Below are 57671 nucleotides of genomic sequence, written 5' to 3' on the forward strand. Positions count from 1 at the left end.
GAACAGGGCTGCAATCTGTGAAGCGTATAAAAATACGCATAAGTAGATGGCCCCAGATATGACGAACGTAGTTATCAGCGCATAGGATAAGAGCGCCTGTACGCTTGAACGACGTCCGGCGCCGTGACTGGCGCTCATCAGCGGCTGGATGCCCTGAGCTACTCCCGTATAGATGGCCGTCACAATCAATGACAGGTTGGCAATTACCCCGTAAGCGGCGACGCCGATGTTCCCCAGCAGTCTCAACACGAGAGTGTTGAATATTATCATTACGATGCCCGCGGACAGTTCTGTGACGAGCGACGGCAGTCCCGATGAAAAGATGTTTGTGACGGTTTTTCGCATTATTTTGCACTTTACAAGTTTGAAAGAATTTCTTTTCTTTAGAAAAAATGGCGCAAGTACGCCCATGCTGATGATAGGAGCCAGCCCCGTCGCGAAAGCCGCGCCAAAAATCCCCATTTGCAGAGGAAAAATAAAAATATAATCAAGCATGACATTTGAGAGGCTTCCGGTGATCATCGCGGCCATAGCCATTTGAGGGCTGCCGTCGTTCCTTACAAAACATAGAAGTACGTTGTTCAGCAAAAACATAGGTGCAAATAAAAGCAGCACTCGCAGATAGATCATGCTCATCTGAAAAACGTTCCCGCCGGCGCCAAGCGCTGCCGCGATTTTGCCAGAAAACAACGTCCCTGCCGCAAAAAAGAAAAACCCCAGCGAACAGGCAAGCATGACGGCGTTTGTGAAGGTGCGGTCCGCCGCGGCGTCTTCATTTTGGCTTTTAAAAATGGAAAATTTAGTGCCGCCCCCGATGCCTACCATAAGCCCAGCGCCGTTTATAAAGCTGTAGACTGGCAGCGCAAGGTTGAGCGCGGCGAGCCCGTTCGCCCCAAGCCCTTTTGAGACGAAATAGGTGTCTGCCAAAATATAGCAGGAAAGGGCTATCATTCCGGCTACATTGAGCGATGTATATTTTGCAAAGTCTTTCAAACAATCCGACGCCCGCATAAAACAAGCCTCCATGTAAAACCGCCGCAGAACTGTCGTAAGCGGCTCGCGCAAAAAACAAAACGCCCAAATCGTCATTCCTTCTAAGGCCTAATGGAATGGGATCGGACGCTTACCCGGCGGCAATTCAATATTAAAATTAATGTGATACAGTAAAACACAGCCGACGCGCGATGTCAATGCGCATGGAGGTCGGCAGCCGACGCGCAAAAAAACTCTGACGCGCCCGTGCGGCGCGGCGGCAAAAGGCGCGCAAAGCACGGCTTTCGCCGCCGCACAGAGGGTGATGGGAAGGTTACCGCTCCTTTTTTGCCAGCGCGTCGATTTTAAGCGAAAGCAGATAGATGACGTCGGAAAGCCTGTTCAAAAATTTGAAGCCCTTTTCGTCGATGCGGCCGTCTCTGTACAGCGGGACCGCGATTCTTTCAGCGCGCCTTGCTATTGTGCGCGCCATGTGCAGCGCCGCGCCGCAGCGGGAGTCGCCGGGGCGTACGAAGCTCATGCCGCCCTCCGGCAGATCCTCCGAGATGCGGGCCGCCATGTTTTCGAGGATAGCCGCGTCTGGCTCGTCGTAATCGCATTTCGCAAAATAGGCCATCGCGCCGAAGAGGTAGTCCTCCAGGAACAACAGGTCGCGGGCCGCCGCCTCATCATCGCACATCGCGCGCGCAAGCCCCAGCGCCGCCTGGCATTCGTCCAGCGTACCGTAAAGTTCTACGCGCGGGTCGTCCTTTGCGACGCGCTCGCCGTTTGCCAGAGAGGTAGTGCCCTTGTCGCCGCCCTTTGTTATCACATTGATGTGCGCCATCTATTTATCTCCTTCTTTGCGTTCGCCGGCCTCTTCGTCGCCGCAGCCGCTCGCGCAGCTGTCGCAGTCTCCGCAGTGGCATGAACATTCATGCTGTGATTTAAAAGCCGTGCGCAGCACAGCCTCCATGAAAAATTCTTCGGGCAGCGTCTGGCATATCTCTCCGCCGAAGCTCGTAAATGTGCGGCATGGAAATTCCTGTCCCGACGGCGTTTTGCATTCGGGACACGGGGTGTAGTCCAGTTCGAGCATGAGGACGTTTTCGATCGGAGTTTCCGGGGTATCGCCATCCGCGCATTCTATCGTCACCATGTTGCCCATCATGAGATTATCTTCAGTCAGGTCGTCCATGATCATCTTGCGCAGTTTGAGCTTGAAGCCAAGCGGGATCATCTTGGGCGCCATGCGCGCCGCGAATTTCATAAGGTTGTCCCACGTCTCGTTCCACGGCGTCGGTTCTATATCCTTTACTGCATAATGAGTCAGAGTGATGGTCTTCACAGCAAATCCTCCTGCGTTTATGATTTATTAATGTAATTATATTACATCAGCAAACTCTTTGCCGCATTCGCGCCGTTTATTTATGCAGAGTTTTTACGGGACTATTGCGATTTCATTACATTTTTGCCGCCGGATAATTTTCTTATTGCGGCATTGGGCATCATGTTATAAAATAGCCACTATGCCGGAGTGGCGGAATGGCAGACGCAGCGGACTCAAAATCCGCCGAGGATAACCCCTCGTGGGGGTTCGACCCCCCCCTCCGGCACCATAATTTTCTTGGATTAAAAGAGCGTGAACGCGATATCCGTGTTCACGCTCTTTGTGGTTCAAGCCTACGCCCCGGTGCGAGCTCTTTCTCTGAACAGCCCCTCAACGGCATTTATCCTTATGATTTGTTATATATGGAGCAAGAGCGCTCTTAACGTAAGTTTCACTAAAATACTCTCTCCATTTGCGAATAAAGGACTCGTCACCCGTGATCCCAAAGTATGCGGAACAGCCAAAGATAGCAAACGCCATGCTGTATGAAAATTTCTCCACAGGAGTGTTTGTTAGCAATTCCCCTTCCGATATCCCTTCATTCAAAATCTGCGTAAGATGCTTGGCAATCAAATTGATACGATTTTGGGTTGGAGCGGTCATTGGCGTAAGCGTGTAATGCCTTGTCCAATGATACATATATTTGGAACCATAGTAAGAAAGAGTTAAATCGATCCAATCAGAAAAATAAGAATCTATGCGTGAGAGCACAGTTCCGCTGCCATGTGGGTGCAGTGAATGAAACGATTCGTAAAATTTAATGTTATCTATTTCCTCAAATAATTCCTTTAGCGACCCAAAATAGTAGTAAAAATTTCCAGAGGACATCTGGCACGCGTGGACTATGTCCGAAATACGGATCGCGTCATGACCTTTTTCCCTGATCAGGTCCTCTGCGACCTGTATAATTTTTTTTCGCGTGAGCGCAGCCTGCTCTTTTCGAGTCGTCATTTACAAGTTCACCTCGTTGTAAATCAATATTAGAACCACCAGTAAGATAACATTTTAAATATTATATATGTTAATAGAAATACACGCAATGTTATTGTAAGTAAATTGCAATAATTAAGCGTACGCCCTAAGTTTGGAGCTGTAGCAGTAGGTTTCTTTAAAGGAGTCTACGGCCACGGTAGCCTATTTACATTTAATGAAAATAGTAATAGAATAATTTCATTGAAATTTTTCAATGAAATTATAGCAAAATATTCGACGAATATTTCAACGATATTGCGACTGAAATATTGACCTTTAGCGCAAGAAAGAGGAGCGAGTCTATGAAAAAGCTGGAGATTGGTAATTTTCACGTAAGGGACATCTTTTTTGGCGAAGAAACTGCATTTAAAAATGGAGTGCTCACGGTTAACAAGAAGGAAGCAATTGCTTACTTAAACCCTGAGGGCAAACTGACCAACATCGAACTTTATGTAGTCAGACCAGGAGACAGCGCTCGTTTGGTTCCGGCAAAAGCGGCGGTGGAGCCGCGCTATCGTCCTGATGGCCGCGCCGTCTTCCCAGGCTACACCGGTCCCATGGAAAGCGCCGGAGACGGTGTGCTTTATGCGCTAAAGGGCATGAGCGTCATTTGCTGCGGCAAGTACGGAAACATGGTAGACGGCATGATAGATATGTCTGGACCGGCGGCCAAACACAGCATCTATGCCCAGTTGATCAATTTGGTGGTGTACGCGGAACGAGCCAATGAAAAAGACCTGGATCTTTCCATACGCGTAGAAACTGACCAACGGCTGGCAGCTCATCTTTTGGCGGAATATGTCGCAAGAGCGCTGGAGGGACAGGAGCCAGAGGACTGGGAATGCTACGCACTGGAGCCTGGGGCTGCTGAAGCTGAAAAAAAAGGCCTCCCACGCGTCGGCTATCTCATGAGCGTCTATAATCAGTACGCCAATAACTGTAACGACATGATCTATGGCGCCGACAGCCATAACATGTTATCTGTCTTTATGCATCCCAATGAAGTGCTCGACGGCGCGCGCGCCGCTCAATTCGGTCTGATGGGTCAAACGACCGCAGCTTACGGTTTTCAAAATGATCCGACTCTCAAACATCTGTATAAGGAGCACGGCAAAACTATCAATTTTATTGGCGTAGTGCTGTACCCCACGGACGTATCGAACAACATGAAGCTTCGCGTTAAAAACGCAAGCGGTCAGCTTGCTTCTGCTCTAAAACTTGACGCTGCGGTTGTCAGCGAATGGGTGGGCGGCAGCAACGCGGATGTCGATTTCTTCTATCAGTTGGCGGAATTGGAAGACCGCGGCATCAAGACCGTAGGGATCATGGCGGAGCACGGCGGTAAAATGATGCAGGATCTCCGCGGAAACGCAATTGTTTCAGGAGGAGACACTGGCGCAATTTATGAATTGCCTGCAATGGATCTTGTCATTGGAGATATCCAGTCCACAGTCAGGGACTATTTCTATGGCTCCTGGCCCGTGCATAGTGAGTACGGACCAAGTCTGAGGCCGGACGGCTCGTTGATAGTCAATATGTACATGATAGCGGACGGCGGTAATACGACGGGCTTCCTGACCAAGACAGTCAAAGAATACTAAGAGATACTTTAGGAGGAGCTATTGATGAGACAAGCAATTTTATTTATCAATCAGTTCTTTGCCGGCGTTGGCGGCGAAGGGCAGGCAGATTTTGAACCGGTCATTCTGGATGGCCCTGTAGGTCCAGGGATAGCGTTGCAAGCTGCTTTGACGAATGTAACTATTACTCACACCGTAGCCTGCGGCGATAACTTTATGAACAGCAACCGTGATGAAGCGATCGCCATGATCCAAAAATTCCTGGATGATAAAAGCTTTGATCTGTTCCTGGCAGGCCCAGCTTTTCAGTCTGGACGCTATGGCATGAGCTGCGGCGAGTTGTGCAAGTTTGTCAGCGAGCATTACAACGTACCGGCTGTTACAAGCATGAACGAAGAAAGTCCCGGCGTTGACGCTTATCGTGAAAATCCGAATATCTACATCGTCAAAGGACATAAAAGCGCCGCAAAAATGCGCGCAGACGTCGAGGCGATCGCTAAACTAGCCAATAAGCTGGCAGCAGGTGAAGATATCCTCTGGGCGGAGGCCGAGGGCTACTTTGGACGCGGGATCCGCAGGGAGGTTTTTGTGGAAAAAACGGCCTCCGAGCGTGCAGTAGATATGCTGCTTGCCAAATTAGCCGAAAAACCATATACGACAGAATACAAAATAGAGGTCCACGACGTGGTGCAGCCCGCTCAGGCCGTGGCCGACCTACAGACGTGCAAAATCGCTCTAATTAACAGCGGGGGGCTCGTGCCTGTTGGAAATCCCGATCGCATGCCTTCGGGCACAGCCTCTATTTGGAAGCTTTACCCCACTGATGAGCTGGACGCATTTTTGCCTGGCGAATTTTATAGTGTTCACGGAGGCTTCAGCACAGATTTCGTCAACGCCGATCCCGAAGCGCTGGTGCCATTAAAAACCGTCAAAGAATTACTTAAAGAGGGCGCTTTTGGAGCGCTTGCACCTTTCTTGTACAGCACTACCGGCAATTTGACCGCTTTGAAGGATGCTCGTCGGATGGGCAAGGAGATGGCGGAAGATCTCAAAAGTAAACAGGTCAGTGCGGCAATTTACGTATCCACCTGAGGAAGCTGCACGCGTTGCGGTGCAACGATGGTAAAAGAGCTGGAAAAAGCAGGTATCCCCACCGCTCATATAACAAACATGACGCCTGTTGCGAAGGTCACAGGAAGCAACCGAATCGTTCCGGGGGTCGCGATCACGAATCCGTGCAGTGACGTGACGCTGCCTAAGGACGAGCAGGAAATAATGAGAAGAAAGCTTATAGAACGCGCACTTGAGGCAGTCTCTACGGACGTTTCCGGTCCCACATTTTTTTGATTTGAACTTTGCGGCTGAGGTGTGATTACACCTCAGCCGCTTCGTCTGAAGCTGAGAGAAAACGGCGTTACGTACACTGCCCAAGGCTGTAACGCAGCTCACGCAGAAAACTAAAATATCAAGAAAGGAGGATTCATAATGGGACCTTTTGGAATTCCTTGGTCTATCACTGCTGTTTACGTTCTTGGCGCAATCGGAGTGCCGATCGCCATTGAAATCATGCTCCACTCCAGCTGGTGGAAGAAACAGTCCGATTACTACTATTCTTTCAATGACAAACAGAAGAAAGTATAGCAAAAGACAGGCATCAGAATAGGAAGGAGAGGTTGTCTATGAAAATTAGTTGGTTACAAATTGGAATGGCAATTAGTTATATGGTGGTTCTTATCTGTGTGGGCATGTATATGAGCCGGAAAGTGAAAACAAGCTCCGACTATTGGATAGGCGGAAGGTCGGTAGGGCCTGTCGCAACGGCCATTTCGTACTGCGCGGCCTACTACAGCACGGTGGCGATCATCGGTGGCCCTCCGCTATACTATCTTTACGGGATGGGTTACTCCGCACTGGAATGTTTTTTAAATGTTTTCCTTACCGGGTTTGTGATTTTTGTTTTGTTTGCGCCAAAAATGCGGGCCATTTCCGAACGGGTGGACGTAGTATCTCTTTCCGGGTTTTTGGCAGTGCGCTACCGTTCCAACAAGATCAGGTTGATTTGTGCGATCATCATAGCGCTCATGATGATTCCCTACGCTATGTCATGCGTCAAAGGTATCGGAGACGCGTTGACTTCAATCGCCGGGATCCCGTATCAAATCAGCGTCGTCGTCATTGTCATAGTCTCGTTTGCCTATCTGATCACCAGCGGTTACTGGGGCGCTGCCACAGTTGATCTAATCCAGGGGCTTACCATCACTCTGGCGGTCGTGGTTACGGCTATTGCCATCTTGATACACACCGGCGGCATTACCCCGATAGTGAGCTATATGGTGAATGAACATCCGAATCACGCCACTATGACTGGCGGGCTGTCGTGGAGCGCGATTTTCAGCTACGCGGGAGTTTGGGCCTTTATAGCGTTTGGGCAGCCACAGCTCACTACAAAATTCCTGGCTTTGAAAGACAACCGCACCGTAGGCGCCGTAATGCGCATATCCACAGCGTGGCAAATCATATACTGGCTGTGCACGGCGATCATTGGCATGGGCGCGCTGTATCTCTACAAAGGGAAGGGGTTTGTCAATATTGATTTAATAGCTCCTACTGCGGCAGCAGATTTCGGCGGCTCGATTACTGCAGGGATATTCCTGTGCGGCGCTCTTGCCGCAGGCTTTTCCACAGTTGCGGCGCTTGTGTTGACTTCATCCGCCGCGGTTGCAAAGGATATCTATGAAGACTATCGTTCCATTGCCACAGGAAAACAGGTGGATTCCACAAAATCCGTCAAACTTTCCAGGGTCGTCACAGGAATCGTGTTGCTTGTCATTGGAGTTGGATCCTTGTATCCGCTTGATTTTGTATGGTCCCTCTCTACGATGTCGGCCGGTGTCATGGGCGCTGCTTTTACGGCCCCAATCTTGCTGGGGATTTACTGGAAACGGGTCACCACTCAGGGATGCTTTGCTGCAATAATCGGAGGCTCTATACTCTCCATAATCTGGTATATTACAGGTATGTCCAGCCTTGTGCACTCATTTGTGCCTGGTACGCTCTTGTCTTTTATACTGATGGTCGTGGTCTCCCTTATGACGCGACCCATGCCGAAAGAACATGTTGACGTGTTCTTCGAGGCAAACTGCGATCAGGAGAAGATAGACGCGGCGATTGCCAGCGCAAAATAATAGAGTGCTCTCACGAGGCCGTATAACAGCCCCGTGAGGGCGCTCTCTTTTTCGTATCTCAAAACATTCAAGACGCAATCGCAGTTATGTTTTTCAAAGAGGGACGCCGCTTACGATAAAATAAGGCGGCGTCTCTTTATGTCAAGCCATTCTTGGCGGATTTTGCGCGAGGTACCAAAAGCGTTCTATTGCGCGACTATTTGCTTATTTATTGAAGCCTTCCACAAATGTTTTGATGAACCAGATGGTCTGCGGCTGATAGATGATGTCTACGAGGAACGCTCCCACGATGGGGACTATCATCATGGCGCGGCGGCTCATTCCATATCTTTCGTTGACGGCCGTCATGTTGACTATCGCGGAAGGCGTCGCGCCGAGCCCGTGGCCGCAGAGGCCGGCGCACATGACCGCCGCGTCGTAGTTCGAGCCAAGTACCCTGAATACGATGAAATAACTTGCCGCGATCATAAAGAGCACCTGACAGACAAGGACTGGCAGCACTCCGCCGACCAACCCTTCCAGTTCCCACAGCTTCAGCGTCATCAAGGCTATCGACAAATAGAGCGACAGCATGACGTAGCCGATGCCGTCAACAAGCACGAAGTCGAATTTGTAGAGGTGCATGCCTTCGTTTAAGTTGCGCAGGACAACGGCGGCAAACATAGCGCCTACGTACGAGGGAAAGCTCGTGCCGACCGTGTTTCCTATCCAGCCTGAAATGAGGACGCCGGCTGCCATGCATACCAGTATTGCGGCAACGTTTTTCATGATGTCGATTGTGGAGAGGCGCTTTTCTGACGTCGCGTCGGCGCAGCCCGTCTCAGAATTAAAGTCTTCGTTTTCGTCAGCCTTTAAGTTATGCTTGACTATCAGGCGTTGTCCCACCGGGCCGCCTATGATCACCGCGCTGATGAGGCCGAAGGTGGCGGCTCCCATCCCAACGAGCGAGGCGGAGGGGTATCCCATTTCGACAAAGGTGGAGCCGTAAACCCCGGCCGCGCCGTGGCCTCCGATCATTGAGACGGCGCTGGAAAGCAGCGCGTATGGAGCCGGCAGACCAATTAGTTTGCCAACGACGACCCCTATGATGTTTTGGCATATCGAGACGGCGCCCGCGACAAGCCAGTAGACGATAAGCAGCGCGCCGCCCTTTTTTAAGAGTTTGAAGCTGGCGCCCAGGCCGACCGTTGTAAAAAATGCCAGCATGAACGGGGCTTGGAAATATGTATCAAAATCAATAGAAAATCTTCCTGTCTTATATCCGAAATAGGTTGCAAACATAAAGATAAAACCGCCGACGACGGGCGCGGGGATGCAGTATTTAACTAAAAAGCCGAGCTTGCTTTTTACGTGATAGCCAAGAAGCAGCAACAGCGCCGATACAGCCACCGTTACGATGGCTCCGGTTTTGATTATCAGTAAACCGTAAATTATTTCAAACGACATTTTCAACGCTCCGCTCTTTTTGACCTACATTTGTATTTTATTCAGAACGTCAAAAGCTGTCAATCGTCGGGGCATGGGCGGCGATGATGTGCGGCCGTAAAGCCGCTCACTACCGCGGGCCGTCGGCGCTATGGATGAAAAAGTCTATTACGTCGCGGCAGAGCTCCGACGCGGCCATGGTTATCTCTTCTATTTCTTTGGGCGACGCGTCGTCTATGTGGACGCCGGCGCTTACCGTGACGCGGCAGTTCAGCGCGGCCGCCGTCATGCGTGCGGCAGAGCGCGCAAGTTCGTCGTCGCGGTGTCCCGCTGCGCAGATTGAACTGACGCAGGCTGAGGCCGCGCCGCCGAGTCCCGGGGCTGCCGCGGCAAAGGCGACGGCTCCAATGTGCGGAGCGCTTCCGCCGCATATACAGAGGTTCAGGTCGTTTCCGCAAAGGAGCGCCGCTGCTGTGAGGCAGCACCTGGCGCCCGCCGCTTTTGTGAAGATCTTGACTGGCCATTCGCCGCACGCCGCGTTCATTTCGCGCGCGCCTCCGGGCCGTCCCACGCGCGGAAATTTTCAAATTTCAGATAGAACTGCATCAGCGCCTTTCCGGTAAAATGGTCGATTTGATGTTTAACGTCCTGTTCGTCGTGGTAAAAGGTAAGCATAGGCGGGAGTATCACCGCGCCGTCTTCTGCGGCCCTCAGCATGTTCCTAAGGTGCGAGCGGGCAAGCGGTGATTCTCTTGGCGCCAGCACCAGTTTGCGCCCCTCTTTGAGAGTAGCGTCCGCCGCGCGTATGAGCAGATTTTCGTCGTAACCGTTAGCTATTCCAGAAAGTGTTTTCATGCTGCATGGCGCTATGATCATTCCGTCAGTTTCAAATGAGCCGCTTGCAACCCGCGCCGCCATGTCGTTTACGTCATAGGAATAGTCGGCTAAGGCCGCGGCGTCTTCTGCCGTGAGCGCGGTTTCGCAGGAAAGCGTCAGCTTTGCCGCATCGGTGATGATAAGATGCGTCTCCACCTCCTTGTGCGCCCTGAGCGCCTTAAGTATGCTGCAGCCGAGTATTGCGCCGCTTGCCCCTGAAATACCTACTATGATCCGCATTGTACCACCCCGTTTTGTTTGTGATATACTGAAAATATGGAGGATCGCCATAATGGAGCCTATTGAAAATAAATCGCTTGCCGTGCTGATAAGCCGGCTTCAACGCAATTTCAAACGTTACTGCGAAAAGCGCCTCAAAGAAGAGGGGCTTAATATAAGCGTCTATTACTACCTCAAATACATAGAAGCAAACGACGGCTGCACTTTGAACGATCTCACGCGCCACATGCACGTGGACAAGGCGCATACGACGCGCATCGTGCGTCAGCTTGAGACTCTCGCCTGGACGGAGCGCGGGAGCAATCAACGCGATATGCGCGAGAGCGCGCTGCACATCACAGCTTTAGGAAAAAAGACGGCCGCACGGCTGGAGCAGATATTCTTTGACTGGGACGCGCACCTTGCGGATCTTTTTTCCGAGGCGGAGGCGGACGCTCTGCGCGAGGCGCTTTCGCGCGCCTACGCGCTCGTAGACGAAGAGGTCGGCGGCGCGCCGCTTCGCACATGGAACGGAGCGCTGCCTCTCAAAGACCCCAAATAGAATGTCCGCTATCCCTTTTGCCGCGCCGGTTTTTTCAGCGTGTAATATTCTGTAAACGGAACGCGAGTGCGCCGGTAATATTCGTCAAGCTCGAAATAGTCTCCTGCTGTCGCCATGTCGGCGCGGCGGGTGAGCTTTTGCGACCATCCGCCAAGGTCGTAGCCGTACCACGGCATACTTAGGTTCAGCTCCGGCAGCCCCAGCTCTTTCCATATCTCACATGCGCGTTCCATATACTCCCTGCGCGGGAGCGAGACTGGGCTGAACTTGCGTCCGCGTAGCGTCGCGTCTATGAGCACGACAGACTGCGGCGCGTCTCCGTTCAGCGTGGTGCAGTTGCCCTCTTCGTCAAGCGGGCCGAACGGCGGGAGAGGCCCTTTTTTGAATCCGCGGATTATCTGCATGTCGGCGTCAGGTTCGCAGCGCACGCTTATCGCCCAAAGGACCTTTTCAATGCTGCGAGGGTCGATGTCGCTGTCAACGGCGACTATCATCTTGCTGCCAAGAGCGTAGGCCGAGGCCGCGGCCATCATCGCGCGCACCACCTCGTCGTTTGCGGGATTGTCGAACTGAATGACGGTAAGAGCCTTCGCGCCGAATTCTTTGTTGTAGCAGTAGACTTCCTTGACGCTCTTTATGCCCATTTCGCCTACAAGCCGCCGCGTCAGCACGCCGTTTGCGTTTATGCCGAGCATCACGCTGCTTTCCGTAGGCGGCGCCTGGCTCAGCAGCGTTTCAAATATCGCGTCCTTTCGATAGGTGACGCATTTCAGTTCCATGAAAAGGTCGTGATGGCTCGGGTTCATATAGCCGTGGTATTCGCCGAACGGCCCCTCTATCTCAAGCTCGTCCATCTTGATGACGCCTTCAAAGACGATCTCAGCGTTTGCCGGAACCATCAAATTTGACGTTTTGCACCTCACTACCGGTATGGATTCTCCCATCATCGCGCCCGCGACGCCTATCTCGTCCATTCCGCGCGGAGCTTTCAGCGTCGCCGCGTAGTTCAGAGCGGGCGGCCCTCCTATCACGATAGCCACCGGAAGGTCTACGCCCATCTCCACAGCGCTCTTTATATGGATAAAAATATCCTGCTGCGGCCCGAGTATTTTCAGCCCGCAGCGCGTCGGAGACTTGATGTGCGCCCTGTAGTTGCCGACGTTTCTTTCGCCGGTTGCAGGGTCTTCTGTTACCCACTGCGCGCAGGTGAGAAACGGCGCAGGGTCGAACCCAGGCGTGCTTATCGGGATGGGGAAGAGGTCAAAGCCGTGCTGCGCGTTTTCGTCTTTATCGACGCGGACGACCACCTCCTGCACGGGAGCTTCCGTCACCTCGTGCGGTTCGATCGGACGGCTGATCGCCTCGTCGATTTTTTTCAGCACTTCGCTTGCCTTACAGTCGATGCCCATTTCGTACATCTTTTCGCTTGCAGCCATCGCCCCTATAAGCACCGGAGTATCGTAATGCCGCCCCTTTGAATCCACGACGTTCTCAAAGAGAAAGGCCCTGCGCTGCTTTTCCGGCAGTGATAAAAACTGTAGACGGCAGAGCGGGTTCAGCTCCGTGTCTTTGTTGATAGGTCTTGTGATTCGCAGCAACATGCCGTTTGCTTCAAGCAGCGCGATATGCTCATGCAGATCTTTGCTTGCCATATAAGTACCCCCTTCATTGCAGGTCGGTTTTATTTTTTATTACGGTAGCACCGTTAGTTGATTGAGTCAACTATATTGAGCGGTTAAAGATGAAGACGAGGGAAAATTGCGGAGAAAAAAGTTCGGCGCGGCTGGGAAAGAGCCACCGCCGCGCCGAACTTTTTTAGTGATTTTACAGTGTTTTATCCAAGGATGGCCTTCAAGTCCTCTTTTGCGTCGCCTGTCGGTTTGATCTCGAACTTTTCTACGAGCACCTTCAGCACCTCCGGGCCGATGAATGAGGGAAGCGTTGGCCCAAGTCGGATGTTCTTTATGCCGAGGAAGAGCAGCGAAAGCAAGATGCAGACGGCCTTTTGTTCGTACCATGAGAGTACAAGCGAAAGAGGCAGGCCGTTTACGTCTGTGCCGAAGGCCTCCGCAAGCGCCATCGCAATTCTTACGGCGGAGTATGCGTCGTTGCATTGGCCGCAGTCGAGCAGACGCGGAATGCCTTCGATGTAGCCGAAGTCGAGTTTGTTGAAACGGTATTTTCCGCAGGCGAGCGTCAGTATCGCACAGTCATTTGGAACGTTTTCCGCAAAGTCGGTGTAGTAGTTGCGCCCAGGCTTTGCGCCGTCGCAGCCTCCTATAAGGAAGAAATGGCGCAGCTTTCCGGCCTTCACAAGCTCTATCACCTTAGGCGCGGCCGCCATGACGGCGTTGTGGGCAAAGCCTATCGTGATGCGTTTTTCAGGCGCGTCTTCGGTGAAGCCGGGGGCGGCAAGGGCCGCCTCGATGACGGGCGCGAAATCGTAATTTTCGATGTGGCGCACGCCGGGCCATTCCACAAGCTCCATCGTGAAGATGCGGTCAATGTATGTCGGCTTCGGACGCTGGATGCAGTTCGTGCTCATGACGATAGCGCCGGGGAATTCGTCAAACTCTGTCTGCTGGTTCTGCCACGCGCCGCCGTAGTTCCCAACGAGGTGCGGATATTTTTTCAGAGCCGGATAGGCGTTGCACGGCAGCATCTCGCAGTGCGTGTAGACGTTGACGCCAGTGCCTTCGGTCTGTTTCAGCAGCTCTTCAAGCGCCTTCAGGTCGTGGCCGGAAATGAGGACGGCCTTGCCCTTTACGGGCGTGACGCGTACAGAGGTGGGTTCCGGGTCGCCGTACGTTCCGGTGTTGGCCGCGTCAAGCATTGCCATGACGGAGATGTTTGTCTCGCCTATCTTTAGATTGAGCGCCAGCATCTTCTCCACCGTAATGTCGCTGCAAAGCAGTGAGGCCATCGCCTCTATAAAGAAGGCGTCGACCTTTTCGTCCGTGCGGCCAAGCTCGCGCGCGTGGAAGGCGTAGGCCGCCGTTCCCTTCAGCCCATAGATGGCAAGCCACTTAAGGCCGCCAAGGTCCGCGCCGTATTTTTCGATGTCTGTGCGCGGCGAGAACGGCGCGGCTGCCGCCGTCATCTCTTCAAAGCTCTCCTCGCGCGGCGCGGGTTCTTCTGCCGTTTTTGCGGCAAGAGCCGTTGTGCTCGCGATTTTTGCCGCTATGCTTTTTGCGTCGAAATTGACATTTGTCACTGTGGAGAAGAGGTTGTCGATTATTACTCCGGCCACCGACTCTGTAGGCGCGCCCTTTTCTACGGCCGCGCGCGCAAGCAGCATCGTGCGGTGCAGCAGCAGGTCTTGAAGGTCGGAGCAGACTGGTTCTTTTCCGCAGACGCCGGACACTTCACAGGCAATATTTTTAGCTCTCTGTTCACACTGATAGCAAAACATATTTTATCTCCCCTTTGTTTATGATTAATAACATAATTAAGTATCTTAATGCTTTAATTGCTGATATAAGAGTAGCGCATCTTAAATATTTTTGCAAGCCCTTTTCTTGGTAATTTCAGGAAATAATACTGAATCTTGACGAAGGCGCCGCCACCCCCTGCTTATTTAAAAAAGTTAAAAAAAATGTGGACAATGGCGGCTGTTTTGTGTTTGCTACTTGCAATATTTATAAAAGCGAGATATACCTGATAGTAATTACTATTTATGTACGACATCATTGGAAATGTAGGGATGTTTCGGGATGATTGAACAACAAAGCAGCGAAAGACCAGAGCACTATAACGACGACCAGTTTCTGACAGCCAGATCATTCCCGGCTGGTATCTGTAAATTTTTGCCTGACGAGGCGTTTACCGTTACTTTTATAAATGGGAAGGCGCTGGCCGTTGTCGGCGTCGACTATGCAGAAAATCTTCTTTCTCTGATCCACGAGAAGGATTTTGGCCGCTTTCATGATGAAGTGACGGCAAATATATCGCAGGGCGCGTATGATTTTCAGTGCGAAGCGAGGATAGTTCGCAAAGACGGCGGCGGCGCGTGGCTTTTGTTCTCCATTTCCTACGATCCCACGACAAATGAAGCCGCAGCCGTGCTGGTGGATATGACTTTGCGCAGGCGCGCCGAAGAACAGCTTCGCGTCAAAGAAGAAGAATACAGCATGGTGATGGCGCATACCAATAAACATATTTTTCGTTTTGACGTGCGCCAACGGAAGGCCTACCTTCCAAAGGACACGCTTGAACTTCTGGGCTACTTCGGCGACGTCGAGATAAACGTTCCAAATTCTGTGCTGGCCTCCGGCGCGCTGCCCGCTGAGAGCCAGGCCGTTTACGTAAAATTTTTTGAGGATATGGTGGCAGGCATTCCCAACGGCCAGGCCTACATACAGTTTCGCGTCAAGGACGGCTCTTTTCGCTGGTTCCGCATGAACTATTCGCTCGTATGCGACGAGGACGGAGAACCTTGGCAGGGCATCGTCTCCTTTGAGGACGTCACAGAACTGCGCGAGCGCGAGGCGGCCTATCAGAAATGGAAGCAGACCTACCGCGCAATAGACCCGCAGAAGATGATGTACTATGAATTCAACCTTACGCAGAGAACCTGCGAATGTGAAGAGGGCTAGCTGGTGCCTCACATTTCGCGGGCAGGCAATTTTACGATGGAGGCCATGACGGAGATCGCCGCGGCAAATACCCTCTACGAAAATGACCGCGACAGCTACGAACAGTTTTTCAACGTTGAACGAATGAAGGGGCTTTACGCGCAGAATAAACGTACGGACATGCTGGAGTTCCGCTATTACGCGAAGGACGGCTCTGTGAGATGGGCGCGCGCCGTCATCGACCTGCTGCAATACCCCTATTCCACCGATATAAAATGCTATTTGCTCATTGAGGACGTCCACGAGGGACGTATCGCCAATATCACTCTGCTTGAGCGCTCAACGCGCGATTCGCTCACCTCCGTGCTGAACAGGAGGGCCTTTGAGGATTCCGTAAAAGAGCTGCTGGAGGGCGAGGCCCTGGGTGACGGCGCGGTAGTTATGATGCTTGACGTGGACGGCTTTAAATATGTCAATGATTCTATGGGACACGCCGTCGGCGACGACGTGCTCATTCACGTCGCTGAGAGCATTTCTTCGCTGATGCGCCCAGGGGAGATGGTAGGCCGCATGGGCGGCGACGAATTTATGATATGCCTGCGCGGCGCATCCCGTGCCGAGGCCGCGGCGCGCGCCGATATGATAGGCCGCCTCGCACGTCTTTACGAAAAGGAAAGCGTAAACGTTTCAGTGAGCATAGGGCTTGCCATGTACCCCGACGACGCACGGAACTTTGAGGACATATACAGATGTGCGGACCGCGCCCTCTACGCGGCAAAGAACGAGGGCAAGGACCGGCACATGTTTTACGACGCCTGCATGGAAGAAAACGGCGTCGCTGCGCAAGTGGGGGAAGGCTCCGCGCTGTTCGATAAAAAAGCGCACGTCCCGCAGTTTCAGGCGCTGCGTGAAAAAATATTGGAGGCCAGCCGCCGCGCGGCGGATGACGGACGCGACCTCTCAAAATTAAATTCGCTGATGCTGCGTATGCGCACCTCGGTCTTTGAATGGAACGCGGAGGAGGGCCTCGTGCAGTGCAGCGGCGCGCTCTACGATTATCTGCTCTTTGACGAGGGCCGGATAGACAAAGTGGTGCAAAATCCCGCGATTGACGCGCTCCATCCAGACGACGCGGAGCTGTATAAAAAGAACGTCACCTACAGCTTTTTCTACGGCGCGCAAAACCTCCGCACCGTATGCAGGCTGAAGCGTCACGACGGCGTCTACGCACAGTGCCGTTTCAATATATTCTGCGAACGCAACAAACAGGGCGGCCTCTTGCGCGTCTCCGGGATGCTTCAGGAACTGGGCCGGGAGTTCCGTGTGCAGGACCTATATCCGGAGATGGTCGTCAATAATATGATCGCGGGTTCCGTAGTGCTGGAAGTTTCCGATAAAATGCAGTTTGTCTACGCGACCCCATCCTTTTACAAAGTGACCGGCATCCAGGAGGATGTTTCGCTTGCCTGCGATTTTGAAAATACGCTGATGAAGGTGCTGCCGGACGACCGCTAACATATCCGCAGCGCGCTTAAAACAGCCGCGGCTCTTGGAAAGGCGGAGGCCGTTTACAGAGTCATTCTTGCCGAAGGCATCGGGTGGAGATGCGCGCGGATATCCGTAGCGCAGAAAAACGCCGCTTGCGCCGTTTGCGTAGCCACCGTTTTTGACGTAACGAGCCAGCAGATGTACGGCGCATACCTTCGCGCCGCGGCGGAACTGACGCGCAGCGGGATGTTCGTCTATGAGAGCGGCAAGCCTGTAAAGCTAACGGCAGCAAGCGATTGGTTCAAAAAAAATGTGCTCAGAAGCGGCGAAGATGAGAAAATTTTTAAAGAGGAACACCTTACAAGGCTTATTGCGCCAGAGGCGCTGGAGTCGGTAAAAAAGAGGCTTGACGCAAACGCCGCAACGCAGCAGGAAAATGCCGTCTCATGCCGCATAAACCTGCGTGGCGCGCCAGGCGCTCCCGCGAAGCTCTGTCTGCGTTCCGCCTTTTTGGGACTTTCCACGGAGGGCAGGAGGCTCAATCTGCTTATCCTAACGGAGGCCGGGGCGGACGTTGCACCGGACATCCCGGCGCGCGAGCTTTTTTAGACAGACGCGCGCGGCAAGCATCCATAACGCGCCTTGCGGATGCGGCGGCAAAAGCCGCCGCAACGGGCACATAGCCGCCGCGATAAAACGCGAGGGACCACGCAGCCGCCGCGCCATTTTGACGCGGCGGCTCGTATTTTCTGTTTTTGATCGGCGTTGTGCGCCGGCAACTTGTATCTCTCTTCCTTTATGTTATTATTACAGCGGCAAATCATAACAGCACAGCTTGGTCTCTGCCGCGCGGCAGTTTTATTGACAGCTCCCATGATGTGCAGATAACGGGGACGTATTTATAAAATAAAAGAGGAGCGTTTTGTTGAAAAAATATATTGTCCTTCTCGTGCTGCTTTTTATATCGGGCCTTTGCGGATATTTTATCTTGAGAAACCACGAGGGCGCGGCATCTTCCGTGTATACGGACAAAAATGTTTTTAAAGCTCCAATGTATAAATGGGGAGACGTCTCTGGTGAGACTATAACCATCTGGAATAAATCCAAAGAGCTGGAGCGCCCCTATATGAAAAAGGCCTTTGAACGCTACCGGCAGCTCACGGGAAATAAAATAAAAATAGTGGACCTCCCCGCGGCGGATTTTGTAAAAGAGACGGCGCGGGCTCTTGCTTCCGCCGACGGCGGCATCGACATCCTGCTGAGCTACGGCGGCACAAACATAGAAAACCTCGACCCCGACAAAAATTTTTATGACTTCACAAGCGCGGTCTGGGCGCGTGACGTCACTGTCTCCGCGCTGAGCCAGGCCGTCTACAACGGCCGCATAGTAGGCCTGCCGCACTGGGAGGCCTCTGTCTCAGGCACGCTCTACAATAAAAAAATATTTGCAAAATACGATTTGAAGCCGCCGACAAACCAACGCGAATTTATGGCCGTGTGCGAAGAGCTGCTGCGCCACGGCGTGACGCCGGTCTATCTGCCCTATAAAGAGATAACGATGCTCCTTTACCAGTTCCCGATGGACGCCATTACGGAAAACGTTAAAAACATCATGGCGCTCAACAGCGGCGCCAGCAAATACGCGGACTTTCCTGAAATGAGAAAAATCATCGAATGGTATAAAACGATGTCCGACAAAGGTTATTTTGGCGAAGACTATCTAGGGAACGACTGGAACGGCATGGATGGCGCGATGAAGGGTGAAAAATACGCGATGATGCTCTGCTGGGACACCTGGCTATACACCAACTTCACCGGGGATCCAAACGATTTCGGCCTTATGCCGGCCTTTATGGGTTATCCAGACGAAGGCACCTTTGAGGGGGCGAACCTTGCCATCTTTATGGTCAACAAGAAGAGCCGCCATTTAAAAGCCGCGCTAGATCTCGTGAACTTCCTCGCCGACCCACACAACTATAATATTACCTTCGATAAAATGTACACCGCCCCCATCTTCAAAAATCAGGTGAAAAACATATCCACGCCGCAGTATATGGAGGTGGAGGGCGCCGCGCAGAAACTGACGAGAGAGTCCTACACATGGCTTCGCGTAAGGGGCTTCTCGCAGTCCGACGCGCAGTATATCCAAAAATACATGAGGGGCGGCGGCGCCTACACCGTGGACGACTGTCTGCGCGAGATGGACATGGCGCGCCTTGAGCGCTGCGCCGCCGAGCGGTTTTGATATGAGTAAGCGGGAGGCTGACTTTATTGCATAAGGCTGTGGAAGAGCTGAACAGCAAAAACAACAGGCTGGCCTTTGTCATTGTGCTGACGGCCATCTCCGTCGTCGTCTTTGCCGCGGCGGTCGCCTCATACCTCAGAAATTTTGAGAACGCGCTTGTGACGGAAAACAGCAGCTACCTCTCCGAGATTGCGGAACATATCGCCGTCAACGTACAGATAGTGGTCGACGACAGGGAAAAGGCGCTGGAGACCGCGGCTCTATCCTTTGCGGCTCTGCCTTCCGGAAACGCCCGCCGCACCTTCCTTGAGACCTTCGCTAAAAAATACGGCTTTGAATACGCCGCCTACTGCGACGTTGCCGGAAAGACCACAGCTACGCTTCCCTTTGAAGAAAAAGACCTCAGGCTCGAACCGTATTTCAAAAAGACGGCAGAGGGCGCAAAGAGCGTTACCAGCTATCTGCCGATGAAGATAATGCAGAACAGAGTCGTCTCCGGGCTGCTTTTCAGCGTCCCAGTCTATGGCGCGGGCGGAGAATGCGGTAAAGTCAAGGGCGTTCTTGTCGCGCTGCTTGATATGAAGACGCTTGGCGAACTGCTGCACATAGCGGCCTTCAACGGCCAGGGCTCGACATATATCATAGACAGCAACGGCGACACCGTGCTCCACACCTCGCGCATCGACTACGGGAACTTTTACTTTGCAATGAGGAATACGACATTTGACAGCCGCTACAGCGTGGACGAGATGATAGCAAACATCGAAAAGCGCAAGTCCGGCTTTACCATCTACAGCAGCTTTGGCGTCAAGAAATATCTTTACCATAAATATCTGGGTATAGATTCATGGAGCGTCGTCTCCACAATAGACAAAGACATAATAACGGCAAAGACGACGCGGCTTACGCGCGAACTTATGGCGGCTGGCGTCTTCATGATATTCCTCTTCCCAACGCTCCTTGCCGCCGCCTTCGTGCTTCTTGGGGCCTCTCGCGGCTACAAACGCGACGCTGAGGCGAAGAGCGCCTTCCTCGCCAATATGAGCCATGAGATACGCACCCCGATGAACGCCATCATCGGCATCAGCGAAATATTGCTTCGGGAAAAAATCACGGGGCGGCAGAGAAAGTATGTGGTCAACATCATAAACGCCGGCAATGGGCTGCTTGCCATCATCAACGATATTTTGGACATATCGAAGATAGAGTCCGGCAAATTCTCCATCGTCAACGAGGAATACGAACCAGAGTCCCTCATATACGACATAGTCACCATCATTTCAATAAAAATAGCCGACAAGCCGGTCGAGTTCATCGTTGACATAGACCCGTCGATGCCGAAATATCTCACGGGCGACATGATAAGGGTAAAGCAGGTGCTGCTGAACATCATAGGCAACGCCGTGAAGTTCACAAGCCGCGGATACATCAAGCTGAGCTTTTGCGCAAAGCCGCTTGACGACGGCACGGCGGAGATAGAGATCTCCATAGAGGACACTGGCATCGGGATACGGAAAAAAGATATGGACGACCTGTTCGTCAGCTTCAATCAGGTGGATACGCACCGTAACCACGCAATAGAGGGAACGGGGCTCGGCCTCATAATCTCAAAGCGGCTCTGTGAGATGATGGGCGGCGGTATAACCGTAGAAAGCGAATACGAAAAAGGCTCCACCTTCACCGTCCGTATCAGACAGGGGCTTACAAGGCCGGAGATGATGATGCGCATTGGCGACGTACGAAATGTCAGCGTACTGATGCTTGAGGAATCGGAGATGCTGCGCGGGCATTTCTCCTCGTGCCTCCAAAAAATGAAGCTGCAATACGAACTTTGCGCCGACTATGAGAGCTTTGTGAAAAAACTTAAGGCCGCGCGCGTCACGCACGCAATCGTGCGGCCTGAAACGCTGCAAAGGCTTATTGCGGATAAACTTGCGGTGGACGGCGTCAGCCTCATCGTCATGCTCAGTTTAAAAGATCAGACTATGACGGAGGATTACAAACTTACGATACTGTCGCCGCTCTTCACGCCGCAGCTTGCGGCGATAGTAGACGGACGGTGTGACGGCGCGTGTGCGCAGACGTTCGGCGGGATAGAGCTGCTTGCCATACAGCCCATGCCGTTTGTCAGGATACTTTTGGTAGACGACAACGAGGTCAATCTACAGGTGGCAAACGGCCTTATGCTTCCATATCACATGCAGGTCGACTACGCGCTTTCCGGTAAAAGGGCCGTCTCAATGATACAAGCGCGCGACTACGACATCGTATTCATGGACCACATGATGCCGGATATGGACGGAGTGGAGGCGGTCAAGATAATACGCTCTCTGCCGGACGAACGGATGCGCGAGCTTCCGATCGTGGCGCTCACCGCAAACGTCACGCAGGACGCGAGGGAGCTGTTTATGAAGTCGGGCTTCGACGACTTCCTCTCAAAACCAATTGAGACGGTGCAGCTGGATGCGATACTGAAAAAATGGCTCAAGGATAAAAACGACGAACGCGCGCGGGAAAATCCCGAAGAGGCGAAGGCCTATCAGAAAATGTTTGCGCGGGAGGAAGAGAACCGTTCTCCGAAGAATACGGTAGAAGAAGAATTTATGTATACGGACTGCGTGAACTTTGCCGCGGGCGTGGAAAAGCTTGGAAGCAAAGAACTCTACTGCGGTATTCTTGACACCTACTGCCGATCGGCGGCGGAAAAGCTGGCCTGTCTTCCGAAACTTTTTGGGGAGGAAGAGATGGAGCGCTTCGCAATAGAGGTGCACGGCATAAAGGGCGCAAGCGCGGGCGTATTCGCGGGGGCTGTCGCCGAAAGGGCCGCGGAGCTTGAACGTTTCGCAAAAGATTGCGCGATAAGCGATATAGCGGAGGCTCTGCCGCCGTTTTTGAAACTGCTTGAAAAAACGCTTGGCGAAATAAGAGCCTTTGTGGACGAATACGGCAAAAAGCGGCCGGAACCGTCGGCGGAAGAGCGGCGCCGCTCCGAAACGCCACTTTCCGCAGACGCGCTCGCCGCATTCAAAGAGGCCTTCCTCGATTTTGATACGGAGAGGCTCAAGGGACTATTTGAAGAACAGTCGACGCTCGTCTACGACGAAGACAGCATGGATCTGCTTTCAAAACTGCAAGAGTGCTTCGCGGGCTACGAATTTGAAACTCCTGTAAAGCTGATCGAAGAATACGAAGCGGCCTCAAGCGCCAAAGATAAGGACGGTAATAGGTAAGATGGACGAAAATCAGAGAAGGCATATCGTTATAGTTGACGACGAAGCGGTCAACCTGGATTTGGCTGAGAGCGTCTTAAGCGGTCATTATAAACTGACTAAGCTCATCTCGGGACATCAGCTTCTTAAACTTCTGACGCGCGTCAAGCCTGATATGATACTGCTGGACGTCCGTATGCCGGAGATGGACGGATATGAGATACTTCGTCGGATAAACGAAGAGCCGCAGCTGCGCAACATCCCAGTGATATTCCTCACGGGGCAGGACGACGTATCAAGCGAACGAAAGGGCTTTCAGCTTGGGGCGAAGGATTTCATAAAAAAACCGTTCGACAACGACGTCATGTTTGCCCGCATACGCTCGCAGATGGAGCTTTACGAATACCGCACGATGCTGGAGCAGGTCGTGGAGGAGAAGGCCAGCCGCATAAGCGACCTGCAGCATGTGCTGACGGTGAGCTGGGCGGAGATGATAGAGTCGCGGGACGGCACCACCGGCAACCACGTCCGCAACACGATGGAATACTATAAAATACTTATAAACGCCATGCTCAGATATCCGAAATACGAAGACGAACTCCCGGAACGGATGATAAACGAGATTTTTCGCGCCTCCGCGCTGCACGACATCGGAAAGATAGGCATCAGCGACACGATACTAAAAAAGCCGGGGCCGCTTGACGCGGGAGAATTTGAAACCATGAAGGCGCACAGCGCGATAGGCGCCCAGATGATAGGCAAGATAATCTCAAAGTCGCATTTTGACGAATTTCTCAACTTTGCGAAGGACATGGCGAACTACCATCATGAGCGCTGGGACGGCACCGGTTATCCGTGCGGACTTAAGGGCCTTGAGATACCGACCTACGTGCGCGCTCTCTCAATAGTCGACGTTTACGACGCGCTCACGTCGGTGCGCCCGTATAAAAAAGCCTTCTCCCACCATGAGGCGCTTGATATAATCACGCGGGACTGCGGAAAATTTTTTGACCCGGAGATATTTACCGTCTTTATGGAAAACCATGAGGCAATGGCCGCCATGCCGAAGGACGGCCTTCTGATAGTCGAGTGACAAAAAGCGCGCCGCCCCGTGAGGGAGCGGCGCGCCGACTGATGTTTTCTGTTACAGCGCCATCTCTTTTTTGACTTCGGCGAAGGCCGCTATAGCCTTGTCCAAATCTTCGCGCGTGTGGGCCGCGGATACCTGAGTGCGTATGCGCGCTTTACCCTGAGGCACCACGGGGTAGAAGAAGCCCGTCACGTAGACGCCCTTTTTGAGCAGACGAGAGGCGAACTCCGAGGCCACCTTCGCGTCGTAGAGCATTATCGGGACGATGGGGTGCGTGCCGGGGAGTATGTCAAAGCCAAGCTCGCCCATCTTTTCGCGGAAATATTTTGTGTTCTCATGCACGCGGTCGCGGTACTGCGTGGATTCTTCGAGCATCTTTATCACCTCAAGCGAGGCGCCGCAGATGGCTGGCGCCACCGTGTTTGAGAAAAGGTAGGGGCGGCTGCGCTGGCGAAGCAGGTCCACTATCTCTTTACGCGCGCTGACGTATCCGCCGGACGCGCCTCCGAGCGCCTTTCCCAGCGTGCCGGTTATGATGTCGACGCGGCCCATTACGCCGCAGTATTCCGGCGTCCCCTTGCCGTGCTCGCCCATGAAGCCGACCGCGTGGCTGTCGTCTACCATGACGAGAGCGTCATATTCGTCGGCCGTGTCGCAGATGCCTTTGAGGTTTGCGATGTATCCGTCCATTGAGAAGACGCCGTCTGTTACTATGATCATTTTTTCCGCGCCTGCGGCCTTTGCCGCGTCAAGCTGTTCGCGCAGCGACGCCATGTCGTTGTTCTTGTAGCGGAATTTTTTCGCTTTGCAGAGGCGCACGCCGTCTATGATGCTCGCGTGGTTCAGCTCGTCGCTGATTATCGCGTCGTTTTCGCCAAATAACGGCTCAAAGACGCCGCCGTTTGCGTCAAAACACGAGGAATAAAGTATGGTGTCCTCCGTTCCCAAAAAGCGGCTCACTGCCGCTTCAAGGTCTTTGTGGAGCTGCTGCGTGCCGCAGATGAAGCGCACGGAGGCGAGGCCGTAGCCCCATTTGTCGTAGGCCTCTTTTGCCGCCTTTATGAGGCGCGGGCTGTCGGCCAGCCCTAGATAGTTGTTGGCGCACATGTTGATGACGCCGCTTTTTTCAGTCGTGTCGATTACGTCGCTCTGCGGCGTCGTTATTATGCGTTCGTCCTTGTAGAGGCCCTGTTTTTTTATATCGTCCAGCGTAGCTGCGAATTTGTTTATGGCGCTTTTCATGAAATATCTCTCCCTTGCGGTCTAATAAAAAGCTATTTGGTTTTTTCCGTTTTCCTTTGCCGTATACATAGCTCGGTCGGCCTCTTCGTAAAGAGTCTCGAAGGGCTTTCCGTCGCCTTCGTACATGGCGACGCCGATGCTGCATGTTACGTATATTTCGGAGCCGTCTTCGTCCGCGTGGCGGAACGGCAGTGCTTCAAATATGAGTTTCGTCGTCTTCTCGACTTCGTTTTTGGTTGATATGTTTTTGAGAAGGACGAGGAATTCGTCCCCGCCGACGCGTCCTACGACGTCGTCGCGGCGGAAGTGTCCCTTAAGACGCTGCGCCACTTTTTTTAATATCTCGTCACCGAACGGATGTCCCTTGCGGTCGTTTATCTCTTTGAAGTAGTCGAGGTCCACAAAGAGCAGCGCGTGCCGTTTTTTCGCCTCTTCGCCGCTTATGCTCGCGCGTATCTCATCAATGACGCTTTTTCTGTTCAGCAGGCCGGTGAGCGAATCGACGGCCGCTTTTTGTTTCAGATCTTCAAGCTCCATGCTTGCGGTGACGTCGCGGCCTATTCCGTACATTCCTATCGCCGTGCCGCAGTCATCGTGGATGATGTATTTTGACGTTGAGGAATACCGGCTTTTGCCGTCTGCGGAAAGCGGCAGAGGTTCTATGAAATCAAGTATGGGCGCGCCTATTTCCAGCATGTTCATGTCGTCCTCCCTGTAGCGGGCGGCAAGCTCCGTGTCGAAGAGGTCGTAGTCTGTTTTGCCTTTGATGTCGCAGCGCTCCTTAAGTCCGACAAGATCCGCGAAGCTGCGCGACGCGCCGACATAGTGGAGCGTTGCGTCTTTGATGAAGATCATGTCAGGGGAATTGGCTAAAAAGGATTCAAGCGCGGCTATCAATAACTTATCTTTTTCGGTCAACATTTCCATTTCTATAACCAATCTCCCCTGCGAGTAATATAAATGAGGAGGCCCCAAAACGGGGCCTTTTCGGTAAATTACAGGTTCTGCCAGTCGAGGACGACTTTGCCGGAATGAGCCGAGTTCATCGCCTCAAAGCCCTTTTCAAAGTCGCGCACGTCAAAGCGGTGCGTTATCACCTGGCTGATGTCGAGGCCGCTTTGGAGCATCGTCGTCATCTTGTACCACGTCTCGTACATCTCGCGGCCGTAGATGCCCTTGATGGTGAGGCCGTGGAAGATGACCTTGTTCCAGTCGATTACCGTGCCGGGGTCGCCTATGCCAAGCAGCGCTATCTTTCCGCTGTTGTGCATTACGTCCACCATCCCCGCGAAGGCGGGAGCGCTGCCCGACATTTCAAGGCCGACGTCGAAGCCCTCTTTCATGCCCAGCTCGCGCATGACGTCGCGCATATTTTCCTTGTCCGCGCGGACGGTGCGTGTGGCGCCCATTTTCTTCGCGAGGTCGAGCCTGTAGTCGTTGAGGTCGCTCACGACGACGTTGCGCGCGCCGACGTGGCGGCAGATGGCCGCCGCCATCATTCCTATCGGCCCCGCGCCGGTGATGAGCACGTCCTCGCCGATAAGGTCAAACTGAAGCGCCGTATGCGTCGCGTTGCCAAGCGGGTCGAAGCAGGCGATGATGTCGTCGGGGATGTCCGCGGCGCAGCGCCATACGTTTGTAGTGGGGATCGAAAGATACTGAGCGAAGGCTCCGTCGCGGTTGACGCCGACGCCTATCGTGTTGGGGCAGAAATGGCGGCGCCCCGCAAGACAGTTGCGGCACTCGCCGCAGACGATGTGTCCTTCGCCCGATACGCGCTCGCCTATCTTCCAGCCGCGCACCTGGCTGCCAAGCTCGACTATCTCGCCGACATACTCGTGCCCTATGGTCATGGGAGTTTTTATCGTCTCCTGCGCCCATTCGTTCCAGTTGTAGATGTGAAGGTCTGTGCCGCATATTGCGGTCTTTTTGATTTTGATGAGCACGTCGTTGGGCCCGGGCTGAGGAATATCCACCTCGCGCATCCAGAGGCCGGCTTCCGGCTTTTCCTTTACAAGAGCAAACATTTTACCATTCATAGTGCATTTCCACTCCCATCTTTATATTTACAGAAAAATATTTAGCGACAGGATAGACCGCGGGAGGCCCCGCTCTATCGAATAAATTAAATTATATAACTTTAACGATAAAATGCGAGAGCTTCTCGATAATTTGCCTAAAATATCACTCTTATAAAAGGAAGCTACGAGGCCTTTTTTAAATCGCGGCGTTCTGCGCGTCCGTCAGAGGCCGCCTTTGGCCGGCTATTTTCCGTCTGAGGCGCGGCTTATCATCTTTTCGATGTATCTTGACTTGAGCTGCGCCTGCGCGAAGCTCTTCTGCATCCCCGGCAGCTTCAGCACCGCGCCCAGCACTCCGGCAAGCAGCCTGTGGCTGTAAAGCACCTTGTTGTCGAAGATGAGCTCCTGTAATTTGCCGCGCTCCGTGGCCATCGCTACGATCCTGTGCGTCGTATCAAGCGGCGTTATCAGCCTGTTTTTTCGCGGCGCAAGCTTCAGCGCCTTTGTGGGGCAGTGCTTGACGCAGACGCCGCAGCCGATGCAGCGCTCAGGTATGACGCGGCATTTCTTTTTGCCGTGCGCCTCGGTCGTTTCTATGGCCTCAACCGGGCATATTTTTTCGCATTTGCCGCAGCCGACGCATTCGTTTTCGTCGATGACCGAGATAAAGTTGGAGCAGATCGTCTGCGCCACGCCGAAGCGTTTTATCGCAAGCAGCGCCTCGCAGCAGCAGGAACAGCAGTTGCAGATGAAGTTGACGCGTTGTTTTACGTTTTCGCCGAACTGCACGAGGTTGTGATCGTAGGCCTGCGCAAGCAGGTCTTTGCATTCCGCCGCCTCTATTTTTTTTGCGTGTCCGTGCTTGATGAGCGTTGACGCCGTCGTGTTGAAGGTCATGCAGATGTCCATCGGCGCGTCGCAGACCGTTCCCGCGTGCAGCGCCTTGTGCCGGCAGTAGCACATGCTGACGCCGATCTCCGACGCCGTCTCGATGACGTTTGTCGCGCGTTCGTAGTCCAGCACGTGCAGCGCGTACGCGTCCGGTATCTGCGGCTCCTGCGCGAAGATGCGGCCCATCTGTATCTCTCCGCCGCAGACGAGGTCGCGCATGAAGTCCTCTTCCACCGTTATGTACTGCTGGAAAAGCTCGCTGAGCGTCTTCTGGTCGATGTCGTGACGCACGCGCATCAATGAAAATTCAAAAAAGCCGGCCATCGGCGGCGGTACGGCGTAGACTTGCCGCCCGTCCTGCTCTATGTCGACAAGTATCGCCCTGTCCGCCAGTTCGTCCAGCACCTTCTGCGCCTCGCAGTCGGAGAGCTTCCATATCTCGGCCGCCTGACGCGCGGAAAAGGGTCTGATGGGAAGCTGGGCCATCAGTCCGGCCTCTTTTTCAGTCATCAATATTTTTAAAATGTCGAAGAGCAGCGCGGATTCCGGCGCTCCCTGCGGAAATCTGTTGAGTCTTTCAGTAAGCCTTGTGTAAGGCGAGCCGTGTGTAAGGTTGTGTCCCATTGAAGTACCTCCTGGTACAGAGTATGAATAAATTATAACTCTGAGCGTATGACTGCGCATGATTATTTTTACTTAAATAAAGGAATTTTTAATATTTCATTTTACGGGATATACTTAAATTTGAATTGGCAATAACAGTTATGTTAGAATAAAGTCCTGTAGATTTTTATATTTATTGATTGAAAGATGGAATCAACTATGACTGAGATTTTGAAGGGAAAGCCGGTAATAGATTCGTTGAACCTTCGTCTGCGCCAGAAGACCGACGCCATGCGCGCGGCCGGCGTGAGCCCTACGCTTGCCATAATACGCGTCGGCGAAAACGAGGACGACATGGCCTACGAACGCAACGCGATAAAATGCTGCGAAGAGGCGGGCGTATGCGTGCGCGCGATAAATTTTAGCGCAAGCGCGGCGCAGCACGAAATAATAAAAGAGGTCCGCGAATTGAACGCCGACGACAAAGTGCACGGCGTGCTCATTCTGCGTCCGCTTCCGGTGCACATAAGCGACATAGAGGTCTGCCGCGCGCTCGCGCCGGAAAAAGACGTCGACGGCATCACCGAATATTCAATGGCGGGGCTTTATTCGAATAAAAAAATAGGCTTCGCCCCCTGCACGGCGGAGGCCTGCATCGACATGCTCGACCATTACGGCGTGCCGATAGAGGGACGCCGCGCCGTGGTCGTGGGCCGCAGCTTCGTCGTAGGCAAGCCAGTCTCGATGATGCTGCTTCAGCGCAGCGCCACTGTGACCACCTGCCACACAAAAACAAAAGAGCTGGCCGACCTCTGCCGCGGCGCGGACATCCTCGTAGTCGCCGCCGGCCATCCAAAGCTCATAGGCGCGGAACATTTCGCAAGCGGTCAAGTCGTGCTCGACATCGGAATAAATTTCGACGAGCAAGGCAAAATCTGCGGCGACGTAGACGGCGAGGCCGCCTTGGGCAGAGTCGCGGCTATTACGCCGGTGCCGGGCGGGATTGGCCGAGTCACGACGACGGTGCTTGCAAAACATGTCGTTCAGGCCTGCGCCGCGCTCACGGAAAAATACTGATGATGCTTAAATGAATGTAAAGTTTGTGAAACGATATACAAATGAACCAACATTGCAAAACTAAAACAAAGATATTTTTCTATTTGCCTTTTAATGAATAGCGCATATAATTTAAGCGATATACATACTAATATAAGGTTGTTTTACATTGCCTTTACACAGAATATATATTGGATTAATTTTTGTGCGCAGCCGCTCACAAGCCGCGCGTGAAATTTAATTGGGAGCGACATCCCAGACTATATTATTTTTTTAAGGAGGCAACACCGTGAAGAAGTTTTTTGCAGCAGCCCTACTTGTCTCAATGCTTTTTGTCTCAAGCGCGGCTATGGCGGCGGAGAAGCTCACCGTCTACACATCCATGAAGGACTCCCTTATCGGAGCGCTGAAAGATGAGTTTGTGAAGCAGAACCCCGGAGTGCAGTTTGACGCCTATGTGGCCGGAGCGGGCAAGCTCATGGCCAAAATAGCGGCGGAACGCGAATCGGGCAAGCTCGTAGTCGATGTGCTCTGGCACAGCGAAGTCCCAGACTTCTATCAGCTCAAGAAGGAAGGGGTTCTCCAGCCCTACAAATCACCGAACATGAAGTTTGTCGAAAGCCCCGTCAAGGACCCCGAGGGATATTTCACCCCCGCCCGCAACGGTACGCTCGGCATAGTCTACAACACCCGCTTCATCAAAACAGCTCCAAAGACATGGAAAGACGTTCTTGGCAAGGATTATAAAGACGCATTCGGCGTAGCCGACCCTGCGCTCTCCGGCACCGCGTACGGAAGCGTAGCGGCCCTCACGAAGATCTACGGATGGAAGTACTTTGAAGACGTCCAGAAGAACGGCGGCATCCTGGGCAAGGGTTCCGGCCAGGTCATCGACGACACGGCGATGGGCGACCTCGTTGCCTGCATCGGCGTCGACTACATCACGATGTCAAAGATAAAGAAGGGCGCCACGCTTGCTATGGCTTACCCGAAAGAAACGATAGTTCTGCCGAGCCCCGTAGCCATCATCAAGGGCACGCCGAACCTTCCCGTGGCGAAGAAATTCGTTGACTTCCTTCTTTCAAAGGAAGGCCAGCAGATCATAGCCGACAACTACACGCTGCCCGTAAGAACAGACGTAACGCTTCCGAAGGACAGCCCGCTGCCGAAGCCGCACGCAGCGGTCGTCAACGCCATCAAGCTTGACTTCAAAAACATGTCCTCAGAAAAAGAGGCCACAATCAAGAAGTTCAAGGATGTAATGCGCCCTGGCAAATAGTTCCTCAGAAATATTTGATTTTTCGGGGAAGGCCACACGGTCTTCCCTTAATTTTTCATTGATCATAATAACATCCTCCATGAAAGGAGTTGTCTTTTTTGGCTGAAGTAAAAATTGAACATGTCCGAAAGGGCTATGCAAAAAAAGCAGTTTATAAAGATCTCAACCTGACTATAAACGACGGCGAGTGCTTCACGCTGCTTGGCCCGTCCGGCTGCGGAAAGACCGTCATGCTGCGCATGATAGCGGGCTTTGAGTCTCCGGACGCGGGCACGATAAAGATAGGCGGCGTAATGCAGTCCTCACCGGCAGATAAAATAATGGTGCCCCCGGACGAGCGCTCGCTTGGCGTCGTCTTTCAGGATTACGCCGTGTGGCCCCACATGACCGTCAAAGAGAACATAATCTATCCGCTCAAGATACAGAAGGTAAATGCGAAGGAGGCGGAGGAGAGGACGCGCGAAGCCGTTGAAAGCGTCAACCTCACGGGCCTTGAAAACAGGCTCCCGTCGCAGCTCTCGGGAGGCCAGCAGCAGCGAGTGGCCCTTGCGCGCGCGCTTGTCGCGGAGCCTAAGATAATGCTGCTTGACGAACCTCTGACGAACCTCGACGCGAACCTCCGCGAGGAGATGCGTTTTGAGATACGGGCGCTGCAAAAGAGAAAGGGCGTCACCGTCCTCTATGTAACGCACGACCAGGAGATAGCGCTCGCCATCTCCGACAGGCTCGCGGTGCTCGACCAGAATGGCAACATCTGCCAGATAGGAACGCCCACCGATGTCTTTGAACATCCCGCCAACGCCTTCGTCTTCCGCTTCATGGGCGTAGCGAACATGGTGCCCATCGACATCCGTGACGGCAAAATTTATCCTAAGGGCACGGATTCGGCCATTTCGGAGGTCGTCCCCGACGTCGTTCCTGAAAATCCGATCCTTGGTTGCCGTCCGTCTGACATCGACCTCATCCGAAACCCGGAGCCGGGGATGCCGACCGCCGTCATCAAGCGCGTCAACCTGCTGGGCCCAATCGTCGACCAGCGTCTTGACTTTGCCGGCATGGAGCTGCGCTCCCAGCTTGAAACGCACAAGGCCGTTGACAACGACCTCATCTTTAAAGAGGGCGACAAAGTAGGCATACGCCTCGCGAACCAGCTTCTCTTCGACGCCGCGACTCTGGAAGGAGTGGTTGAAAATGACTAGCGCCGGCAAGAAAAAATTCGGAATGGCCGAGTTCATCTTCATGCTCGCCGTCCTCATCCTCGTCGTAATAGTCGCGCTTCCCGTCATCCTCATCTTCTGGACGTCGTTCATCGTGGACGGACATCTGAACCTAGCCGCCGTTCACAGCGTCATCATGCAGGAGGAGACCTTCCAGGCGCTCAAAATGTCGCTTATGATAGCGGCCTGCGTCACAGTCACCTGTACCTTCGTCGGCACGCTCTTTGCGTGGCTCGTCACAAGGACGGACCTGCCGTTCAAAGAAACGATGAAGGTGCTCTTCACCGTTCCTTTCATGCTTCCGGCCTTCATCGGCGCCCTCGCGTGGAAAATACTGCTTTCGCCGCGCGCCGGCTACATCAACCAGCTGTGGATGGAGATAACGGGGACGCGGCACGCGCTCTTCAACGTCTACGGATTCTGGGGCATCGTCGTCATAGAGACGATGTACCTCTTCCCGTTCGTCTTCATACAGGTGAGCGGGGCTCTTGAGCGCATGGACCCGACTCTTGAGGAATCGGCGCGCATCGCGGGCGCGGGGCTCTTCACCATCACAAGGAAGATAACGATACCGCTCATCATGCCGGCCGTCGTGGCTGGTGCGCTGCTCGTCTGTCTCTACTCGCTCTCGCACTTTGGAACGCCCGCCATCCTGGGCACGGAGGTAGGCATCTATACGATACCGACGATGATCTACGAACTGATACACCAAAGCGCGGGCAGCTTCACGGCCATACGCGCCGCCACGGTGCTCTCCGTCGTACTGGTGCTCTCTGCTGCGATAATCCTCTACGCTCAGAACAAAGTCATCAAGTCGGGGCGTTTTCAGATAATCGCGGGCAAGAGCGTTCGTCCCACGGTGCTGAAACTTCGCGGCCTGCGTATGCCGCTTTTCATCTTCTGCTGCATCTACCTGCTGCTCACGGTCGTCATGCCGACAGTCACCATCTTCCTCGTCGGCTTCCTCAACACCTACGGGCTGCCGCTTGCGCTTGAAAACATGTCGTGGGAAAACTACCGCTACGTGCTGTTTGAGTGGAAGCTTACAAAGGACGCCATCTGGAACTCCACCTATCTGTCGCTCTCCGCTGCGTTCGTTACGATGATAGCGGGCGGCATCATCTCCTACGTGCTTGTCAAGCTCAAAGTGCGCGGCAAGTGGTTCCTTGAATTCCTCGGGCTGCTTCCGTTCTCGCTGCCCGGCACCGTCATCGCGCTCGGCGTCATACTCACGTGGAGCGGACGCTTTGGGATAAACCTCTACAACACGGCGTGGATAATCTTCGTCGCCTACATAGCGCGCTACATGGCCTTCTCGCTCAAATCAAACAGCGCGGCTCTCGAACAGGTGCACGACTCGCTGGTGGAGGCCAGCCGCGCAAGCGGAGCCACGCCGTGGCAGTCGCTGCGCGACATCGTCATCCCGCTCATCCGCCCCGGCATGGTGGCTGCGTTCTTCCTCATATTCCTGCCGGCGCTTCGCGAGCTGACCACCTCCGTTCTGCTTTACGGCCCCACCACGAGAACGATAGGCGTCGCCATCTACACGCTCAATGAAGACGGCGAGACGGTCTATGCCTGCGCCCTTGCCGGCGTCGCGCTGCTGCTCATAGTCGGCGGCGAAATACTTATAAAGCGCTTCTTCGAAAAGAAAAAGCACGCTGACAACGGGGGTGCTTAAAGATGGCATATGTTGAATTAAGGAACGTTACAAAACTTTTCGGCACGGTGCGCGCGGTAGACGCGCTCAACCTCTCCATTGAAAAGGGAGAGTGCTTCTCGTTCCTCGGCCCCTCCGGCTGCGGCAAGACGACGACGCTGCGCATGGTGGCCGGTTTTGAGGACCTTGACGAAGGCGAGATCGAAGTAGGCGGAAAACTCATCTCATCAAAAGAGAAGAATTTTTACATCCCGCCGGAAAACCGCGGCTTCGGAATGGTCTTTCAGGCCTTCGCGGTCTGGCCGCACATGACCGTCTACGACAACGTAGCGTTTCCGCTGAAGATAAAACATCTTTCAAGAAGCGAAGTAGAGGACCGCACGAAGCAGGCGCTTGCAAACACGAACCTCACAAAGCAGGCGCGGCTTTACCCCAACGACCTCTCCGGAGGCGAAAAGCAGCGCATTGCGCTTGCGCGCGCGCTTTCCATCAACCCGGGGCTCCTTCTCCTTGATGAGCCGCTCTCAAACCTTGACCCGCACCTCCGCGAAGAGATGCGCTTTGAGATAAAGGACCTGCAGCGCAAATATGATTTTTCAATCATCTTTGTCACGCACGACCAGTCCGAAGCGATGGCGCTCTCAAACCGCATCATGGTAATGCGCGACGGCAGGACGATGCAGATAGACACGCCGCTTGACATCTACGCGAAGCCGGCCAACCGCTTCGTCTACAGCTTCATCGGCCTCTCAAACTTCGTGCCCGTCGTCTTCCGCGACGGAAAATCGGTAGTAGAAAGCGCGCCTGACGCCGGAGTCGTCTCAAGCGATGTTCCGCCGCAGTTTTCGGCGGCCGGCCACGCAGCCGCGGCCTGCCGCCCCTCTGAGATAAACTTCGTATCAGAAGGAGAGGGCGGAGTGAAGGGCGTCATAATGCGCACGGCCTATCTTGGCGAAATAGTGGACTACATGGTCAAAGTGGGCGAAAGCGAGATACGCGTTCAGAAAGGCCGCCGCGACCCGCGCCATCAAACCGGCGACACCTGTTTCCTGCACTTCCCGAAGATAGTCTGGTACGAATAAAATAAAGGCCCAGTTCGCCGAAAAGACGGCGTTTTGGGCCTTTCTCTTTTTACGGCAGCCTTTAAAAGCTGACTTTTTTGAAATAATTGACACCTAAAATAGGTAGAGCTACAATTAATTGGTTTCTAAAAAAATAAACAGAGGATGAGATCATTGAAGAAAATATCTTTGGTGTTATTGGCGTTAGTAATTGCGTTGACGTCGGCGGTCTGCGCCTTCGCGGCGGAAAACAAGCTGGTCATTTATACGGCGCGCGTGGAGAAGCTCAACAACATCGTCATCGACGGTTTTAAGAAGAAATACAATATCCCAGTAGAAGTTGTGACGGGCGGTTCCGGCGAGATACTCAAGAGAGTACAGGCCGAGGCCGATTCAAAGAATGTCTACGGCGACATCCATTGGGCCGCCGACGAGACGATGCTGACAAACAACGCAAAGCTTTTCCAGGTCTATGTTCCCAAAGAAAATAAAAAAATGATGAAAAATTTCCGCAACGACGGCACCAACGTCTTCAACCCAGCCTTCGCGGAACCGAACGTCGTCATAATCAACACGGACGTCCTTAAAAAGCTTGGAGTCGCCAAAGTTGATTCCTACGCGGACCTTCTCAACCCGAAGCTGAAGGGACACATCATCATGGGCGACCCCGCAAACTCTTCGTCCGCCTTCCAGTGCCTTATCGGGATGCTCTACGGCATGGGGACAAAGCATGACCCGATGTCCCCCGCCGCGTGGAAGTATATCGACAAACTTCTCGTCAACCTCAACGGCAAGCAGGCCAACAGCTCAAGCCAGATATACAAGGGAGTCGCCGCCGGCGAATATGCGGTCGGCCTCAGCTTTGAAGATCCCTGCGTTGAACTAGAGGCAAGCGGAAAATATCCCGTAAAAGTGGTCTATCCTAAAGAGGGCGTCATCTTCCCCGGCCAGTCCGTGCAGATAATAGCCGGCGCGCCGCATCCTGACAACGCCAAAAAATTTGTCGACTACATGCTATCTGCCGAAGTACAGTCGCAGGTAGGACAGCAGATGAATCTGCGCCCGCTGCGCGCCGGAGTCGCGGTCAACACCAAAATGGTCCCCAGCACCAAGATAAAACTTTTCAGCAACTACAGCGCTCCCTATATTGCAAAGACAAAGGCGGAGATACTTTCGACCTTCATGAAGCATGTCGAAGATACAATGGAATAAACAAAACAACCAGCACTGACCGTCAGGGGTCCCGCCGCGCGGGATCCCTGATTTTAGATGAAAGGGCGTATCTTTATGAGCGTTGCCATAACTATCAGCAATGTAAAAAAAATATTTGACAAAAACATCATCATAAACGATCTCTCGCTGGCCGTAAGACCCGGCGAATTTTTCACGCTCCTCGGTCCTTCCGGGTGCGGCAAAACGACGCTGCTTCGCATGATAATAGGATTTAATTCCATCGAAGGCGGAGAAATCAAAATAGACGACAAGGTCATCAACGACGTGCCTACAAATAAACGCAACATGGGAATGGTCTTTCAAAATTACGCGGTCTTCCCCCACATGAGCGTGCGGGACAACGTGGCCTACGGGCTTAAGACCCGCGGAACGCCCGCGCAGCAAAAAAAAGAGATGGTCGACGAAATACTTAAAATAACGCGCATCGAAGAGTACGCCGACCGGATGCCGACGCAGCTCTCCGGCGGCCAGCAGCAGCGCGTGGCGCTTGCGCGCGCCATCGTCATTCATCCTGACGTACTGCTGATGGATGAGCCGCTCTCAAACCTTGACGCAAAGCTTCGCATAGAGATGCGCAACGCAATAAAAAAGATACAAAAACAGATGGGCATAACTACCGTCTATGTGACGCACGACCAGGAAGAGGCGCTTGCCGTTTCAGACCGTATCGCGGTCATGCACGGCGGCATAATCCAACAGATAGATTCTCCAAAAAAAATATACCAGAGGCCGTGCAACCTATTCGTTTCAACCTTCATAGGACTTTCAAACATCCTTGAGGCCACGGTAGAATCACGCGGCGGCGCACGCTTTTTGAGGCTCCATCCTGATTATGCGCCAGAGATGACTACTCTTTGCGACGTACCCGACGGACGCCCGGCGCTTGCCAGCATCCGCCCGGAGGAGTTCAGCGTCTCGGCCGATATGAACTCTGCCGGCATCCCCGCCGTCGTGCGTTCAAGCGTCTTTCTTGGCGTCAACCTCCATTACTTCGTCGAGCTTCCAGACGGCAAAGAGGCGGAGATAATCCAGGAGACCGACCTGAGCGACATGATCCCGGACGGAACTAAAGTGCGGCTCACCGTACATCCGCTAAAAATAAACGTCTTCGACGCCGAACGGAAGCAGACGTTGATACGCGAGGGCGCGTAAATGCTCACCCACGACCGCGGCTTTAATATATGGACGGCCTTCACCGTCGCCATTCTGGCCTTGTTTCTTATATTTGTGGTCTACCCGCTTTCGCTCGTCCTTTATAAAAGCGTCATAGACCCTGTAAGCGGCAGCGTCACCTTCGACCATTTCGTCAGGTTCTTTTCGCGTAAATACTATTTGAATACCATGTACAACAGCTTCAAGGTGACGGTGACGGCGACTCTGATATCGGCCGCTCTGGGCATGCTGATGGCCTATACGACAAGAAGCGTCTGGATAAAGGGAACAAAATATCTTAATATATTCATCGTAATAGCCTATCTTTCACCGCCCTTCATCGGCGCATACGCGTGGGTGCAGCTTCTTGGACGCGCCGGCCTCATAACGCGTTTTATCAACGATTCTTTCGGTACGAACTTTGGCGGCATCTACGGCTTTGCCGGTATTGTGCTGGTCTTCTCGCTTCAGTCCTTTCCGTTGGTCTACATGTATGTCTCGGGCGCGCTCCAAAATATGGACAACTCTCTCAACGAGGCGGCGGAAAGCCTTGGTGCCTCCAATTTTGAGCGAATGAAGGATATAATTTTGCCGCTGGTGCTGCCGACCATGCTCGCAAGTTCTCTTCTTGTTTTCATGAGAGTCTTTTCCGATTTTGGAACGCCGATGCTGATAGGCGAGGGGTACAGGACCTTTCCGACGGTGCTCTACAGCCAGTTTATGGGCGAGGTCTCAAACGACGACTTCTTTTCTGCGGCGCTTTGCGTAATAATCATCGCCTTCACGCTGCTCTTCTTCTTTTTGCAGAGGTACATCGCGCGCCGCCACACCTACCACATGAGCGCGCTGAAGCCGATGCTGCCGAAACGAGTGAAGCCGTTAAAAAGTTTTTTATGCCATTGCTTCGTCTATCTGGTGGTCTTTCTCGGGATGCTGCCGCAGCTGACGGTCCTTGTCACCTCATTTCTTGAGGAGAACACGGCGCACATGTTTACAAGCAAACTTACTTTAATCAACTATATCAACACGATCTTCAGCAAGAACAGCAAGGTCGTCGCCAATACCTACCTGTACGGCATCTCGGCTATCGCGATCGTAGTGGTCTGCGGAGTGCTCATCTCCTATCTTGCGGAACGCAAGCGGTCATTCCTCACGTCAACGGTCGACACTCTGACGATGCTGCCCTATATAATCCCAGGCTCCGTCTTGGGCATCGCCTTTTTGTACGCCTTCAACGTTCCGCCTCTTATGTTGAGCGGCACGGCGCTCATAATAATAATCTCCCTCTCAATACGCAGGATGCCGTACACCATACGCTCATGCAACGCCACAATAGGGCAGATAAGCCCAAGCGTGGAGGAGGCGGCGGTGAGCCTCGGCGCAAGCGAACTTCGCTCATTTTGGGAGATAACCATCCCAATGATGCTTCCCGGAGTTCTGGCGGGCGCCATTATGAGCTGGGTCACCGTCATAAGCGAGCTTTCGTCGTCAATAATACTCTACAGGGCGGCTACGCAGACGCTTACGGTCTCAATATACGTTGAGGTCATCCGTTCCAACTTCGGAAACGCGGCCGCGTATTCGTCGATACTTACGCTCACCTCCGTGCTTTCGCTCCTTTTATTCTTTAAACTTTCTGGGCGCAGAGAGATAAGTATTTAAAGACAGGCGCAGGCCTGAGGAGGCCTGCGGCGCAGATGAACGTTTACGAGTTGAGGTAAATAGTTATAAGGCGTGTCTGTAGAAATTATGCGTCTGTGAACAGTACGAAGCCGCGAAAGAGAGGCCCGCTTTCGCGGCTTTTTATTTTTCTTCGTCTTCGTGGTGCAGTTCAAAGGTGCAGGCGTCCAGCAATCCTTTGACGGCGGAGCGTTCGCCTTGATTCATTTTCTTGAACTGTCTTTTAAGCGCGTTGTAGGCCTGCGCAAGAAAAAGTATAGCGGGCTCTTCCTCGCCGCCAGCAGATGACGCGGCGGATAAGAATTTTGCGGCGCGGCAGAGCGGGGCGGGGTCGTCGATTTCGCCCACGAGCCATGAGACAGATGTATCCAGTTCTCGCGCTAGAAGAAGTTTTGTAGCGTCGTCCGGTTCGTTGATGTCATTTTTCCACCTGGACATGGTGGCGCTAGTTACTCCCATACTGTCGAGAAGCGTTTTGGTTTTTATATGAAGTTGCTCTTGTCTATGGCTTATTCGTTCTCCTATCATAATATCTTTGATAATACTTAAAACGTAATAGCAAAACAAGAGCGCAGAACGTAAGTAAGTTGCTTTAAGTGAAATAAATTCTTGACTATTTACTTTATGCGTAATAGTATTGGCCTATTGAGCTTGTGGACGTAATAAAGCTTAGTATTTGCGTTATTGCCGCGATGCGCGCCGTATTAAATTTTGCTTTGGCCGTTATGGCAGTACGCTATGCGCAATAAACGTTTTTTGCAGCGCACTTGTAAGTAATATACGCATTACGTAACATATAAACGCAGAACGTAGGCGCCGGGCAGCGCGCGGGGACGTATAGCATGAAGCGTCCACGCGCGGCGCGCGGCGGGAATAAGGGGGCAACAATATGCAGGAAAACAGAACGCCTTGCGGCGCGTCTTTGAATCGTATGACAAGTGAATTGACGGAGGCTAGAAGATCTGTCGGTTTGCTGATGGACAAGTTCGACGTCCACGACGATCATGATACGGCGTGGGTGGAGTGCTGCAGGCTGCGCGACATCGTCATACGCCTCACCGCGGACGTGGAGAGTTTCAAAAAAAGCCTCTCGTAAGGCAGTACTTATAAAAATAAAGCTACGGTGCTATCATAGAGGCGCTTTTACAGTTATTCTTTAAAAAAAGAAGGCGGGCGCCCTGATGATTTATGGAATATTCTTAAGCCTCCTCACCTGTCTGTGCTGGGGAAGCACCTCTTTCTTACTGCGCGGCATAAACAGACTCGACGCCTCGGAGATGTCGTTTATGCGCGCGTCCGGCGGTCTGCTCTGCGGCCTCTTTTTATTGATTTTTTCACACGCCGGCCTCTCTCAATCTTTAAAACTCTCGGATATCCTCGTCTTTATAGCGCTTGTGCTGTGCAACAACGTCATAGGCGACGTCTTTTTATTTTTTGCGCTGCATCGGCTGGGCGTCGCGCGCGGCGCGGCCATTTCAAGCTCGTACCCTATCCCGGTGGCTCTCGCCTCGTCTCTTTTTTTCGGCGCGAAGCTGTCGTTTCCCGTCGTGGCCGGCACAGTCGCGGTCGTGGCAGCCGTAGCGCTGCTTTGTCATTCAAAAAAGAGCGAGGGCGGCCTTTCTGTCTCCGGCCTCGTCTACGCCGTGCTTGCCTGCCTGTTTTGGGCGGCAGGCCTTCTTTTTAACAAACAGCTCGTGGTGGCGGGGCTTGCTCCAATAACGATCGTCCTTGGGCGCGGCGTCGCCTTTTTTACGATAGCTTTCGCTATCTGGCTCGCCAGGCTCGCCTTTGTGAAGAACGACATGAGTTCGTGGCGCAGGCTGCGCTCCAAAGAGGCGCTCATGGGCCTCCTTGCCGGCATATTGTCGCTGGGCTTTGGCGCGTGGCTCTATTCATCGGCGCTGGAATATGTGGCGCCCGCGGTGGCGACTACGATAGGCGGCGCGAACCCGATCGTCGCCACAGTATTTGCCCTGGTCATATACAAAGAAAAGGTCCGTCCGCTGCAATGGGCGGCAATAGCCTTGGCAGCGGGCGGATCTGTTTTAGTGACCTTTTAGCGGCGAGCGCCGCGTCTAGGAAAGCCAGCGCGCCTGATTGAGCAGGAATATCCTTTGCAGATGCTGCGAGACGGGGCCCGGTTTGCCGTTTCCGATCTGCTGTCCGCCCACTCTCACGACTGGCAGCACCTCTTTCACGGAGCCTGTGATGAAGGCTTCGTCGGCCAACGCCAGCTCCTCTTCGCGCGGGCAGCGTTCCTCCACCTCGAAACCGTTTTCACGCGCAAGCGTTAAGATAATGTCGCGCGTCACGCCTTTGAGCACTTTGCCCACCGGCGCCGTGATGAGCTTTCCGTCTTTGCAGATGAAGAAGTTGCTGCTCATGGCCTCTGTGATCTCGCCCTCGGGTGTGATGTAGAGCGTCTCAAAGTTTGACTTCTGCGCCTTTGAAAGCGGGATGAGGCCGAACAAATAATTTGTGCTCTTGATGAGCGGGAAGGGACGCGCTATGCGATTCGGTTCCAGCGTGATGCCGTTTTTCTTTTCGTCCTCTGTCGGTTTGTGCACCTCGTCGAAGATGACGAAGAAACGCGGTTCAGGAAAGGAGCCCTTGTTGTTGATGTCTCCGCCCGTTATATATGGCTTCACGAGGCCGTCGAAATTTTTATGCTCGGGCAGAGCAAGCCCCTCGCGGATTATCTCGGGAAGTTTTTTTATTATTTCGCGGGCCTCTATGCCTGAGCCCTCGGCGCTGCCTGCAAGACGTTCCAGATGCTGCGTCATCGCAAACGGCGAGCCTTCGTATATCCTTACTGATTCAAATGTCCCAATGCCGCGCTGGATGGACATGTCGGTCATGGGCAGCGCGCATTCCGAAAGCGGCGCGAATTTGCCGTCGTAATAACAAAGTGCCAATTTATATACCCTCTTTCCCATTTTATGCTAGAAGTATAACGCAAAACAATAGATTGACAAGCCGACTATTTCGCTTGCGTAAATCTCGTCCGTCATATAAAATCATCACGTAATTAAGTATTGCAATGCGTAAAAGAAAGTGGGATGTTTTATGGCAAAGATTGTTGGTTTCAGCGAAGCCGGTTATATTGCTCTTCACTGCATGATGCTGATGGCGGAGAATGGACAGCGTCTCTTGTCGGTCAAGGAGATGGCCTCTTCGCTCAAAGTTTCCGAGGCGCATCTTGCGAAGGTGGTGCTGTGGCTCGCAAAGGCGGAGCTGATAAAGACGACGCGGGGCCCGAAGGGCGGAGCGGTGCTTGCGAGAGCGCCGCAGGATATCTCCTTTCTTGAAATAATCGAGGCGATAGACGGCCCGGTGCGCAGCCCCGGCTGCGTCTTCGGCCACAGCGAGTGCGTATATAAGGAATGTATCTTCGGAGATTTTATCTCCCACATGACGGACGAGGCGGCTAAGTGGCTCGCCGAAAAGAAGCTGGCGTAACTCCGCGCCTTTCGTCTTTCGTAAAAATACAATTAAAGAGGGGAAGCAGCTCCAATGAGAAAAATAATCCAGATCGATGATGAAAAATGCGACGGCTGCGGCGTATGCGCCAACGCCTGTCACGAACGCGCCATTGAGATAGTAGACGGCAAGGCGCGCCTTGTAAAAGAAAGCTACTGCGACGGGCTTGGCGACTGCATCGGCGAATGTCCGAAAGACGCGATCTCATTTGTGATGCGCGACGCCGAGGCCTACGACGAGGCGGCGGTGAAAAAACGTATCGCGGAGACCATAGCTCCTAAAGGCGGGCGCACGGGCTGTCTCGGCTCTGAGGTCAGACAGTTCCGCCGCGAATGGAAGGATAATTTCGTCTACCCAAACGGCGACCGCGTTGAAATAAACGCCTCCGAGCTGACCAACTGGCCGGTGCAGCTTGCGCTCGTTCCAACGGACGCGCCGTATCTCAAGGGAGCGAATCTTCTGCTTGCGGCGGACTGCACCGCCTTCGCCTACGCTGAGTTCCACAAGCGCATCCTAAACGGACATGTCGCGCTTATTGGCTGCCCGAAGCTTGACGACAGCGCCTTTTATCTTGAAAAGCTCACCGAGATATTTAAAATAAACAGACCGCGCGAAATTACGGTGGCCTATATGGAGGTGCCCTGCTGCGCCGCGCTGGTGCGCATAACGCACGAGGCGATGGAGCGCGCCGAGCTGCACGTCGTCCTAAAGCTCATAAAGCTGTCGCTGAACGGCGGCTTTATGGAAATAAAAACTATAGAGCCGAAAAAATAAAAGGCTCCGCGTGAAAGCGGCCATAAAAAAATTGCCGTTCTAATTGTCATCTCGAAATATAACGGCAATTTTAACGATTGTTTCACGCCGAATATATGTAGAATAACAAAGTAATAATATAAATACTGTATTCGGACGTGGAGGTCTGTTAATGAAACAATTATTTGACGCGTTGGGGAAATGGGGCTGCAATGTCGACGACGCCCTCGTAAGACTTTTGGGCGACGAGGAGCTTTATATCGACTGCCTCGAAAGCGTTCAGTGCGACCCTGCATTTTATGCTCTTGGGGACGCGCTGCGCGCGGGCGATAAAGAATCGGCCTTTGAAAACGCCCACACGCTGAAGGGCGTGCTCGGAAACCTCAGCCTCACGCCCCTTTCCGTCACCGTCTCAGAAATGGTGGAGCCGCTGCGCGGCGGCAGCGACGACGGCCTGATGCCGGTCTATGAACAACTGATGGCACAGCGGAAGGAACTTGAAGATATTTTGAGCCAGTACAAAAAATAAAACCCTCCCACGCACCGCGGCCTGCAACTTAGGCCGCGATTTTTATTATTTTATAGTTGATAATTTATATCCACTATGTTATTATTCTCGCATAATAAATGAATGATACAAGACGATATAAAAGGAGGGGCTTTGGATGATGATGACGCGGGAAACAGATTATGCTGTGCGCATTCTGCGCGCTCTCTCTTCGTCACCTCGGCTCTCGCTGCGCCAGATATGCGCCTCTGAACTGATTCCGGTGCAGTTCGCCTACAAGATATTAAAAAAACTGGACAAAGGCGGCTACGTGGAGGTTTTTCGCGGCGCAGAGGGCGGATGCAGCCTTAAGGCGGATCTTTCCTCCGTCACTCTCTACGACCTTCTTGCCTGTATCAACGAAGAATTTCTTATCAACGCCTGCATGTCGCCGTCTTACGACTGCCAGTGGCGCAAAAGCCGCTGCGGGACATGCCGCGTTCACGACAACCTTAAAAAAATACAATTTACCATTGATGAAGAATTAAAAAAACATACTCTCGACGAGTTGCTCAACTTGCCGTAAATTTTTTTGCGGCTTAACTGGACAAAAAATATCTAATATATTCGCCGGATTACGGCGGGGGAGGAAATTTAATGAATCAGTGTTTTGGATGCAACACCTGCAAAAGCGCCGACAAGCCGCTTGAAGATTTTATTCGCTCACTTCCTATGGAGACCTCTCATCACAGGGTCGAGGGACAGTCCGTCAAATGCGGCTTCGGCCTCCAGGGCGTCTGCTGCCGCCTCTGCTCAAACGGCCCGTGCCGCATCACGCCGAAGGGCCCCAAGGGCATCTGCGGGGCGACGGCGGACGTGATAGTAGCGAGGAACTTTCTGCGCGCAATAGCGTCGGGCTCCGGCTGCTACATACACGTTGTGGAGAACACGGCGTGGAACTTAAAGAACACGGCGCTCTCAAAGGGCGTCATCAAAGGCGAAAAAACGCTTGACCGGCTTGCGCGACTTTTTGGCATAACGGCGGCCGACAAATACGAGCGCGCGCTTGCGGTGGCGGAGGCCGTGCTTGCCGACATCTACAAACCGGAGCACGAAAAGATGGAACTTGTCAAAAAGATGGCCTACGCGCCGCGCTTCGCCAACTGGGAAAAGCTGAACATACTGCCGGGAGGCGCAAACGCGGAAATTGTAAAGGGCGTCGTAAAATGCTCCACAAATCTCAACTCCGACCCGGTGGATATGCTGCTTTCCTGCCTTAAGCTAGGCATCTCGACGGGCCTCTACGGCCTCACTCTGACAAACCTTTTGAACGACGTGATGCTGGGCGAGCCGGAGATACGTCTTGCGCCGGTGGGCCTTAGCGTCATAGACCCGGATTATATAAATATCATGATAACGGGCCATCAGCACTCATGCTTCTCATATCTGCAAGACAGGCTCATTGAGCCGGAGGTGGCGGCAAAGGCAAAGGCCGCGGGCGCTTCTGGCTTCCGCCTCGTTGGATGCACCTGCGTCGGGCAGGACCTTCAGCTTCGCGGCGCGCATTACGAAGAGGTCTTCGTGGGGCACGCCGGCAACAACTACACCTCCGAAGCCGTGCTTGCCACAGGCGCGATAGACGCGGTGCTCTCTGAGTTCAACTGCACTCTGCCCGGCATCGAACCTATATGCGACGAGCTTAAGATAAAACAGATATGCCTTGACGATGTGGCGAAAAAATCCAACTCGGAGTACATGCCCTTCGTCTTTGAAAGCCGCAAAGAGGACAGCGACAGAATAATTGATAAAATAATCGACGCCTACAAAGAACGCAGAGGCTGCGTGGCGCTCGACCTTCAGCCGGAGCACGGCAACAGCGATACTCTCACCGGAGTCTCCGAAGTCTCTCTTAAAAATTTCTTGGGCGGCGACTGGAAGCCTCTCATCGACCTCATCGTCTCCGGCGATATAAAGGGCGTGGCCGGCGTCGTCGGCTGCTCAAACCTCACCTTCGGCGGCCACGACGTGCTGACGGTGGAGCTTACGAAAGAGCTTATCAAGCGTGACATCATCGTCCTCTCGGCGGGCTGCTCGTCGGGCGGCCTTGAAAACTGCGGGCTTATGCGCCCAGAGGCGGCGAAGCTCGCAGGGCCGAAGCTGCGCGCGGTCTGCGAGAAGCTTGGCATCCCGCCCGTTCTGAACTTCGGGCCGTGCCTCGCCATCGGACGGCTTGAGATAGTGGCGACGGAACTTGCAGAGGCGCTTGGCATAGACCTCCCGCAGCTTCCGCTTGTGCTCTCCGCGCCTCAGTGGCTAGAGGAACAGGCGCTTGCGGACGGAGCCTTCGGCCTTGCACTCGGCCTTCCGCTGCATCTGGGAGAAGCGCCGTTCATCACGGGAAGCAAAGTTGTGGTCGATGTGCTCACGGAAAGCATGAAAGAGCTTACTGGCGGACAGGTGATAATCGAGCCGGACGCGGCGCTTGCGGCCGATAAGCTTGAAAATATAATACTCGGCAAACGCGCCGGCCTCAACATCTGAAGGGAGGCGTGCCTCTATGAAACGGATATTCATTGACGCGGACAAGTGCGACGGCTGCATGAACTGCTCGCTCGCCTGTATGAACGCACACCGCGGGGACGGCGGAAACAGCATCTACACGCTTGAGATAACGAACGTTGTGAACGAAAGCCGCAACTTCATAATGCAGGATGAGCATAAAAACTACAGGCCAGTATTCTGCCGTCACTGCGCGGAGCCGATGTGCGTAGTGAGCTGCATGAGCGGCGCTATGAGCAAAGACGCAAAGAGCGGGCTTGTCCTTTACGACGAAAAAAAATGCGGCGCCTGCTTTATGTGCGTCATGAACTGCCCCTACGGAGTGCCGAAGCCGGATGTCGCTACGCGCTCCAAAGTGATAAAATGCGATTTCTGTTCTGACAAGGCGGACGGGCCGAGCTGTGTGAAGGCCTGTCCGAAAGAGGCCATCCACGTAGAGGAGGTCGACGAGTAAGATGAAACATCTGATAATCGGAGTATCCGCGGCGGGCATCGCCGCGGCGAAGACGATACGGGCGCTGCGGCCGGACGACGAAATAGTGATGGCCGCGAAGGATAAAGAGGTTCATTCGCGCTGTATGCTGCATCATTTCATCGGCGGCGCGAAGTCAGCCGAGGAGATAAACTTTGCGGGCGCGGACTTCTTTGAAAAAAACAATATAAAGTTTCTGGCGGACGAGGAGATAACGGCGGTGACGCCGCAGAAGAATTGCGCGCTGGGCGCGCGATCCGGCGAGATTACCTACGACACTCTGCTCATCACCACCGGCGCGCGGTATTTTATACCGCCGATACAGGGCTTTCGTGAGGCGAAAAACGTATTCGGACTGCGCGACCTCTCTGACGCGCGCAGGATAGACGACGCGGCGAAGGGCGCCGCCGAGTGCGTCATAGTAGGCTCCGGCCTTGTAGGGCTTGACGCGGCCTACGCGCTCTGCGAACGCGGCGTAAAGTGCCGCATCGTCGAGATGGAAGACCGCATTTCTCCGTTGCAGCTTGACAAGACGGCCGCCGCGCCCTATCAGAAATTCTTTGAAGAGGCCGGGTGCGAGTTTTATCTTTCAAAGCGCGCCTGCGGAATGGAGATGGACGACGCGGGAAACGCGACGCACGTGCTGCTTGAAAGCGGCGAAAGGCTGCCTTGCGCCTTCGTCGTCGTCACGGCGGGAGTGCGCCCGAACGTTGAGTTTTTGGACGGAAGCGGGATAACCGTAGACAGATGCGTTAAGGTCGACGACTACATGCGCACGAACGTTGAAAATATATGGGCGGCGGGCGACGTGGCTGGCCTTTCCGGAATATGGCCGAACGCCGCGCTACAGGGCGAGACGGCGGCGAAGAACATCTGCTGTGGGTGCGTCAAATATACGGACCGCTACGCCATGAAGAACACGATGAATTTCTTCGGCCTTACAACGCTCTCACTTGGGCCAAATTCCGCGGAACCCGGCGACGAAGTCATAATAAACGAATGCCGCACCTCGTACATGAAGGCGATAGTCCGCGACGGGCGCGTGATACATCTCACCATACAGGGAGACATCTCAAACACCGGTTTCTGGCAGGAGCTTGTAAAGCGCGGCGTCAAAGTCCGCAAAGAGGCGCGCGCCTTAAGCCGCCTCAGCTACGCGGACTTCTGGAACTGCGACGAAAAGAGCGGAGAATATCTCTGGGCAAAATAACGCAAAATCGTAAGACGGTACAGCATTTATTGTAGGCGGCGTTGATTTTTTTCAAAAAAGTGCTACAATTCAAATGCTAATTCAGGAGAAATAACTGGAAGAGTGGGGTGTACCCACTCTTCTTTTGTTACAGGAGGCGATTATTTGAACCGGGAGAAGTACGCGGAAATATTCCGCGCTTTGTCCGAGCGCGCTGAAAAGCTCGGATATGAGTGCGCGGGCTTTGAGATCGTAAGCGAGAACGGCATGGAGATCATCAGGCTTTATCTTGAAATGCCGGGCGGCATAGACATGAACGACTGTGAAACAGTCTCGCGCGAGATAAGCGAATATCTTGACACCATAGAGGAAGAACTTCCCGAGCGGTATTATCTTGAGATAAGCTCTCCCGGCCTAGAGCGTCCTCTTTTTTCAGCGGACGATTTCAGGCGTTTTGCAGGCAGCGAGGCGCAGATATATTTCAAAAAGGGCGGCCGCTCCGTGAAGGGCGTAATAGTAACCGCAAACGAAAGCGACGAGGCCGTAATAACAGAGCCGGGCGGAGGCCAGAGGACGATACCGCTCGACGAAATAAAAAGAGCGCACTTAGTCTATGTGCCGAAGACGGGCCAGAAAAAGACCTTTAAAAAAATACCTAAAAAGAAATAGAGAAACGCGCGAAAGGGGACGACAGGAAAAATGCAGCTAGGAAAAGATTTTAAGAAAGTTCTAAAGCAAATAGAGGACGAGAAGGGGCTTTCTGAGGAGATCATAGTAGCCAGCCTCGAGGCCGCCATGGTATCGGCATATAAAAAATACAAGGGCGGCAATCAGCACACCGAGGTCTACATAGATGTTGAAAACGGAGAGTTTTCTCTATATGAGGTCTATGAGATCGTGGAAGAGGTTACGAACGCCGACGCGGAGATGACGCTTGAAGAGGCGACGCGCCGCGGATACACGAACCTAGAGGTGGGCGACATCATCAGAAGCGAAGTGCTGCCGGAGGACTTCGGCCGCATCGCGGCTCAGACGGCGCGACAGGTGATAATCCAGAAGCTCAAAGACGCGGAGCGCCAGGTAGTCTACGAGCAGTTCTCGGATAAAATTGGCAATATAGTGGCGGGCGCCATCTTCAAGGCGGAGGGCGATCAGATACTTGTGCGCCTCAACGACAAGACCGAGGCCATAATGCCCAAAGAGGAGCGCATCGTCGGAGAGAGATACAACCCCGGCGACCGCATGAAGTTCTATCTGCTGGACGTTCGTCAGACGACGCGCGGCCCGCGCATAATCGTATCACGCACCCATCCCGGGCTTCTGCGCCGGCTGCTTGAACTTGAGGTGCCGGAGATACAGGACGGCGTAGTCGAGATACGCAACATCGTCCGCGAGGCCGGAACCCGCGCGAAAATCGCGGTAGGCAGCCTCGACGTCAACGTCGAGCCGCTGGGAGCCTGCGTCGGCAAGCAGGGAAGCCGCATAAAATCTATCAGCAGCGAGCTGAACGGCGAAAGGATAGACATCATCGTCCACAGCAACGACCCGCTCAAATACATCACGAACGCGCTCTCGCCCGCCAAGATAATCCGCATCGAGCCGCTGCTCGACCAGGACAGGTCGGTGCTTGCCTTCGTGCGTCCCGACCAGTTGTCGCTCGCCATCGGCAAGGCGGGGCAGAACGTGCGCCTTGCGGCGCGCCTGACTGGCTGGAAGATAGACATAAAGGTCAAAGAAGAGGAAAAACTTCCCACGATGAAGGATCTCTTCCTCGAGATGCCCGTAGGGTCCGACGAGGAGTCAAGGTAGAAGAGCAATGGCGAAGCAGGCCGCGAACCAGACGCCTAAAAAACTGCGCCCGCGCACATGCGTCGGCTGCATGGAGGAGTCTCCCAAACGCGCGCTTCTGCGCGTCATAAGGACGCCCGAGGGCGAAGTACGCTTTGACCCGACCGGCAAGGCAAACGGGCGCGGTGCGTACGTTTGCGCCAGGCTCTCCTGCGTTGAGGCCGCAAAGAAAAAAAAGGCCTTTTCGCGCGCTTTAAAGGCGGAGGCGCCTGAGTCGCTTTACACTGAACTTGCCGCGCGCTGCGCGGATGAGGAGAATCGCGATGAACGGCAGGACGGATAAGGCGCTCGACATGATGAGCATGGCCCGCAGGGCCGGCGAGCTCATCATAGGACAGGACAAGATCTTCGACGCTATAAAGAGCGGCGGGAGGCTTGCCGTCTTCGTTACAGAGGACTGCTCGCAAAATGTTATGCGCACGCTGAACGCGGCGGAAGCACGCGGAAGCATAAAAATTTTAAACATAAAAGATACCGACAGGGCCCTTTTGGGACAGCGTCTTGGGATAAGCGCGGCGCAGGCCGCGGCGCTTCCAGAAGAAAGCGGCTTTGCGAAAAAGATTTGTTTTTTGATTGAAGACAGGAGTGATGCGGATGAGTAAAATTAGAGTATATGATCTTGCGAAGATGCTGGAAAAGAGCAACACGGAGATGGTCGAAATACTGACCGGCCTCGGCGTCGCAATAAAATCGCACATGAGTTCCATTGACGAGGACCTTGTCCCTATGGTGCAGGAATCTCTCCAGAAGGCCAAAGCCGACGAGTCCAAAAAGGAACTGGAAGCGCTTTCATCCTACCCGACCGTCTATATCCCCGAAGGAGTCTCCGTCTCGGAGGTAGCCTCCCTCTCGGGCGAAAAGGCGGGAAGCGCCGTCAAGGCGCTGATGCTGGAGGGCCTCATGCTGCCCGCCACTACAAGGGCCGACGAAAAGATTTTGCAGATACTTGGCAAAACGTTCAAAAAGAACCTCGTCTTCGGCAAAGCGCAGCCCGAGGAAGAAAAACCGTCGGTGGCCGCGCAGCAGACGAAGGCAGCACCCGCCGCGCCGAAAAATATCCACGAGGCGAAGGCGGCGCATGAGGCTAAGAAAAACGAGCCTCAGAGCCAGAAAAAGAACAAAAAGGGCAAGTCAAAGAAAAACGGAGCCGGAGAGGCTACGCACCGTCCTCCGATAATCACGGTCATGGGACACGTCGACCACGGCAAAACGACGCTTCTTGACAATATCCGCAACACGCACGTCACGGATAAAGAGGCCGGCGGCATCACGCAGCACATAGGTGCCTCGCGCGTCGAATACAACGGCAACACGCTCGTATTCCTCGACACGCCGGGACACGAAGCCTTTACCGCGATGCGTATGCGCGGAGCTCAGGTGACGGACATCGCCGTGCTTGTCGTAGCGGCCGACGACGGCATCAAGCCGCAGACCATCGAAGCGCTGAACCACGCGAAAGCGGCCGGCGTTCCGATAGTGGTCGCGGTAAATAAGGTCGACAAACCCGACGCGAAGCCGGAGCGCGTGCGCCAGCAGCTCTCCGACTACGGACTTGTGCCGGAAGAGTGGGGCGGAGACACCATCATGGTCGACGTCGCCGCAAAGACCGGAGTCAACGTCGACGGCCTGCTTGAGATGCTGCTTCTGGTCGCCGAAATGCAGGAACTTAAGGCCGACCCGAAGGCCGCGCCTACCGGCACCGTCATCGAAGCCAATCTCGACAAGGGCAAAGGCCCCGTAGCCACAGTCATAGTGCAGGAGGGAACGCTGCACCGCGGCGACATCATCCACACCGCCAGCGCCTGGGGCAAGATCCGCGCGATGATAGACGACATGGGGCGCACTGTGAATTCCGCGGGCCCGAGTATGCCGGTTGAGATACTCGGCCTTGAAAACGTCCCGCAGCCCGGAGAAAACTTCAATCTCCTGGACTCTGAACGCGAGGCGCGCGACATAATGTCGCAGAACGAGGCCGACCGCCGTGAAACGGACCAGAGCAAGACGAAACGCCTGACGCTCGAAGAGCTCTACGATAAGATGCAGACGGAAGAGGTGCCGCAGCTGCGCATCGTTCTTAAGACGGACGTTCAGGGCTCGCTTGAAGCCTTCCACGCCTCGCTTATGAAGATGAGCACGGACGCAGTCTCTGTAAACATCGTCCATGAAGGCGTCGGCCGCATCTCTGAATCAGACGTCATGCTCGCCTCCGCCTCAAACGCCATCATCGTAGGCTTCAACGTCCGCCCGGACTCAAACGCAAAGAGAGTCTCCGAAAACGAAGGCGTCCAGATACGTCTCTATCAGGTCATCTACGACATGCTAGACGACGTGAAGGCGGCTATGGAAGGAATGCTTGCGCCCGCGCTTCGCGAACATACGCTGGGTACAGCTGAGATACGCGAGATGTTCCGCGTGCCGAAGGTCGGCAACATCGCCGGATGCCGTATCACTGAAGGGCTGCTGCGCAGGAGCGCGAAGGTGCGCCTCATCCGCGACGGCGTCGTTTTCTGGAGCGGCGAGCTTTCAAGCCTCAAGCATTTCAAGGACGACGTTCGTGAAATCAAGGCCGGCAACGAGTGCGGACTGAGCTTTGAAAAATTCCAGGACTTCAAAGTGGGCGACGTCATCGAAGCCTACGAGATCCTGAAAGAGAAGAAAACTCTGGACTAAGGAATAAGATATGTCCTTTTGGATAGCGGCGGCACAGACCTCTTTGAGGCTTCCCTACGCGGGCAGCCTCAAAGATCGGCGTCAGGTCGTGCGCTCCATCACGGATGGGGTGCGCGGCCGTTTTTCCATTTCGGCGGCGGACTTAGGTCCGGAGGGCGCGCACAACGCGGCGGAGCTGGGCTTTTCCGCGGCCGGATCATCTGCCGCGGAGCTTGACGAAAGAATGCGCAATCTAGAAAAATTTATATATCAAAGAGAAGAAGAGGGCGAATTTACAGTCGTCGCCTTTTCTATGGAGGTGTTCAAATATGGCGACCTATAGGATCGACAGAATCAATAAAGAGTTCATGCGTCTCATTTCGCAGATGCTGCAGACGCGCATAAAAGACGCCTCCGCGGCGGAGGCCGTGCTAACAAGGGTCTCCGTATCGCGCGACTTGGGCTTTGCCAAAGTTTATTACACTCTGATAAAGCCGGAGGAGAGGCCCGTCGTCCAGGAGGCGCTCGACAAGGCGGCCGTGCCTATGCGCGGCATGCTCGGCAAAGAGATGCGTCTGCGCACCATACCGGAGCTGCACTTCGTCTATGACGATTCCGAGAACAAGGCGCGCGCGATGGACGAGCTGCTTGATAAAGTCGCGGAAATGGACGCGAAGCTGAAGGCCGAGAGGGACGCGTAGCAGATGTATGACAAAGTCCTCTTTGCGGAGGCGCTGGAAAAACTAAAAAAACACAGCAGCTGGGCGATAGTCTGTCACGAAAATCCTGACGGCGATACGCTCGGCTGCGCTTTTGCGCTATATTCGCTTGGCAAGCGAGCCGGCAAACGAACCTCCGTCTATTCAAAAGATCCGCTGCCTGCCGCGTTTTCTTTTTTTCCGCACTCAGACGAACTTACAGTTTTAGAGAGCCTCTCGCCCGAGGAGCTTGCCGAAACGCTGCTTGTCACAGTTGACACCAGCACGGAGCAGCGCGCGCTTTCAAACCTGCCCGAGCTGCTTGCCTCCTGCGCGGATTCTCTGAACATCGACCACCACGGCGACAACAAACTCTACGCCAAGACAAATCTCGTAGACACAAACGGCTCCGCCACCGCCGAGGTGATGACGGAGCTCATCGATGCCTTCGGCATGGGGATAACGGAAGGCGAGGCCGCCGCGCTGTACACGGCGCTCACCACGGACAACGGCAACTTCAAATATAACTCAGTGACGCCTCGCAGCCACGACTGCGCGAAGCTGCTGCTTAGCGCGGGAGCGCATCCCACCGATATAGACGACCGCATACACGAGAACCTGACGGCCGACGTCCTGAAGGTGTGGGGCGCGGCGCTGCTGCGCACGGAGGTTTTTGCAGAAGGCAAGTGCGCGCTTGCGTGGCTTCGCGACAAAGAGATAAAAGAGGCGGAGGCGGGCGCAAACACGCTTGAAGGGCTCGTCAACATGCTGATGCGCATAAAGGGCGTCCGCATGGGACTCTTCGTCACGGAAAAAGAAGGCTGCGTCAAACTCAGCGTCAGAAGCCGAGGAACGTGCAGCGCAAGGGAGCTTGCCTCAAAGTTCGGCGGCGGCGGCCACGTGAACGCCGCAGGCGCGACGGTAGAGGGAAGCTTCGAGGCAGTTCTGCAAACGGTAAAGAAAGAGGCCGAGGCCTATGTCCTTCACTGGGCTGCTTCCGGTAGATAAGCCGCTGGGCCTGCGCAGCACAGACTGCGTACAGAGGCTCAGACGCATACTGGGACGCAAAATAAAAATAGGCCACGGCGGCACGCTCGACTCCACCGCCACAGGCCTGCTCTTTATATTGACCGGAGGGGCTACGCGCCTTGCGAATTTCGTAATGGCGCTGCCTAAGTGCTACGAGGCGGAGGTGACCTTCGGAGTTTCTACCTCGACGGACGACGCAAGCGGAGAGGTGACGGCGCGCGCCGGACGCTCGCACATAACCAACGAAGAGACGGAGATCCTGCTCTGCGGCTTTCTTGGCTGGCGAATGCAGTCGCCTCCGGCCGTCTCCGCCGTGCATGTGGACGGACTTCGCGCGCACGAGCTTGCGCGCGGCGGCCTGGCCGTCGTGCCGGAGGCAAGGCCGGTCTATTTTTCAAAGATAGAGCGCATTAGCGATATGGATGACGCTGGGCGCATGAGATTTCGCGTCTTTTGCAGCAAGGGCACCTACATCAGGAGCTTCGCGCGCGACCTAGGTTCTGCGCTTGCGTCCGCGGCGCACCTGTCCGCTCTGCGCCGCGTCAGCTGCGGCGCCTTTACCGCTTCCGACGCATATCCTGCGGAAAAACTCTTTGAGATGAGCAGTTCCGAGCTTGCGGCCTCTCTGCTTCCGATAGAGAGCCTCTGCCGCGAAGGCGCGGCCTACGGCGCGGACGACGAAGCGGCGGCTAAACTTTCAAGCGGGCTTCCTGTGACGCTTGACCTGCTTTTTCGTAAAAATCTGCCACCAGCCTGCTCAAAAAAACTGCTCGTCGCGTCTCCCTCGCTTTTTTCTATCTGCGACATTGCGAGGGATGGAGCGAAACTCAAACTTTCTCCCGACGTCAACATTAAATTTTCAGGAGGCGCAGAGGATTGATATACGCGCTTGGAGCCTTCGACGGATTTCATCTGGGACACCGCGTGCTGCTTGAAACGGCGGCGGCTGTAGCCCAAAAACAAGAGACCGGCTGGGGCGTCATCACCTTCGAGGGACATCCGAGGATGCTTCTTGACAAAAACAAATTTAAACTGCTCTTCTCGCCGCCCGAAAGAGACCTGATAGCGAAATACCTGGCGGTCCCGCGTATGGAAAAAATACACTTCACACGTGAATTTGCCGCGCTTTCGCCATCAGATTTCGTGGACTGCATAGGAACGAAATATTCCGTGAAGGGCTTGGTCACCGGCGCGAACTTTCGCTTCGGAAAAGACCGCGCCGGAAACGCAGAACTGCTTGCGTCGCTCTGCCGCGAACGAGGCTGGTCGCTCAACGTCATACCGTCGCGTTTTCTCGAAAATAAAGTCATCAGCAGCACCGCGGTGCGCGCGGCGGTGGCGGGCGGTGATATGACGCTTGCCGCGCGGCTGCTTGGCTATCCGTACATGGTGAGCGGGCGCGTCGCGCACGGAGACGGCCGAGGCCGCGAGCTTGCCTTTCCCACGGCGAACCTATGTCTGCTTCCGGGCAAGATATATCCGCCGCACGGAGTTTACGCCGCCGTTACGGTGATTGACGGCGACTGGCGCGCCTCCGCCCTCAACATCGGCAGCAACCCCACCTTTGACGGACTTCGGCCGCCGCGCTGCGAAGCGCACATAATAGGCGCGGAGTGCGATCTTTACGGCCGCGACATCACGCTCTTCATATTAAAGAGGCTGCGCGGCGAGGAAAAGTTCCCGTCGGCTGCGGCGCTTTGCGCGCGCGTAGCGGAGGACGTAAAGCAATGCGGCGCCCTCTGCGCGGAATATTTATCGCAGGAGGGCTCCGAGATAAAAAAATTCGCGCGTTATCTTTAGGAAGAGCTGCGCCCTTTGACAGTATCGTCTGGCTATCGTATCATATCTAAGTTACGCAAAAGCGTATTTTGAGGAGGAAGATTTCCCTTGTTAAGAGCAATGAGAAGCTATACTAGAGTCATCATGATAATCGTCATACTCTTCTTCGTCGCGTCGTGCTTCGCAGGCTACGGCCTGTATGTCCGCGGCAACAGAGGTGGGAACGGCGAAGGCCGTCAGGACTACCCGGTAGCTACAATAGACGGCAAGAACATAATGCGTTCTGAGCTTGAAAAAGGCGCCTCTCGCATGTCAGAGCAGTATGGCAGCAACGTCACCTCCGCCGACGCCCCGCAGATCAGAAGAGCTGTGCTCGACGGGATGACGATCCAGGCGGAGCTTGGAAAAGAGATAGAGAACAGAAACATCGACGTCGCGAAGGACGAGATCGAAGAGACCTACAAAAAGATAATGGACCAGTATCCGACGCGCGAAGAATTTATGTCCTACATGCAGCGCAGCGGCATCACTGAAAAGCAGATGAAGGACGACATCAAAAAGCAGCTGCAGATGGACAAAGTCCTTAAATCGCTCGAAGCCGACATCAAGGTAGACGAAAAAGAGGTGCGCGCCTTCTACGACACGGCGAAGAACTTCCTTTACAAGCAGCCGGCCGGCATCAGCGTAAACATCGCCACCTTCAAAGACAAGGCGGCGGCCGAGGCCGCGCGCAAGGCTATAGCGGCGGGAGGCAACTGGGACGCGGAGATGGCGAAATACAAAAACGACATAGAGATGTCAACGCCGTATGACCAGCCCACAGTGCTCGCCGACCAGCAGCTCCAAAAAGAACTCGCCATGCTCAAAGACTACCCCATGAACAAAGTGACGCCAGTCCAGAGCGCCGGAGATAAATTCAGCTACATCGCCATCAAGCGCACAAAGACCGCTGAACGCGTCATCCCGTTCAACTCCGTCAGCGCCGACGTAAAGGCTACGATAACCAACCAGAAGATGCAGGAAGCCCAGCAGAAATTCTACGAGACGCTGCTCAAACGCGCCGACGTAAAGGTGCTTGACGCATCCATCTTCCCGGCAGACAAACCGGCCTCGGAAGACGCGGCGCCAAAATCGGAAGACAAGAAATAACGAAAAATCCAAAATAACATAAAAAATCGCGGAAGAGGAAAGCGCCAGGCTTGCCTCTTCCGCGATTTTTTATATGCGCGCGGCGCGTTTGCCCTTGAAAATAAAAAATCCACACGTTACTATAGGCGAAGCAGCATATTTTTCGACTGGAGGGCTGGTCTATGGATATTGCAAAACTTACAGATCTTAGAGGAAAATCCGCCGTGGTAACAGGCGGCGCGGGCGGCATAGGCGCCGCCTGCGCGCGTACCTTCGCCGCAGCTGGCGCAAACGTAGCCATCATAGACAAAAACGCGGAGGCCGCGCACCAAACAGCGCTTGAGATCGCCGAGGAATTTGGCGTGCATACAGCCGCTTTCGAATGCGACGTCATATCCGCGGCAGACGACACAGACGTCATAGAACGCGCCGCAGCGGCGCTGAAAGGCCTGAACATCCTCGTCAACAATACCGGAGGCGGAGGCGGCGGAGCGGAGCGTTTTGAGGGGCTCTCAGCCGATTACATCAACAAGATATTCAGCCTCAACGTCTACTCGGTCTTTCGTTTCTCACGCCTTGCCCTGCCGCACATGAGGGCCGCGGGCTATGGTTCCATCGTCAACATCAGCTCAATGGCAAGCATCATGAGCGGAGCTGACATGTCCGTCTACAGCGCCTCCAAGGCCGCCGTGAACGCCCTCACGCGCCAGATGGCGAT

At 53.9% G+C, this 57671-nt stretch carries 55 protein-coding genes and 1 tRNA gene (1 of these 56 running past the window's edge); 41 read left to right on the forward strand and 15 right to left on the reverse strand.

Annotated features, from left to right (window positions below; all coding sequences use genetic code 11):
• The 3 genes from RRY12_07095 to RRY12_07105 all read right to left on the reverse strand — a co-directional run.
• A partial coding sequence (locus RRY12_07095) for an MATE family efflux transporter (GenBank protein MEG2184428.1) occupies positions 1 to 993 on the reverse strand: 993 nt, incomplete at its 3' end.
• 313 nt (positions 994 to 1306) lie between these two features.
• Positions 1307 to 1819, reverse strand: coding sequence for a cob(I)yrinic acid a,c-diamide adenosyltransferase (locus tag RRY12_07100; protein MEG2184429.1), 513 nt, complete (start codon positions 1817 to 1819; stop codon positions 1307 to 1309).
• Positions 1820 to 2320 carry a DUF2703 domain-containing protein gene (locus RRY12_07105; GenBank protein ID MEG2184430.1) on the reverse strand — a complete coding sequence of 167 codons (501 nt, stop codon included), beginning with the start codon at positions 2318 to 2320 and terminating at the stop codon, positions 1820 to 1822.
• Between the two features lie 183 nt (positions 2321 to 2503).
• Here RRY12_07105 and RRY12_07110 point away from each other — a divergent pair.
• A tRNA-Leu gene (locus tag RRY12_07110) sits at positions 2504 to 2591 on the forward strand.
• A gap of 101 nt (positions 2592 to 2692) precedes the next feature.
• On the opposite strand, the gene RRY12_07115 is transcribed toward RRY12_07110, so the two are convergent.
• Positions 2693 to 3313 (reverse strand): TetR/AcrR family transcriptional regulator, encoded by a 621-nt coding sequence (locus RRY12_07115; GenBank protein ID MEG2184431.1) that lies wholly within the window; start codon positions 3311 to 3313, stop codon positions 2693 to 2695.
• Positions 3314 to 3636: 323 nt separating this feature from the next.
• Between RRY12_07115 and RRY12_07120 the strand changes: the two genes are divergently transcribed.
• The 4 genes from RRY12_07120 to RRY12_07135 all read left to right on the forward strand — a co-directional run bounded on the left by RRY12_07120 (position 3637) and on the right by RRY12_07135 (position 8099).
• The gene (locus tag RRY12_07120) at positions 3637 to 4935 is read left to right on the forward strand and encodes a glycine/sarcosine/betaine reductase component B subunit (protein ID MEG2184432.1); all 1299 of its coding nucleotides are present in this window, start codon (positions 3637 to 3639) and stop codon (positions 4933 to 4935) included.
• 24 nt (positions 4936 to 4959) lie between these two features.
• Positions 4960 to 6261 (forward strand): glycine/betaine/sarcosine/D-proline family reductase selenoprotein B, encoded by a 1302-nt coding sequence (locus RRY12_07125; GenBank protein ID MEG2184433.1) that lies wholly within the window; start codon positions 4960 to 4962, stop codon positions 6259 to 6261.
• Positions 6262 to 6399: 138 nt separating this feature from the next.
• The gene (locus tag RRY12_07130) at positions 6400 to 6555 is read left to right on the forward strand and encodes a hypothetical protein (protein MEG2184434.1); all 156 of its coding nucleotides are present in this window, start codon (positions 6400 to 6402) and stop codon (positions 6553 to 6555) included.
• 110 nt (positions 6556 to 6665) lie between these two features.
• Positions 6666 to 8099, forward strand: a complete 1434-nt coding sequence (locus RRY12_07135; GenBank protein ID MEG2184435.1) for a hypothetical protein — start codon at positions 6666 to 6668, stop codon at positions 8097 to 8099.
• A gap of 204 nt (positions 8100 to 8303) precedes the next feature.
• On the opposite strand, the gene gltS is transcribed toward RRY12_07135, so the two are convergent.
• From gltS to RRY12_07150, 3 genes are all read right to left on the reverse strand, one after another.
• Positions 8304 to 9545, reverse strand: a complete 1242-nt coding sequence (gltS, locus tag RRY12_07140; protein ID MEG2184436.1) for a sodium/glutamate symporter — start codon at positions 9543 to 9545, stop codon at positions 8304 to 8306.
• 109 nt (positions 9546 to 9654) lie between these two features.
• Positions 9655 to 10068 carry a hypothetical protein gene (locus RRY12_07145; protein MEG2184437.1) on the reverse strand — a complete coding sequence of 138 codons (414 nt, stop codon included), beginning with the start codon at positions 10066 to 10068 and terminating at the stop codon, positions 9655 to 9657.
• Complete coding sequence (locus RRY12_07150) at positions 10065 to 10640, reverse strand: UbiX family flavin prenyltransferase (GenBank protein MEG2184438.1); 576 nt, start codon at positions 10638 to 10640, stop codon at positions 10065 to 10067. Before RRY12_07150 ends, RRY12_07145 begins: the two co-directional genes overlap by 4 nt.
• Before the next feature lie 52 nt (positions 10641 to 10692).
• Here RRY12_07150 and RRY12_07155 point away from each other — a divergent pair, with 52 nt between their 5' ends.
• Positions 10693 to 11181 (forward strand): MarR family transcriptional regulator, encoded by a 489-nt coding sequence (locus RRY12_07155; GenBank protein ID MEG2184439.1) that lies wholly within the window; start codon positions 10693 to 10695, stop codon positions 11179 to 11181.
• Between the two features lie 8 nt (positions 11182 to 11189).
• Here RRY12_07155 and RRY12_07160 read toward each other — a convergent pair whose 3' ends face one another.
• Both RRY12_07160 and hcp read right to left on the reverse strand, forming a co-directional pair.
• A complete protein-coding gene (locus RRY12_07160; protein ID MEG2184440.1) occupies positions 11190 to 12833 on the reverse strand; it encodes a UbiD family decarboxylase in 1644 nt (547 codons plus the stop codon).
• A gap of 182 nt (positions 12834 to 13015) precedes the next feature.
• Positions 13016 to 14593 carry a hydroxylamine reductase gene (gene hcp / locus RRY12_07165; GenBank protein MEG2184441.1) on the reverse strand — a complete coding sequence of 526 codons (1578 nt, stop codon included), beginning with the start codon at positions 14591 to 14593 and terminating at the stop codon, positions 13016 to 13018.
• 301 nt (positions 14594 to 14894) lie between these two features.
• Here hcp and RRY12_07170 point away from each other — a divergent pair, with 301 nt between their 5' ends.
• The 6 genes from RRY12_07170 (at position 14895) to RRY12_07195 (ending at position 23790) form a co-directional block, all read left to right on the forward strand.
• On the forward strand, positions 14895 to 15776 hold the full coding sequence (locus RRY12_07170) for a PAS domain-containing protein (GenBank protein MEG2184442.1): 882 nt from the start codon (positions 14895 to 14897) through the stop codon (positions 15774 to 15776).
• Positions 15777 to 15779: 3 nt separating this feature from the next.
• The gene (locus RRY12_07175; GenBank protein MEG2184443.1) at positions 15780 to 17270 is read left to right on the forward strand and encodes a GGDEF domain-containing protein; all 1491 of its coding nucleotides are present in this window, start codon (positions 15780 to 15782) and stop codon (positions 17268 to 17270) included.
• Between the two features lie 171 nt (positions 17271 to 17441).
• Positions 17442 to 17852, forward strand: coding sequence for a hypothetical protein (locus RRY12_07180; protein ID MEG2184444.1), 411 nt, complete (start codon positions 17442 to 17444; stop codon positions 17850 to 17852).
• 316 nt (positions 17853 to 18168) lie between these two features.
• On the forward strand, positions 18169 to 19488 hold the full coding sequence (locus tag RRY12_07185) for an extracellular solute-binding protein (GenBank protein ID MEG2184445.1): 1320 nt from the start codon (positions 18169 to 18171) through the stop codon (positions 19486 to 19488).
• Positions 19489 to 19514: 26 nt separating this feature from the next.
• On the forward strand, positions 19515 to 22718 hold the full coding sequence (locus RRY12_07190) for an ATP-binding protein (GenBank protein MEG2184446.1): 3204 nt from the start codon (positions 19515 to 19517) through the stop codon (positions 22716 to 22718).
• 1 nt (position 22719) lies between these two features.
• Positions 22720 to 23790: a response regulator gene (locus RRY12_07195; GenBank protein MEG2184447.1), complete on the forward strand. Its 1071-nt coding sequence runs from the start codon at positions 22720 to 22722 to the stop codon at positions 23788 to 23790.
• 51 nt (positions 23791 to 23841) lie between these two features.
• On the opposite strand, the gene RRY12_07200 is transcribed toward RRY12_07195, so the two are convergent.
• The 4 genes from RRY12_07200 to RRY12_07215 all read right to left on the reverse strand — a co-directional run bounded on the left by RRY12_07200 (position 23842) and on the right by RRY12_07215 (position 28565).
• On the reverse strand, positions 23842 to 25029 hold the full coding sequence (locus RRY12_07200; GenBank protein ID MEG2184448.1) for a glycine C-acetyltransferase: 1188 nt from the start codon (positions 25027 to 25029) through the stop codon (positions 23842 to 23844).
• 21 nt (positions 25030 to 25050) lie between these two features.
• Entirely contained in the window at positions 25051 to 25956 is a 906-nt protein-coding gene (locus tag RRY12_07205; protein MEG2184449.1) for a GGDEF domain-containing protein, read from the reverse strand.
• Positions 25957 to 26024: 68 nt separating this feature from the next.
• A complete protein-coding gene (tdh, locus tag RRY12_07210) occupies positions 26025 to 27068 on the reverse strand; it encodes an L-threonine 3-dehydrogenase (GenBank protein MEG2184450.1) in 1044 nt (347 codons plus the stop codon).
• Between the two features lie 225 nt (positions 27069 to 27293).
• Positions 27294 to 28565 (reverse strand): 4Fe-4S binding protein, encoded by a 1272-nt coding sequence (locus tag RRY12_07215; protein ID MEG2184451.1) that lies wholly within the window; start codon positions 28563 to 28565, stop codon positions 27294 to 27296.
• 198 nt (positions 28566 to 28763) lie between these two features.
• On the opposite strand from RRY12_07215, the gene RRY12_07220 reads away from it, so the two are divergent.
• The 8 genes from RRY12_07220 to RRY12_07255 all read left to right on the forward strand — a co-directional run bounded on the left by RRY12_07220 (position 28764) and on the right by RRY12_07255 (position 38864).
• Entirely contained in the window at positions 28764 to 29621 is an 858-nt protein-coding gene (locus tag RRY12_07220; GenBank protein MEG2184452.1) for a bifunctional 5,10-methylenetetrahydrofolate dehydrogenase/5,10-methenyltetrahydrofolate cyclohydrolase, read from the forward strand.
• 268 nt (positions 29622 to 29889) lie between these two features.
• The gene (locus RRY12_07225; protein ID MEG2184453.1) at positions 29890 to 30879 is read left to right on the forward strand and encodes an ABC transporter substrate-binding protein; all 990 of its coding nucleotides are present in this window, start codon (positions 29890 to 29892) and stop codon (positions 30877 to 30879) included.
• A gap of 98 nt (positions 30880 to 30977) precedes the next feature.
• Positions 30978 to 32078, forward strand: coding sequence for an ABC transporter ATP-binding protein (locus tag RRY12_07230; GenBank protein MEG2184454.1), 1101 nt, complete (start codon positions 30978 to 30980; stop codon positions 32076 to 32078).
• Positions 32071 to 33777, forward strand: a complete 1707-nt coding sequence (locus RRY12_07235; protein MEG2184455.1) for an iron ABC transporter permease — start codon at positions 32071 to 32073, stop codon at positions 33775 to 33777. Before RRY12_07230 ends, RRY12_07235 begins: the two co-directional genes overlap by 8 nt.
• A 2-nt stretch (positions 33778 to 33779) precedes the next feature.
• Positions 33780 to 34838 carry an ABC transporter ATP-binding protein gene (locus RRY12_07240; protein ID MEG2184456.1) on the forward strand — a complete coding sequence of 353 codons (1059 nt, stop codon included), beginning with the start codon at positions 33780 to 33782 and terminating at the stop codon, positions 34836 to 34838.
• A gap of 153 nt (positions 34839 to 34991) precedes the next feature.
• Entirely contained in the window at positions 34992 to 36029 is a 1038-nt protein-coding gene (locus RRY12_07245) for an extracellular solute-binding protein (GenBank protein MEG2184457.1), read from the forward strand.
• A gap of 75 nt (positions 36030 to 36104) precedes the next feature.
• Complete coding sequence (locus tag RRY12_07250; protein MEG2184458.1) at positions 36105 to 37202, forward strand: ABC transporter ATP-binding protein; 1098 nt, start codon at positions 36105 to 36107, stop codon at positions 37200 to 37202.
• Positions 37203 to 38864, forward strand: a complete 1662-nt coding sequence (locus RRY12_07255; protein ID MEG2184459.1) for an iron ABC transporter permease — start codon at positions 37203 to 37205, stop codon at positions 38862 to 38864. It begins immediately after the preceding gene.
• Between the two features lie 141 nt (positions 38865 to 39005).
• Here the strand turns inward: RRY12_07255 and RRY12_07260 are convergent, their stop codons facing one another.
• Positions 39006 to 39320, reverse strand: a complete 315-nt coding sequence (locus RRY12_07260; GenBank protein MEG2184460.1) for a hypothetical protein — start codon at positions 39318 to 39320, stop codon at positions 39006 to 39008.
• Between the two features lie 451 nt (positions 39321 to 39771).
• Between RRY12_07260 and RRY12_07265 the strand changes: the two genes are divergently transcribed.
• The gene (locus tag RRY12_07265; protein ID MEG2184461.1) at positions 39772 to 39978 is read left to right on the forward strand and encodes a hypothetical protein; all 207 of its coding nucleotides are present in this window, start codon (positions 39772 to 39774) and stop codon (positions 39976 to 39978) included.
• Positions 39979 to 40063: 85 nt separating this feature from the next.
• A complete protein-coding gene (locus tag RRY12_07270) occupies positions 40064 to 40942 on the forward strand; it encodes a DMT family transporter (protein MEG2184462.1) in 879 nt (292 codons plus the stop codon).
• A gap of 15 nt (positions 40943 to 40957) precedes the next feature.
• Here the strand turns inward: RRY12_07270 and RRY12_07275 are convergent, their stop codons facing one another.
• Positions 40958 to 41797: an aminotransferase class IV gene (locus RRY12_07275; GenBank protein ID MEG2184463.1), complete on the reverse strand. Its 840-nt coding sequence runs from the start codon at positions 41795 to 41797 to the stop codon at positions 40958 to 40960.
• Between the two features lie 151 nt (positions 41798 to 41948).
• On the opposite strand from RRY12_07275, the gene RRY12_07280 reads away from it, so the two are divergent.
• The 19 genes from RRY12_07280 to RRY12_07370 all read left to right on the forward strand — a co-directional run.
• Complete coding sequence (locus RRY12_07280; GenBank protein ID MEG2184464.1) at positions 41949 to 42341, forward strand: Rrf2 family transcriptional regulator; 393 nt, start codon at positions 41949 to 41951, stop codon at positions 42339 to 42341.
• Between the two features lie 54 nt (positions 42342 to 42395).
• Positions 42396 to 43136 carry a 4Fe-4S binding protein gene (locus tag RRY12_07285; GenBank protein ID MEG2184465.1) on the forward strand — a complete coding sequence of 247 codons (741 nt, stop codon included), beginning with the start codon at positions 42396 to 42398 and terminating at the stop codon, positions 43134 to 43136.
• Positions 43137 to 43287: 151 nt separating this feature from the next.
• Positions 43288 to 43644: an Hpt domain-containing protein gene (locus tag RRY12_07290; protein MEG2184466.1), complete on the forward strand. Its 357-nt coding sequence runs from the start codon at positions 43288 to 43290 to the stop codon at positions 43642 to 43644.
• A gap of 136 nt (positions 43645 to 43780) precedes the next feature.
• The gene (locus tag RRY12_07295; protein ID MEG2184467.1) at positions 43781 to 44188 is read left to right on the forward strand and encodes an Rrf2 family transcriptional regulator; all 408 of its coding nucleotides are present in this window, start codon (positions 43781 to 43783) and stop codon (positions 44186 to 44188) included.
• A gap of 71 nt (positions 44189 to 44259) precedes the next feature.
• The gene (gene cooS, locus RRY12_07300) at positions 44260 to 46143 is read left to right on the forward strand and encodes an anaerobic carbon-monoxide dehydrogenase catalytic subunit (GenBank protein MEG2184468.1); all 1884 of its coding nucleotides are present in this window, start codon (positions 44260 to 44262) and stop codon (positions 46141 to 46143) included.
• 16 nt (positions 46144 to 46159) lie between these two features.
• A complete protein-coding gene (locus RRY12_07305; GenBank protein MEG2184469.1) occupies positions 46160 to 46615 on the forward strand; it encodes a 4Fe-4S dicluster domain-containing protein in 456 nt (151 codons plus the stop codon).
• A gap of 1 nt (position 46616) precedes the next feature.
• Entirely contained in the window at positions 46617 to 47843 is a 1227-nt protein-coding gene (locus RRY12_07310) for an FAD-dependent oxidoreductase (protein MEG2184470.1), read from the forward strand.
• A 144-nt stretch (positions 47844 to 47987) separates the two neighbouring features.
• Positions 47988 to 48491 carry a ribosome maturation factor RimP gene (gene rimP, locus RRY12_07315; GenBank protein MEG2184471.1) on the forward strand — a complete coding sequence of 168 codons (504 nt, stop codon included), beginning with the start codon at positions 47988 to 47990 and terminating at the stop codon, positions 48489 to 48491.
• 30 nt (positions 48492 to 48521) lie between these two features.
• The gene (gene nusA, locus RRY12_07320) at positions 48522 to 49631 is read left to right on the forward strand and encodes a transcription termination factor NusA (protein ID MEG2184472.1); all 1110 of its coding nucleotides are present in this window, start codon (positions 48522 to 48524) and stop codon (positions 49629 to 49631) included.
• Between the two features lie 7 nt (positions 49632 to 49638).
• Complete coding sequence (locus RRY12_07325) at positions 49639 to 49953, forward strand: YlxR family protein (protein MEG2184473.1); 315 nt, start codon at positions 49639 to 49641, stop codon at positions 49951 to 49953.
• Complete coding sequence (locus tag RRY12_07330; GenBank protein MEG2184474.1) at positions 49934 to 50272, forward strand: hypothetical protein; 339 nt, start codon at positions 49934 to 49936, stop codon at positions 50270 to 50272. The genes RRY12_07325 and RRY12_07330 overlap by 20 nt, the downstream gene beginning before the upstream one ends.
• The gene (infB, locus tag RRY12_07335) at positions 50265 to 52340 is read left to right on the forward strand and encodes a translation initiation factor IF-2 (GenBank protein ID MEG2184475.1); all 2076 of its coding nucleotides are present in this window, start codon (positions 50265 to 50267) and stop codon (positions 52338 to 52340) included. Before RRY12_07330 ends, infB begins: the two co-directional genes overlap by 8 nt.
• A 10-nt stretch (positions 52341 to 52350) precedes the next feature.
• Positions 52351 to 52662: a DUF503 domain-containing protein gene (locus RRY12_07340; protein ID MEG2184476.1), complete on the forward strand. Its 312-nt coding sequence runs from the start codon at positions 52351 to 52353 to the stop codon at positions 52660 to 52662.
• Entirely contained in the window at positions 52649 to 53020 is a 372-nt protein-coding gene (gene rbfA / locus RRY12_07345; protein ID MEG2184477.1) for a 30S ribosome-binding factor RbfA, read from the forward strand. Before RRY12_07340 ends, rbfA begins: the two co-directional genes overlap by 14 nt.
• A 3-nt stretch (positions 53021 to 53023) precedes the next feature.
• Entirely contained in the window at positions 53024 to 54025 is a 1002-nt protein-coding gene (locus RRY12_07350; protein ID MEG2184478.1) for a bifunctional oligoribonuclease/PAP phosphatase NrnA, read from the forward strand.
• A complete protein-coding gene (gene truB, locus RRY12_07355) occupies positions 53994 to 54926 on the forward strand; it encodes a tRNA pseudouridine(55) synthase TruB (protein ID MEG2184479.1) in 933 nt (310 codons plus the stop codon). The genes RRY12_07350 and truB overlap by 32 nt, the downstream gene beginning before the upstream one ends.
• The gene (gene ribF / locus RRY12_07360) at positions 54923 to 55846 is read left to right on the forward strand and encodes a riboflavin biosynthesis protein RibF (protein MEG2184480.1); all 924 of its coding nucleotides are present in this window, start codon (positions 54923 to 54925) and stop codon (positions 55844 to 55846) included. Before truB ends, ribF begins: the two co-directional genes overlap by 4 nt.
• 87 nt (positions 55847 to 55933) lie before the next feature.
• Positions 55934 to 56974, forward strand: a complete 1041-nt coding sequence (locus RRY12_07365) for a SurA N-terminal domain-containing protein (GenBank protein MEG2184481.1) — start codon at positions 55934 to 55936, stop codon at positions 56972 to 56974.
• 161 nt (positions 56975 to 57135) lie between these two features.
• Positions 57136 to 57671, forward strand: the 5' portion of a protein-coding gene (locus RRY12_07370; protein MEG2184482.1) for a glucose 1-dehydrogenase. The gene runs 238 nt beyond the window's last position; the window shows 536 of its 774 coding nt (coding positions 1–536); the start codon lies at positions 57136 to 57138; the stop codon falls past the right edge of the window.

It is taken from the genome of Cloacibacillus sp. (assembly GCA_036655895.1).
Taxonomy (GTDB): domain Bacteria; phylum Synergistota; class Synergistia; order Synergistales; family Synergistaceae; genus JAVVPF01.

Excerpts from the sequence above, each read along its gene's own strand:
- RRY12_07350 (MEG2184478.1), top strand. The coding sequence starts at position 53,024 with ATGTATGACAAAGTCCTCTTTGCGGAGGCGCTGGAAAAACTAAAAAAA.
- RRY12_07130 (MEG2184434.1), top strand. The coding sequence starts at position 6,400 with ATGGGACCTTTTGGAATTCCTTGGTCTATCACTGCTGTTTACGTTCTT.
- RRY12_07270 (MEG2184462.1), top strand. The coding sequence starts at position 40,064 with ATGATTTATGGAATATTCTTAAGCCTCCTCACCTGTCTGTGCTGGGGA.
- RRY12_07285 (MEG2184465.1), top strand. The coding sequence starts at position 42,396 with ATGAGAAAAATAATCCAGATCGATGATGAAAAATGCGACGGCTGCGGC.
- cooS (MEG2184468.1), top strand. The coding sequence starts at position 44,260 with ATGAATCAGTGTTTTGGATGCAACACCTGCAAAAGCGCCGACAAGCCG.
- RRY12_07170 (MEG2184442.1), top strand. The coding sequence starts at position 14,895 with ATGATTGAACAACAAAGCAGCGAAAGACCAGAGCACTATAACGACGAC.
- RRY12_07145 (MEG2184437.1), bottom strand. The coding sequence starts at position 10,068 with ATGAACGCGGCGTGCGGCGAATGGCCAGTCAAGATCTTCACAAAAGCG.
- RRY12_07100 (MEG2184429.1), bottom strand. The coding sequence starts at position 1,819 with ATGGCGCACATCAATGTGATAACAAAGGGCGGCGACAAGGGCACTACC.
- RRY12_07155 (MEG2184439.1), top strand. The coding sequence starts at position 10,693 with ATGGAGCCTATTGAAAATAAATCGCTTGCCGTGCTGATAAGCCGGCTT.
- RRY12_07280 (MEG2184464.1), top strand. The coding sequence starts at position 41,949 with ATGGCAAAGATTGTTGGTTTCAGCGAAGCCGGTTATATTGCTCTTCAC.
- RRY12_07290 (MEG2184466.1), top strand. The coding sequence starts at position 43,288 with ATGAAACAATTATTTGACGCGTTGGGGAAATGGGGCTGCAATGTCGAC.
- RRY12_07150 (MEG2184438.1), bottom strand. The coding sequence starts at position 10,640 with ATGCGGATCATAGTAGGTATTTCAGGGGCAAGCGGCGCAATACTCGGC.
- RRY12_07255 (MEG2184459.1), top strand. The coding sequence starts at position 37,203 with ATGCTCACCCACGACCGCGGCTTTAATATATGGACGGCCTTCACCGTC.
- RRY12_07250 (MEG2184458.1), top strand. The coding sequence starts at position 36,105 with ATGAGCGTTGCCATAACTATCAGCAATGTAAAAAAAATATTTGACAAA.
- RRY12_07195 (MEG2184447.1), top strand. The coding sequence starts at position 22,720 with ATGGACGAAAATCAGAGAAGGCATATCGTTATAGTTGACGACGAAGCG.
- gltS (MEG2184436.1), bottom strand. The coding sequence starts at position 9,545 with ATGTCGTTTGAAATAATTTACGGTTTACTGATAATCAAAACCGGAGCC.
- RRY12_07215 (MEG2184451.1), bottom strand. The coding sequence starts at position 28,565 with ATGGGACACAACCTTACACACGGCTCGCCTTACACAAGGCTTACTGAA.
- RRY12_07120 (MEG2184432.1), top strand. The coding sequence starts at position 3,637 with ATGAAAAAGCTGGAGATTGGTAATTTTCACGTAAGGGACATCTTTTTT.
- RRY12_07305 (MEG2184469.1), top strand. The coding sequence starts at position 46,160 with ATGAAACGGATATTCATTGACGCGGACAAGTGCGACGGCTGCATGAAC.
- RRY12_07310 (MEG2184470.1), top strand. The coding sequence starts at position 46,617 with ATGAAACATCTGATAATCGGAGTATCCGCGGCGGGCATCGCCGCGGCG.
- RRY12_07240 (MEG2184456.1), top strand. The coding sequence starts at position 33,780 with ATGGCATATGTTGAATTAAGGAACGTTACAAAACTTTTCGGCACGGTG.
- RRY12_07295 (MEG2184467.1), top strand. The coding sequence starts at position 43,781 with ATGATGATGACGCGGGAAACAGATTATGCTGTGCGCATTCTGCGCGCT.
- RRY12_07200 (MEG2184448.1), bottom strand. The coding sequence starts at position 25,029 with ATGAAAAGCGCCATAAACAAATTCGCAGCTACGCTGGACGATATAAAA.
- RRY12_07115 (MEG2184431.1), bottom strand. The coding sequence starts at position 3,313 with ATGACGACTCGAAAAGAGCAGGCTGCGCTCACGCGAAAAAAAATTATA.
- hcp (MEG2184441.1), bottom strand. The coding sequence starts at position 14,593 with ATGTTTTGCTATCAGTGTGAACAGAGAGCTAAAAATATTGCCTGTGAA.
- RRY12_07330 (MEG2184474.1), top strand. The coding sequence starts at position 49,934 with ATGAACGGCAGGACGGATAAGGCGCTCGACATGATGAGCATGGCCCGC.
- RRY12_07265 (MEG2184461.1), top strand. The coding sequence starts at position 39,772 with ATGCAGGAAAACAGAACGCCTTGCGGCGCGTCTTTGAATCGTATGACA.
- RRY12_07325 (MEG2184473.1), top strand. The coding sequence starts at position 49,639 with ATGGCGAAGCAGGCCGCGAACCAGACGCCTAAAAAACTGCGCCCGCGC.
- RRY12_07205 (MEG2184449.1), bottom strand. The coding sequence starts at position 25,956 with ATGGAAATGTTGACCGAAAAAGATAAGTTATTGATAGCCGCGCTTGAA.
- RRY12_07340 (MEG2184476.1), top strand. The coding sequence starts at position 52,351 with ATGTCCTTTTGGATAGCGGCGGCACAGACCTCTTTGAGGCTTCCCTAC.
- RRY12_07235 (MEG2184455.1), top strand. The coding sequence starts at position 32,071 with ATGACTAGCGCCGGCAAGAAAAAATTCGGAATGGCCGAGTTCATCTTC.
- nusA (MEG2184472.1), top strand. The coding sequence starts at position 48,522 with ATGCAGCTAGGAAAAGATTTTAAGAAAGTTCTAAAGCAAATAGAGGAC.
- RRY12_07180 (MEG2184444.1), top strand. The coding sequence starts at position 17,442 with ATGTACGGCGCATACCTTCGCGCCGCGGCGGAACTGACGCGCAGCGGG.
- infB (MEG2184475.1), top strand. The coding sequence starts at position 50,265 with ATGAGTAAAATTAGAGTATATGATCTTGCGAAGATGCTGGAAAAGAGC.
- RRY12_07260 (MEG2184460.1), bottom strand. The coding sequence starts at position 39,320 with ATGTCCAGGTGGAAAAATGACATCAACGAACCGGACGACGCTACAAAA.
- RRY12_07220 (MEG2184452.1), top strand. The coding sequence starts at position 28,764 with ATGACTGAGATTTTGAAGGGAAAGCCGGTAATAGATTCGTTGAACCTT.
- RRY12_07135 (MEG2184435.1), top strand. The coding sequence starts at position 6,666 with ATGAGCCGGAAAGTGAAAACAAGCTCCGACTATTGGATAGGCGGAAGG.
- truB (MEG2184479.1), top strand. The coding sequence starts at position 53,994 with ATGTCCTTCACTGGGCTGCTTCCGGTAGATAAGCCGCTGGGCCTGCGC.
- RRY12_07160 (MEG2184440.1), bottom strand. The coding sequence starts at position 12,833 with ATGGCAAGCAAAGATCTGCATGAGCATATCGCGCTGCTTGAAGCAAAC.
- tdh (MEG2184450.1), bottom strand. The coding sequence starts at position 27,068 with ATGAATGGTAAAATGTTTGCTCTTGTAAAGGAAAAGCCGGAAGCCGGC.
- rbfA (MEG2184477.1), top strand. The coding sequence starts at position 52,649 with ATGGCGACCTATAGGATCGACAGAATCAATAAAGAGTTCATGCGTCTC.